This is a genomic window from Sphingomonas sp. P2_B6 (assembly GCF_056404755.1).
The window spans coordinates 1-41,111 of record NZ_JBFUDK010000026.1 but is presented as its reverse complement, the minus strand read 5'-3'; the positions used below and the strand labels follow the sequence as shown (position 1 = coordinate 41,111).

At 66.7% G+C, this 41,111-nt stretch carries 33 protein-coding genes; 18 read left to right on the top strand and 15 right to left on the bottom strand.

Annotated elements, in window-relative coordinates:
• Together dxs and AC1DX5_RS23410 are read right to left on the bottom strand one after the other, a co-directional pair.
• Window positions 1-1,331, bottom strand: a 1,331-nt coding sequence (gene dxs, locus AC1DX5_RS23415) for a 1-deoxy-D-xylulose-5-phosphate synthase (protein ID WP_478017675.1), incomplete at its 3' end; no start/stop codon positions are given.
• 162 nt (window positions 1,332-1,493) lie between these two features.
• Window positions 1,494-2,273 (bottom strand): citryl-CoA lyase, encoded by a 780-nt coding sequence (locus tag AC1DX5_RS23410; protein WP_478017673.1) that lies wholly within the window; start codon window positions 2,271-2,273, stop codon window positions 1,494-1,496.
• A gap of 110 nt (window positions 2,274-2,383) precedes the next feature.
• Here AC1DX5_RS23410 and AC1DX5_RS23405 point away from each other — a divergent pair, with 110 nt between their 5' ends.
• The 7 genes from AC1DX5_RS23405 to AC1DX5_RS23375 all read left to right on the top strand — a co-directional run bounded on the left by AC1DX5_RS23405 (window position 2,384) and on the right by AC1DX5_RS23375 (window position 10,037).
• Complete coding sequence (locus AC1DX5_RS23405; RefSeq protein WP_478017671.1) at window positions 2,384-3,532, top strand: CaiB/BaiF CoA transferase family protein; 1,149 nt, start codon at window positions 2,384-2,386, stop codon at window positions 3,530-3,532.
• A gap of 61 nt (window positions 3,533-3,593) precedes the next feature.
• Window positions 3,594-4,406: an IclR family transcriptional regulator domain-containing protein gene (locus tag AC1DX5_RS23400; protein WP_465170333.1), complete on the top strand. Its 813-nt coding sequence runs from the start codon at window positions 3,594-3,596 to the stop codon at window positions 4,404-4,406.
• Between the two features lie 197 nt (window positions 4,407-4,603).
• Window positions 4,604-6,811 (top strand): TonB-dependent receptor, encoded by a 2,208-nt coding sequence (locus tag AC1DX5_RS23395; protein WP_465170334.1) that lies wholly within the window; start codon window positions 4,604-4,606, stop codon window positions 6,809-6,811.
• 25 nt (window positions 6,812-6,836) lie between these two features.
• Window positions 6,837-7,454: an NAD(P)H:quinone oxidoreductase gene (gene wrbA, locus AC1DX5_RS23390; protein WP_478017670.1), complete on the top strand. Its 618-nt coding sequence runs from the start codon at window positions 6,837-6,839 to the stop codon at window positions 7,452-7,454.
• A 22-nt stretch (window positions 7,455-7,476) separates the two neighbouring features.
• Complete coding sequence (locus tag AC1DX5_RS23385; RefSeq protein ID WP_465170336.1) at window positions 7,477-8,028, top strand: VOC family protein; 552 nt, start codon at window positions 7,477-7,479, stop codon at window positions 8,026-8,028.
• Window positions 8,029-8,064: 36 nt separating this feature from the next.
• A complete protein-coding gene (locus tag AC1DX5_RS23380) occupies window positions 8,065-8,859 on the top strand; it encodes an alpha/beta fold hydrolase (protein ID WP_465170337.1) in 795 nt (264 codons plus the stop codon).
• 41 nt (window positions 8,860-8,900) lie between these two features.
• Window positions 8,901-10,037, top strand: a complete 1,137-nt coding sequence (locus AC1DX5_RS23375) for a cobalamin-independent methionine synthase II family protein (RefSeq protein ID WP_478017666.1) — start codon at window positions 8,901-8,903, stop codon at window positions 10,035-10,037.
• 90 nt (window positions 10,038-10,127) lie between these two features.
• Here the strand turns inward: AC1DX5_RS23375 and AC1DX5_RS23370 are convergent, their stop codons facing one another.
• Window positions 10,128-10,850: an NAD(P)H-dependent oxidoreductase gene (locus tag AC1DX5_RS23370; protein ID WP_478017663.1), complete on the bottom strand. Its 723-nt coding sequence runs from the start codon at window positions 10,848-10,850 to the stop codon at window positions 10,128-10,130.
• A gap of 135 nt (window positions 10,851-10,985) precedes the next feature.
• On the opposite strand from AC1DX5_RS23370, the gene AC1DX5_RS23365 reads away from it, so the two are divergent.
• Genes AC1DX5_RS23365 through AC1DX5_RS23355 form a run of 3 tightly spaced genes read left to right on the top strand, consistent with a single transcriptional unit; the run spans window position 10,986 to window position 13,778 of the window.
• The gene (locus AC1DX5_RS23365) at window positions 10,986-12,041 is read left to right on the top strand and encodes an alpha/beta hydrolase (protein ID WP_478017660.1); all 1,056 of its coding nucleotides are present in this window, start codon (window positions 10,986-10,988) and stop codon (window positions 12,039-12,041) included.
• Window positions 12,042-12,064: 23 nt separating this feature from the next.
• Window positions 12,065-12,994 carry a methylisocitrate lyase gene (gene prpB, locus AC1DX5_RS23360; protein ID WP_478017659.1) on the top strand — a complete coding sequence of 310 codons (930 nt, stop codon included), beginning with the start codon at window positions 12,065-12,067 and terminating at the stop codon, window positions 12,992-12,994.
• Between the two features lie 49 nt (window positions 12,995-13,043).
• Window positions 13,044-13,778, top strand: coding sequence for an SDR family oxidoreductase (locus AC1DX5_RS23355; protein ID WP_465170342.1), 735 nt, complete (start codon window positions 13,044-13,046; stop codon window positions 13,776-13,778).
• A 571-nt stretch (window positions 13,779-14,349) separates the two neighbouring features.
• Here the strand turns inward: AC1DX5_RS23355 and kce are convergent.
• Window positions 14,350-15,291 (bottom strand): 3,5-dioxohexanoate:acetyl-CoA acetone transferase, encoded by a 942-nt coding sequence (gene kce, locus AC1DX5_RS23350; RefSeq protein WP_465174582.1) that lies wholly within the window; start codon window positions 15,289-15,291, stop codon window positions 14,350-14,352.
• A gap of 334 nt (window positions 15,292-15,625) precedes the next feature.
• On the opposite strand from kce, the gene AC1DX5_RS23345 reads away from it, so the two are divergent.
• Window positions 15,626-16,522, top strand: coding sequence for a helix-turn-helix domain-containing protein (locus AC1DX5_RS23345; protein WP_478017657.1), 897 nt, complete (start codon window positions 15,626-15,628; stop codon window positions 16,520-16,522).
• Between the two features lie 20 nt (window positions 16,523-16,542).
• Here the strand turns inward: AC1DX5_RS23345 and AC1DX5_RS23340 are convergent, their stop codons facing one another.
• Window positions 16,543-17,823, bottom strand: coding sequence for an MFS transporter (locus AC1DX5_RS23340; RefSeq protein ID WP_465174584.1), 1,281 nt, complete (start codon window positions 17,821-17,823; stop codon window positions 16,543-16,545).
• Window positions 17,824-18,161: 338 nt separating this feature from the next.
• On the opposite strand from AC1DX5_RS23340, the gene AC1DX5_RS23335 reads away from it, so the two are divergent.
• Window positions 18,162-21,140, top strand: coding sequence for a TonB-dependent receptor domain-containing protein (locus AC1DX5_RS23335; protein ID WP_478017656.1), 2,979 nt, complete (start codon window positions 18,162-18,164; stop codon window positions 21,138-21,140).
• A 184-nt stretch (window positions 21,141-21,324) separates the two neighbouring features.
• On the opposite strand, the gene AC1DX5_RS23330 is transcribed toward AC1DX5_RS23335, so the two are convergent.
• The 4 genes from AC1DX5_RS23330 to AC1DX5_RS23315 form a co-directional block, all read right to left on the bottom strand.
• A complete protein-coding gene (locus AC1DX5_RS23330) occupies window positions 21,325-22,248 on the bottom strand; it encodes an amidohydrolase family protein (protein ID WP_478017654.1) in 924 nt (307 codons plus the stop codon).
• A gap of 68 nt (window positions 22,249-22,316) precedes the next feature.
• Window positions 22,317-23,696 carry an MFS transporter gene (locus AC1DX5_RS23325; RefSeq protein WP_478017652.1) on the bottom strand — a complete coding sequence of 460 codons (1,380 nt, stop codon included), beginning with the start codon at window positions 23,694-23,696 and terminating at the stop codon, window positions 22,317-22,319.
• Window positions 23,693-24,610 carry an amidohydrolase family protein gene (locus tag AC1DX5_RS23320; RefSeq protein WP_478017650.1) on the bottom strand — a complete coding sequence of 306 codons (918 nt, stop codon included), beginning with the start codon at window positions 24,608-24,610 and terminating at the stop codon, window positions 23,693-23,695. The genes AC1DX5_RS23325 and AC1DX5_RS23320 overlap by 4 nt, the downstream gene beginning before the upstream one ends.
• Window positions 24,607-25,056, bottom strand: coding sequence for a carboxymuconolactone decarboxylase family protein (locus tag AC1DX5_RS23315; protein WP_478017648.1), 450 nt, complete (start codon window positions 25,054-25,056; stop codon window positions 24,607-24,609). The genes AC1DX5_RS23320 and AC1DX5_RS23315 overlap by 4 nt, the downstream gene beginning before the upstream one ends.
• 340 nt (window positions 25,057-25,396) lie before the next feature.
• Between AC1DX5_RS23315 and AC1DX5_RS23310 the strand changes: the two genes are divergently transcribed.
• Window positions 25,397-26,170 (top strand): SDR family NAD(P)-dependent oxidoreductase, encoded by a 774-nt coding sequence (locus AC1DX5_RS23310; protein ID WP_478017646.1) that lies wholly within the window; start codon window positions 25,397-25,399, stop codon window positions 26,168-26,170.
• 5 nt (window positions 26,171-26,175) lie between these two features.
• Here the strand turns inward: AC1DX5_RS23310 and AC1DX5_RS23305 are convergent, their stop codons facing one another.
• From AC1DX5_RS23305 to tcuA, 4 genes are read right to left on the bottom strand one after another with little or no spacing between them, the layout of a single operon-like run.
• Window positions 26,176-27,654: an aldehyde dehydrogenase gene (locus tag AC1DX5_RS23305; protein ID WP_478017684.1), complete on the bottom strand. Its 1,479-nt coding sequence runs from the start codon at window positions 27,652-27,654 to the stop codon at window positions 26,176-26,178.
• A gap of 2 nt (window positions 27,655-27,656) precedes the next feature.
• Window positions 27,657-29,072, bottom strand: a complete 1,416-nt coding sequence (locus AC1DX5_RS23300) for an MmgE/PrpD family protein (RefSeq protein WP_465170352.1) — start codon at window positions 29,070-29,072, stop codon at window positions 27,657-27,659.
• Window positions 29,073-29,100: 28 nt separating this feature from the next.
• Entirely contained in the window at window positions 29,101-30,507 is a 1,407-nt protein-coding gene (locus AC1DX5_RS23295; protein WP_478017644.1) for an MmgE/PrpD family protein, read from the bottom strand.
• A gap of 32 nt (window positions 30,508-30,539) precedes the next feature.
• Window positions 30,540-32,078, bottom strand: a complete 1,539-nt coding sequence (gene tcuA / locus AC1DX5_RS23290) for an FAD-dependent tricarballylate dehydrogenase TcuA (protein ID WP_465170354.1) — start codon at window positions 32,076-32,078, stop codon at window positions 30,540-30,542.
• A gap of 186 nt (window positions 32,079-32,264) precedes the next feature.
• On the opposite strand from tcuA, the gene AC1DX5_RS23285 reads away from it, so the two are divergent.
• Window positions 32,265-33,209 carry a LysR substrate-binding domain-containing protein gene (locus tag AC1DX5_RS23285; RefSeq protein ID WP_465170355.1) on the top strand — a complete coding sequence of 315 codons (945 nt, stop codon included), beginning with the start codon at window positions 32,265-32,267 and terminating at the stop codon, window positions 33,207-33,209.
• 298 nt (window positions 33,210-33,507) lie between these two features.
• Here AC1DX5_RS23285 and AC1DX5_RS23280 read toward each other — a convergent pair whose 3' ends face one another.
• Window positions 33,508-34,683 (bottom strand): mandelate racemase/muconate lactonizing enzyme family protein, encoded by a 1,176-nt coding sequence (locus AC1DX5_RS23280; protein WP_478017681.1) that lies wholly within the window; start codon window positions 34,681-34,683, stop codon window positions 33,508-33,510.
• Window positions 34,683-36,338, bottom strand: coding sequence for a GMC family oxidoreductase (locus AC1DX5_RS23275; protein WP_478017642.1), 1,656 nt, complete (start codon window positions 36,336-36,338; stop codon window positions 34,683-34,685). Before AC1DX5_RS23275 ends, AC1DX5_RS23280 begins: the two co-directional genes overlap by 1 nt.
• A gap of 174 nt (window positions 36,339-36,512) precedes the next feature.
• Between AC1DX5_RS23275 and AC1DX5_RS23270 the strand changes: the two genes are divergently transcribed.
• The 4 genes from AC1DX5_RS23270 to AC1DX5_RS23255 all read left to right on the top strand — a co-directional run.
• Window positions 36,513-38,000, top strand: coding sequence for an aldehyde dehydrogenase (locus AC1DX5_RS23270; protein WP_478017640.1), 1,488 nt, complete (start codon window positions 36,513-36,515; stop codon window positions 37,998-38,000).
• Between the two features lie 112 nt (window positions 38,001-38,112).
• Window positions 38,113-38,850, top strand: a complete 738-nt coding sequence (locus tag AC1DX5_RS23265) for a cyclase family protein (protein ID WP_478017638.1) — start codon at window positions 38,113-38,115, stop codon at window positions 38,848-38,850.
• A 39-nt stretch (window positions 38,851-38,889) separates the two neighbouring features.
• On the top strand, window positions 38,890-40,575 hold the full coding sequence (locus tag AC1DX5_RS23260; RefSeq protein ID WP_478017678.1) for a thiamine pyrophosphate-binding protein: 1,686 nt from the start codon (window positions 38,890-38,892) through the stop codon (window positions 40,573-40,575).
• 4 nt (window positions 40,576-40,579) lie between these two features.
• The coding region (locus AC1DX5_RS23255; protein WP_478017635.1) for a carboxymuconolactone decarboxylase family protein at window positions 40,580-41,111 on the top strand (532 nt) is incomplete at its 3' end.

The following is a 41,111-nucleotide window of genomic DNA, read 5'->3' as shown; positions in this document are numbered from 1 at the left end:
AAGGTCGCGAGATAGGTCACATCGAAGCTGCCGGCATGCGTCGCGCCGTCGGCACCGACCAGGCCGGCCCGGTCGATCGCGAACCGGACCGGCAGATTCTGGATCGCCACGTCGTGCACGACCTGGTCGTAGGCGCGCTGCAGGAAGGTCGAGTAGATCGCACAGAATGGCCGCATGCCCTGCGCGGCGAGCCCGGCGGCAAAGGTCACCGCATGCTGCTCGGCAATGCCGACATCGAAGAAGCGCTCGGGATAGGCCTGGGCAAAGGCATCGAGCCCGGTGCCAGAGGGCATCGCCGCGGTGATCGCGCAGATGCGTGGATCGGTGGCGGCTTCCTGGACGAGCGCTGCGCCGAACACATTCTGGTAGGCCGGCGGTCCCGGCGGCGCCTTGGCCTGGGCACCGGTGATCACGTCGAACTTCTGCACGCCGTGATATTTGTCCGCCGCCGCCTCGGCCGGCGCATAGCCCTTGCCCTTCTTGGTCACGACATGGACCAGGATCGGGCCTTCCTCGGCATCGCGCACATTCTCCAGCACCGGGATCAGCTGGTCGAGATTATGCCCGTCGACCGGGCCGACATAATAAAAGCCCAGCTCCTCGAACAAGGTCCCGCCCATCGCCATGCCGCGCGCGAACGAATCGGTCTTCTTCGCCGCCGAATGCAGCGGCCGCGGCAGCTTGCGCGCCAGGCGCCGCGCCAGCTCGCGCAAGGACAGGAACTCCCGGCTCGACACGATGCGYGACAGATAGGCCGACAGGCCCCCCACCGGCGGCGCGATCGACATGTCATTGTCGTTGAGGATCACGATCAGCCGGTTGCCCGCGCTTTCCGCATTGTTCATCGCCTCATAGGCCATGCCCGCCGACATCGCCCCGTCGCCGATCACCGCGATCGCCTTGCCCGGCTGRTCCTTGATCTTGTTGGCGATCGCAAAACCCAAAGCCGACGAGATCGAGGTCGACGAATGCGCCGCACCGAACGGGTCATATTCGCTCTCGCTGCGCTTGGTGAAACCCGACAGCCCCCCGCCCATGCGCAGCGTRCGGATCCGGTCCCKGCGSCCGGTCAGGATCTTGTGCGGATAGCATTGGTGACCCACGTCCCAGATCAACCGGTCGCGCGGCGTGTCGAACACATAATGGATCGCCGTCGTCAGCTCGACCACGCCRAGCCCCGAGCCGAGATGACCCCCCGTCACCCCCACCGCCGCAATCGTCTCCGCCCGCAACTCGTCGGCCAGCTGCCGAAGCCKGGTCGGGGAAAGCGCCCTGAGATCCGCGGGCGTATGAACCGTGTCGAGCAACGGGGTCTTGAAATCGGGATTCATGTAAAACCGGATCTCCTCTTGCCCCCTTCCTAATCGAAGCGACCGCACACGCAACGTAAGACGTCACCGCACGGCAACAACCGGACGCTGGGCGGCCCCAGCATGCGTGAACGGCAAGGCGGTCCGTTCAGCCGCGGTGTCGCTCGTGCCCATCAGGCACGCTCACTCCCCGTCATAGCTGATCGCCGATGCGGCCGCGCCGGACAGGATGAAGCCGATCGGCCGATCGGCCTCCTCCTGGAGATGGCCGATCAGACTCGCCGTGCGGGCGAGCAGCGAGATGCCCTTGAGCGCGCCGACCGGGAAGCCGACGTCGAGCATCACCGCGGGAATCGCGCCGTTCACGTTGATCGGCAGCGCGCGGCCGAGCGTGCCGGGCAAGGCGTCGCGGATCGCGTAGAGCATGCGAAGATGATCGCCGACGATGCCGTGCTGCTCGGCCAGGTCGAGCAGCAGCAGCGCGCGCGGATCGCCCTCGCTATGCTGGGGATGGCCGAAGCCGGGAATGGCGCGCTTGGTCTCGCGCAGCCGGCGGATCCCTGCCTGAGCGACCGAAGCCACACTGGCGCCCGCCGCGGCTTCGGCGACCAGATCGGCGTAGAAGCGCCCCGCGACCTCCGCGCTGCCCAGCACCACCGAGCCGCAACCGAGCAGCCCGGCCGCGACCGCCCCGTGAAAGGCCTCGGGCGCGGCGGCATAGGTCATGCGCGCGGCGACCACGCTCGGCACCAGGCCATGCTCGGCGATCGCGGTCAGCACCGCATCGGCGAAGAAGCGCTGCACTTCGGTCGGCGCCTTGCCCGTCACCAGCAGCCAGAAATAGCTGGTAAAATCCATCCGGCCGATGATCTCCCCGCACAGATCGCGCCCGCGCACCGTGATGCTGGTCGCGTCCGACGTGCAGATCGCCGAATGGGGCGCATCCTGTTTGCCAATCCGCATCGTCTCTGCCCTTTTACAACACGCGCCCGCGTAGACGGGCGCCGAGTTCGATTTACGAAGTTGATTTCGTATATCGAAGTTTCTATGCCGTGCGGCAAGGAGTAGTCAACATGGCCAAGCCGCTCGCCGATGTCACCGTGCTTGAAATGGGGACGTTCATCACTGGCCCGGCGGCGGGCATGTTGCTGGCCGATATGGGCGCGGACGTCATCAAGATCGAACGCCCCGATGGCGGCGATCCGTTCCGCGCCTTCAACGGCGGTCTCTACAGCCCGCATTTCCAGACCTATAACCGCAACAAGCGCTCGATCACGCTCGACACGCGCGACGTGGACGATCTCGCCGCGTTCGACCGCATGGTGGCCGGGGCCGACATCTTCATCCAGAATTTCCGCCCGGGCGTTACCGCCAAACTTAATGTCGATGTCGCGCGGCTGCAGGCGATCAATCCCCGGCTGATCTACCTGTCGATTTCGGGCTTCGGACCGACCGGACCGGACAGCGACCGGCCCGCTTTCGACACGGTCGCTCAGGCGGCCAGCGGCTTCCTGCGCCTGCTGATCAATCCGGAGAATCCCCGCGTCGTAGGCCCGGCGCTGGCTGATGCGGTGACTGGATTCTACGGCGCCTATGGCGTGCTCGCCGCGCTTCATGAGCGCGAGACGACCGGCAGGGGGCGCCACGTCGAAGTGTCGATGTTCGAGGCGATGGCGCATTTCAACCTCGACGACTTCACGCATTATTTCTCCGAAGGCGAGGTGATGGGCCCCTATAGCCGGCCCAACGTCTCGCAATCCTATGTCTTCCAGTGCAGCGACGGCGGCTGGATCGCGCTGCACATGTCGTCGCCGCAGAAATTCTGGGACAATCTCGCCGAGGCGGTCGGCCAGCCCGACATGCTCGCGCGCCCGGAGTTCGGCAGCCGCGCCGCGCGGATCGAGAATTACGAGAAGGTCGCCGCCTTCCTCGCGCCGATCTTCGCCACCCGCACCCGCGCTGACTGGTGCGGGGTGCTGGAGCGGCTCGAAGTGYCGCATTCGCCAGTCTATTCCGCGCCGGAGGTCATCGCGACCGACCAGGCGAAGCATCTGCGTCTGTGCGTCGAGGACCCGGCCGGGCCGCACGGCGCCTTCCGCACGATCCGATCGCCGGTGCAGTTCGACGGCGAGGCAATGCTCGAGGTGAGCGCCCCGCCCGTACTGGGCCAGCACAACGCGGCCCTGCTGGGGGACCGCACCACGGCAGCCGTCACCGAATGAGCGGCGGCGGGCCGGGATGGCGCCCGCTTGCCCTGTGCCGTTCCGAACAGTAACGCAGGGCATGCCCGCGACCGAGAAGCCGCCCAAGGACAGCGAGTATCTCTCGACGCTCGAGCGCGGCCTGCGCGTGTTGCGCGCGTTCGACGCGGCCCATCCGGAAATGCAGCTGAGCGAGGTCGCGCAGCTGACCGGGCTTAGCCCGGCGGTCGCGCGCCGGTGCCTGAACACGCTGGTGCAGCTGGGTTATGTCGCTCAATATGGCCGCAAATTTCTGCTGCGCGCTGAAGTGCTGACCTTCGGCACCAGTTATCTGTCGTCGATGAACGTGGAACAGGTCGTGCTGCCGCCCCTGCAGCGGGTGCGCGACGATACCGGCGACAGCTCGTCCATGGCCGTGCTGTCGGGCGACGACATCCTCTATGTCGCGCATGTCTCCACCACGCGCCATCTGCGCCTGGGCGCGACGGTGGGCACCCGCTTCCCCCTTCATGCGACATCGCTGGGCAAGGTGCTGCTCGCCTTCCAGGACGAGGCGGTGATCGCGGCCTATCTCGACCGCGCGAGGATGACGCGGTTCACCGAACGGACCGTGACCACCACGGAGGGCCTGCAGGCGCGGCTCGCGGCCGCCCGCACCACGGGGTATGATTCGGCGCTGGACGAACTCGATTACGGGCTGGTCTCGGTCGCCGTACCGGTCTTCGACGCCCGGCGGCGCATCGTGGCGGCAATCAACTGCTCGACCTCGACCACGCGCATCTCGCAGGACGAACTGGTGCGCACCCGCCTGCCCTTGCTGCGCGACGCCGCGGCCGAAATCGGCAACGCGCTGCAGCGTTGGCCCGCGCTGATCCACTCGCTGCATTCCGGCTGAACCGAACCCTATCACGCCATCGTCATAGCTCTGCCCGCCCCGGCCACGATGTCGGCGCGCGGAGGACTTTTGTCATCCCAAACTTCGCATATCGAACTTGACTTCGAATGACGAAACAATCACTCTGCCTCCAGGAGACAGGCGCGGGGACTCTTGCAAAAAAAGGGCACGCGCCGGGATTGGGGAGGAATCGGGTGATGAAACCGGCGATCTGGACGGCGATCAGGATTAGGACCTTGCTGGCGGGATCGGTCTCCGCGCTCACATTGGCGGTCGCGGTGCCGGCCGCCGCGCAGGAAGCGCCGGCGCCGACCGAGGCTGCCGAACCCGGCAACGACATCGTCGTCACCGCGCTGCGCCGCGACACCAGGCTTCAGGACACGCCGGCCGCGATCACCGCGTTCGATTCGAAGACGATCGAAGCCGCCGGCATCGACAAGCCCGCCGACTTCATCGCGCTGACCTCCAACGTGCAGCTGATCGAGACGCAGAATGTCGGCAACGCCTTCGTCATCATCCGCGGCATCACCCAGAACCGCAATTCCGAGCCGTCGGTCGCGGTCGTCGTCGACGGCGTGCAGCAGGTCAACGCCGCCGAGTTCAACCAGGAACTGTTCGACATCGACCAGATCGAGATCCTGAAGGGCCCGCAGGGCGGTCTCTACGGACGCAACGCGATCGGCGGCGCGATCGTCATCACCACCAAGCAGCCGAGCGACACGCTCGAGGGCCGCATCATGGCCGGGATCGACAATGGGTTCGGCTATACGCTTCGCGCCGGTCTCAGCGGCCCGATCAGCGATACGCTCAAATTCCGCCTGTCGGGGTCATGGCGCGACACCGACGGCTATATTCCCAACACCTTCCTCGGCAAGGACGCCGATCCGGTGAAGGATTTCTCGGTCCGCGGCAAATTGCTGTGGGAGCCGACCGACAATTTCAGCGTCGACCTGCGCGGCTTCGTCTCGCTACTGAAGACCCAGGCCTTCTACTACAACATCGTCAACGACGTGAACGACGTGAGCCTGCCGGTGCGCGTCAACAATGCCGGCATCGACAATCGCGACATCTACAATGTCTCGGCCAAGCTCGACTACAAGGCCGACTGGGGCTCGATCCGGTCGATCACCTCCTACGACAAGGTCTCGGAGATCCTGACCGGCGACGCCTTCAATTTCCTGCCCATTCCGGAATCGCTGTTCTTCAGCCTGCTCGGCTTCGACCTCAACCAGAGCCAGTTCCTCGACGTCCGCGCGATCAGTGAGGATCTGCGGATCTCGTCGCCGGACAACCAGCCGCTCGAATGGTCGCTCGGCACCTATCTCATCCACACCGATCGCTACATCTCGACCGGCAACATGGTCGATACCGGCAAGGGCGTGTTCCCGGTCTATCGCACCCCGAGCACCAATCCGCTCAACCCGCAGGCGACTTTCCTCGCCGACAGCCAGGATAATTTCGCCTGGGCGGTCTATGCCGGGCTCGGCTATGAATTCTCCAAATCGCTCAGGATCGACGGGTCGCTCCGCTACGACCACGACAAGCGCAGCAACACCACGCTGACGCCGCCTGCCTTCATCCCGGTGGTAACCGGCTTCCCGGCCGGCACCAGCGGAGAAGTGCGCGACCGGTCGTTCTCGTCATGGCAGCCGAAGGTCACGGTGACGTGGAAGCCGGTGAAGAACCTCACGCTCTATGGCGGGTACAGCCGCGGCTTCCGGTCGGGTGGCTTCAACCAGACCGGCGTCGGCGCGGTGGCGGCGGGCACCGGCGTGGTCGGCGTCGGCGACATCTATGAGGCGGAAACCGCCGACACGTTCGAGCTCGGCTTCAAGAGCACGCTGTTCAACAACCTGATGACCTTCAACGGCAGCGCCTATACGACCAAGTCGAAGAACGGCTATTTCTTCGTCTTTCTCGCGGCCAACTCGACCCAGAATCTCGGCAACGTGCCCGAGACCCGGCTGCGCGGCTTCGAACTCGAAAGCGCGATCCACCCGGCGCGCGGCCTGGATTTCAATGTCGGGCTCGGCTTCACCTATTCGGAGATCAAAAAGTTTCCCGATCCGACGGTGATCGGCAACGAAGCGCCGTTCATCTCGCGCTATACCCTCAATGCCGGCGGGCAATATGAGACCCGGCTCGGCGCAAGCGATCTCAAGGCGCGGCTGCGGGTGGATTATCGCCGCACCGGCCGCACCTGGTTCGACGTGACCAACTCCACGTCGCGCGACCCGGTCGACGTGGTCGACACGCGGCTCGCGCTCGACGGCGGCGCATGGACGCTCACGGCCTTTGCCAGCAACCTGTTCGACAAGAAATACAATGCCGAATTCTCGCCCGGCGGCTTCGTGTTCAAGGCGCGGCCGCGCATCTACGGGCTTGAGGGGACGGTCAAATTCTGAAGCAGCCCCAATTGAAGGACCATAAGTGACTCGCATCCTGATCCTCTATTATTCCTCCTACGGCCATATCGAGACGATGGCGCGCGCGGTCGCCGAAGGCGCCGCGGGCGTCGAGGGCTGCGAGGCGGTGCTGAAGCGCGTTCCGGAGACGATGGGCGAGGAGCAGGCACGCGCCGCGGGCATGAAGCTCGACCAGGAAGCGCCGTTCGCGACGCCGGGCGAGCTGGCGGATTATGATGCGATCATCTTCGGCACGCCGACCCGCTTCGGCAACATGGCCGGGCAGATGCGCACGTTCCTCGACCAGACCGGTCCGCTCTGGGCCACCGGCGCGCTGATCGGCAAGGTCGGCAGCGTGTTCGCCAGCACCGCCAGCCAGCATGGCGGGCAGGAGACGACGATCACCTCGTTCCACACCACCCTGCTTCACCATGGCATGGTCGTGGTCGGCCTGCCCTACAGCTTCGCCGGCAACGCGATCATGACCGAGATCAGCGGCGGCACGCCCTATGGCGCGACGACGATCGCCGGCGGCGACGGCAGCCGGCCGCCCAGCGACAACGAACTTGCCGGTGCCCGATTCCAGGGCGATCATGTCGCCAGAATTGCCCGGAAGCTCGCCGCATCCTCGCCCGCCAACTGATCGAAACGACAGGAGCCGAAACATGACCGTTTCCCCATCCAGCCGCCTGCACCACACCGCCTATGTCGCCAAGGACCTCGAGGCGACGCGCCATTTCTACGAGGATATTCTCGGTTTTCCGCTGGTCGCCACCTGGTGCGAGCAGGAAGACCTGTTCGGCAAGGAACGGACCTATTGCCATTGCTTCTTCGGCCTTTCCGATGGCAGCGCGCTGGCCTTCTTCTCCTTCGCCGACGCTGACGACCAGGCCGAGTTCGGCCCCGAGCTTCCGTCGAGCCCGTTCCGCCACATCGCCCTGAACGTCGACGCCGCGGCCCAGGCCGATCTGGAGCGCCGGATCGTCGAGGCGGGCATCGAGCCGCCGGGGACCTATATCCTCGAACATGGCTATTGCCGATCGGTCTATGTGGTCGATCCCGACGGCATGATCGTCGAGTTCACCCGCGACGCGGACAAGGCCGACGAGATCAACGCGATGCGCCTGAAGGATGCGCATTCCGAGCTGAAGCGCTGGCTCGCGGGCGATCACCGGCCGAACAACGACGTGCGCCACATCCTCGAAGACGCGCAGTGAAGACGAGCGGCCGCATCGACCCGGGGTGCTGAACCCATGCTTCCTGGCGCGGCCGCGCGGACGATGATCGATGTCGATGTCGGGGACGGCGTGCTCCACACGCTCGTCGCCGGCACCGGACCCGACATGGTCCTGCTCCATGGCTGGACGCTCGATCATCGCAGCTGGCTGCCGCAGCATCCGCTCGCTGACCGGGCGCGGCTGGTCATGCCCGATCGGCGCGGCTTCGGCCGGTCGACCGCGCCGCCCGATCTCGCTCGCGAGTGGCGCGACGTGGATCGTCTCGCGCGCGCCGGTCGCTTCGTGCTGGTCGGCCTGTCGCAGGGCGCGAGCGTCGCGCTCGATTATGCCCGCCACCGGCCCGAACGGCTGAGCGCGCTGGTGCTGGTCGGCGCGCCGCTGCACGGCGTCGTGCCCCAGGGCGACGACGAACGGGACATCCCGCGCCCCCGCTATGCCGACATGATCCGGGCCGGGCGGCTCGCCGCGATGAAGGCCGATTGGGCGACGCATGAGCTGATCGAGGCCGCCGAGCCTGCCCGGCCGCTGCTCGATGCCATGCTGGAGGACTATGACGGGCGCGATCTGCTGGCGGCGCCCGCCCCAATCACGATCGGCCGCGACGACATCGCCGCCTTGCCGATGCCGGTGCTGGCCGTCGCCGGCGCGGGCGACACCGCGTGGCGGCGGCGGGTCGCCGCCTTTATCGGCGCAACCGCGCCCGCCGGCCGCGTTATCGGCGTGGATGACGCCGGGCATCTCTGCAATCTCGACAATCCCGTCCAGTTCAACGCGATCCTCGCGGATCTCCTCGTTTCGCTTCCCCACTGAAAGGCCGCCCCGATGTTCCTCCTCCCGCCGATCCCGCGCGCATGACCGCCGGCCGCTTCCTCACCACGCATGTCGGCAGCCTGCCGCGCCAGGACGATCTGATCGCGCTGATGTTCGCGCGGGAAGAGGGGCTGCCGCTCGATCCCGTGGCGGTCGATGCGCGGATCGAAGCCGCCGTCCGCCATGTCGTGACCAAACAGGCCGAAGCCGGCATCGACATCGTCAATGACGGCGAACAGTCCAAGCCGAGCTATGCGACCTATATCAAGGACCGGCTCAACGGCTTCGGCGGCGCGGGCAACAGCTACGTCTTTGCCGACGTCGAGGATTTTCCGGGCGTCAAGCAGCGCATCTTTGGCGATCCCGGCCGCAGGCACCGCAAGACCCCGGCCTGCAATGCCCCGATCTCGGTGAAGGACATGACCGCGGTCGAACAGGATACCCGCACGCTCAACGCCGCGCTCGCGCCGCATCCGGGGCGGCAGGCATTCATGAGCGCCGCCTCGCCGGGGGTCACCGCGCTGTTCTTCGCCAACGACTATTATGACAGCGACGAAGCCTATCTCTTCGCGCTCGCCGAGGGGCTGCGCCACGAATATGAGGCGATCGCCGCCGCCGGGATCATCCTGCAGGTCGACTGCCCGGATCTGGCGATGGGCCGCCATACCCAGTTCCGCGACCTGACCCTCTCGCAGTTCCGCGACCGGATCATGCTCAACATCGAGGCGCTCAACCACGCCACCGCCAACATCCCCGAACGCCAGCTGCGCATGCATATGTGCTGGGGCAATTATCCGGGGCCGCACCACTGCGACGTGCCGTTCAAGGACATCATCGACCTGGCCTGGCGCGCGCGGCCGCACGCCATCCAGTTCGAGGCGGCCAACCCCCGCCACGCCCATGAATATGAGATGTTCGAGGGAAGCGGCGTGCCGGAGGGCAAGATGCTGATCCCGGGCGTGATCGAATGCCAGTCCAGCTATATCGAGCATCCCGAGCTGATCGCGCAGCGGATCGGGCGCTATGCCGATCTGGTCGGGCGCGACAATGTGATGGCCGGGATCGATTGCGGCTTTTCGGTCCATGTCGGCTCGGGCGGGGTCGATCCCGACATCGTCTGGGCAAAGCTCGCGGTGCTGGCGGAGGGGGCGCGGCTGGCGAGCGCGCGATATTGGTAGAGGCAGCCGGCGATGCAACGATCCGGATCGCCATTGAATCGATCGACGACACATTCCCAGCGGGACGAAATATCGCGCCTGGCGCGCAGGTCAGACCGGGCTTTTCCAGTCGCGCGCGCCGACCGCGTCCAGCAATGTCGCGGAGGGCGGGATGGGCGTGGCATCGACCGGGTGCGCGAGCAGCGCCGCGACCCGGCCGCGCAGATCGGCGATCATCTGCCGGCGATCGGCATCGTCGCGGCGCGCGACGGCGTAGCTGACCTGCGGCGCGACGAGATCATAGCCGAGATAGCCGAGGAACAAATGCTGGGTCGGCCATAATATCTTGTCGATCGCGCCATAGTCGCCCTCGTCGGAAAATCGCTGGGGCGTACCGCCGGTGGTGACGCTGATCAGGCTGCGCCGACCGTGGAACAGCCCCGACTCGAAGCGCGTACCATCGGCATAGGCGACACCGTAAGCGCCGACCCGGTCGATCCATCCTTTCAGCATGGCGGGCGGGCCGCCCCACCAGAGCGGGAATTGCAGGATCAGCAGATCGGCCCGGCACAGCCGCTCCTGCTCGCGCCGTATCTCCGGGACGAAACCGCCCGACAGCGCCGCGGCGCGCTGCTCCGACTGGTAATGGAAGGCCGCCGGATTCTGCACCTCCACGAAGTCGAGCGGCCCGCCGACCGCACCGAAAGTGTCGCCATACAGGTCCGACACGACCACCTCGTGCCCAAGCGCGCGCGCCTCATCGGCGGCGGCGTCGCGCAGGGCGGCGTTGAACGATACCGGGGAAGGATGCGCGTAGACGATCAGGACATTCATGGCGTTCTCCCCGCTTCATGCCGTACCGGCAGCAACACTTGCTTCCGTCGCGTCCGGCGGACAATCGCCTTGCGTCCGACGCTGATACCGGTAACTGTGAGCGGGTGAAACCACAATGCAGCCAGGGGAAGCGCGATGATCGAGACGCCGGTCGGGAAGCATATGGGCCGGCGGAACTGGGCACGCCGCGCCAGACTGGTCGCCGCGCTGGCCGGCATCGTCGCCGGCTCGGCCCTGGCCGCGACGCCCGCCCCGATCACGATCGCCCGGCAGGGCTCGTTCGAGGCCGGCGGCCGCGTCATCGGCGGCGGCGACCAGACGCTGTCGTGCGACCATGGCCATGTCGAATATCAGATTCCGGTCAATCCGCGCGCCGTCCCGTTGTTCCTGTGGCACAGCTCCAGCGCGGCCGTCTGGCAGCGCCGCTGGGATGGCGGGGAARGATTCCAGAGCATTTTCCTGCGCCGGGGTTTCGCGACCTATGTCTGGGACGGACCGCGCGTCGGCCGGGCGAATTATGGTTGTGTCGACTATAGCTACAAGGCGCGGATCGGGCAGGACCAGGGCAATTGGACGGCCTGGCGGCTGGGGCCCCGCGCCGGCGAGTGGTTCCCTGGCGTGCAGTTCCCCAGGGGCGACCAGGCGGCATGGGAACAGGCGACGCGAGCGCGCTACGACGAGTTCGACACCATCGCCAATGCCCAGCTCGAATCCGACGCCGCCGCCAAGGCGCTAGACCGGATCGGGCGATCGGTACTGGTCACCAATTCGGCCGGCGGCATGCGCGCGCTGCTGACGGCGCTCAAGACCGACAAGGTCGCCGCGATCGTCTCCTATGAAAATCCCGGCTTCGTCTTTCCCGAGGGCGAGGGCCCGCAGGACCCGCCCGGCGCCTTCGGTCCGATCCATGTGCCCGCCGCCGAATTCGCCAGGCTGACGCGCATGCCGATCCAGCTCGTCTGGGGCGACAATATCGACAAGTCGGAATTCTGGGCCGCCACCTACAAACAGGCCGAGGCGTTCGTGCGCATCGTCAACGCGCATGGCGGCAAGGCGGAGATGCTGCGCCTGTCCGACCAGGGGCTGCACGGCAACACCCATATCCCGTTTGCCGATCTCAACAATGTCGCGGTCGCCGACCAGCTGTCCGCGTTCCTGCGCAAGCATCGCCTCGACGGCCGTGGCCGCTGATGCCGCCAGACAAGGAAACCACCTTGCCCTATCTCCTCGCCGAGCAGCTTCCCACCGCCAGTGCCGGCCGCCGATTCCGCGACGCACTGGCCCGGCCGGGCATCTATCGCCTGCCCGGCGCGCATAACGGCCAGGCGGCCATCCAGGCGCGCAATGCCGGCTTTGACGGGCTCTATCTGTCGGGCGCCGCGATGACCGCGTCGATGGGCCTGCCCGATCTCGGCATCATCACGGTGGACGAGGTCGCCTTCTTCATCCGGCAGATCGTCCGCTCCTCCGGCCTGCCGCTGCTGGTCGATGGCGACACCGGCTATGGCGAAGTGCTGAACGTCATGCACATGGTCCGCACCTTCGAGGATGCGGGGGCGGGTGCGGTGCACCTGGAGGATCAGATCCTGCCCAAGAAATGCGGGCATCTGAACGGCAAGAAACTGGCCGACGCGCACGACATGGCCGCCAAGGTCGCCGCGGCAAAAAAGGCGGCGCGCGACATGGTGATCGTCGCGCGCACCGACGCGGCCGGCGTCGAGGGCTTCGACGCGGCGGTGGAACGCGCGCGCCTCTACGTCTCCGCCGGCGCCGACGCGATCTTCCCCGAGGCGCTGAACACGCGCCAGATGTTCGAGCGGTTCGCGGCGAAGATGCCCGGCGTCCCGCTGCTCGCCAACATGACCGAGTTCGGCAAGACGCCCTTCTATACGGCGGACGAGTTCGAGAGCATGGGCTACAAGCTGGTGATCTGGCCGGTTTCCTCGCTGCGCGTCGCCAATCGCGCGCAGGCGGACCTCTACGCGGCGATCGCGCGCGATGGCGGCGCCCAGAACATGGTCGCCCGCATGCAGACGCGCGCCGAGCTCTACGACGTGATCGGGCTGCACGATTATGAGGCGCTCGACGCCTCGATCGTCAGGACGATCGTGCCCGAGGGCATGGCGCAGGAGCGCGCCGGATAGAGCGGCCACGTACGGCATCCCAAGCATCGCACCGATCGAGGAGGAACGAATGGACAAGGGCGTCTTCATCATCACCGGCGGCAGCCGGGGGATCGGCGCGCAGGTGGCGGCGGAAGCCGCGCAGGCGGGCTATCACGTACTGCTCACCTATGCAGGGCGGGTCGATGCCGCCGATGCAGTGGTCGCGGCGATCCGCGCCAAGGGAGGCGAGGCAACCGCCGTCCAGGCCGACACCGGCAAGGCCGCGGATATAGCGCGTCTCTTCGCCGCCGCCGACGAGATCGGGCAGGTCACCGCCTTCGTCTATAATGGCGGCGTGACGGGCGGCACCGGGCGGCTGGAGGACCAGAGCGACGAGACGCTGGCGGAGGTCGTCGCGATCAACCTCACGGGTGCGATGATCGCGAGCCGGGAAGCGGTCAAGCGCATGTCGACCAGACATGGCGGCAGGGGCGGCGCGATCGTGCTGCTGTCCTCGCTCGCGGCGCGGCTCGGTATGCCGGGGCAGCATGTCTGGTACGCGGCATCGAAGGGCGGCGTGGATAGCTTCGCGATCGGCCTGTCGAAGGAGGTCGCGCTCGAAGGCATAAGGGTCAATGTCGTGGCGCCCGGCCCGATCGACACCGAGATCCATGCGCCCGGCCATCTCGATCGCATCGCCGATCTGCTGCCGATGAAGCGCGCCGGCAAGCCCGAGGAAGTCTCCGCCGCGATCATGTTCCTCGTATCGGACCGTGCGTCTTATATCTCGGCGGCAACGATCGAGGTCGGAGGCGCGCGCTGAGCGAGCGCGCGCCCGCGCCAGGAGTCGACGGGCCGACATGGATGTTGTGGGTCCGATCGCATCGAGAACAGGGTTCGCGCGGAGGCGCGGAGGCGCGGAGATTCTGCCGGGCGAATCAGCGTGCGCCTATATCCCCCTTTGATCGAAAGGTTGGCCGTCCCAATCGGGCCGCGGCCCCGGCCGGACCATCTCCGCGCCTCAGCGCCCCTGCGCGACAATCATACCGTGCCGCCCACGGGCCGATCGTGAATAAAGCCAGGCCTGGCGGCCTGGAACTGAAGTTGTTTGATATATTTGAATTCCGTCATGCTGAAACGAGTTCAGCATGACGTCAGGTTTGTATTGGAACGAACTTCGGATTCAGGGCATTAGAGTAGCTTGCATTAAATCAGAGCCACCACCACCCGTTCGTCCTGAGTAGCCATCGAGGTGCCGCGCAGCGGCGTATCGAGAGGGCGTATCGAAGGACAGGTTCCGCGCGACAACCTGTCCTTCGATACGGGCTCTCGATACGCCTTCGGCACCTCGATCCCTACTCAGGACGAACGGATCAGATTTAACGCTCGCCGCTCTAGAAATTGACCTGATCGCCACCCTTGAGGCCGAGCAGCTGGCGCGCCTCGTCGGGTGTCGCCACCTCGAGGCCGAGTTCGGTGACGACACGCACCATCTTGGTGACCTGCTCGGCGTTCGAGGTCGCGAGCTGGCCGCGGCCGATCGACAGGCTGTCCTCCAGGCCGACGCGGCAATGCCCGCCGAGCAGCACGCTCTGCGTGCAGAAGCTCATCTGATGGCGGCCCGCGCCGAACGCCGAGAAATGATAGTCGTTGCCGAACAGGCTGTCCGCGACCGTCACCATATGCGCGACGTTGCGCACGTCCGGCCCGATGCCGCCAAGGATGCCGAACACGCCCTGGATCATGAAGGGCGGCTCGATCAGCTTCAGGTCGGCGAAATGCGCCAGCGTATAGACATGGCTGATGTCGTAGCATTCGAACTCGAACCGGGTGCCGCCCGCCATGCCGACCTCGCGCATGATGCGCTCGATATAGCCGATATCATTGTACATGATCCGGTTGGTCGACCCGCGGACATATTCCTCTTCCCAGGGATGCTCCCATTTCTCGACCCGGTTGGCGGCGGCGCTGAAGTCGAAGATCAGCGGCCCCATGTTGAGCGAGGCGACCTCGGGCTTGAGCGTCTTGGCGGCTTCGATGCGCTGGTCGAGCGTCATCGTCGTGCTGCCACCGGTCGAGATGTTGATCGCGGCGTTGGTCGCCTGCTTGATCCGCGGCAGGAACCGCAGGAATGCCTCGGGCGACGGCGTGGGGCTGCCATCCTCGTTGCGCGCATGGAGGTGGATGATCGAAGCCCCAGCCTCGGCCGCCGCGATCGCCTCGGCCGCGATCTGGTCGGCGGTGACGGGCAGGTGGGGCGACATGGACGGCGTATGGACTGATCCGGTCGGCGCGCAGGTGATGATGACCTTGCGGTTCTTGCCCTGATTGAACATCTGTCCCTCCTCAGTCTGTTTTGCCGAGGCTCTTATAGCCCTGCGCGGCAAAGGTCTTTGACGTTTAAATACTCGTCGATACCAAGGTGCGATCCTTCGATGTCCGGATGCCTGTCGCTGCAAGAGCGCGCGCGATATTCGAGGCGCGAACTTGTTACCGGGACCAAAAACACCCTATGACGTGTGTGGCCTGCCGCGCTGAATCGACCGCGCGAACCAACGGCATGATTGATCGCGGCGCCACAAAATCCCATATGATATCGGAAAATGGGTTTAGCCCTGGCCGAATCGGGCACATCATGGAGGGGTTATGGCCGAGTGCAGGCGGGATCGGTTGACCGTTGAAGGCGATTTAGCCGCGCCCTCCGGCGGCACGGCCGCGGCGAGCGGCGAGCCGGCCCTCGCACGGGTCGGGCCGCTCGAGATTACCCGGCTCGACAATGTTCGCGGGCACATTTCCCTCCCGGGACAGGAAGGTGGATCGCGCGACAGGACCAGCACGATCCTGTTCCTGCTGAATGGCCGCGCGAGCCTGGGCCAGCTCGGCAACCATGTCCTGCTGTCCCCCGGCGACGCCAGCCTGCTCGACCATGCCGTGCCGTACGACCTCGACGCCGCCGAGCCGAGCTGCCTGTTGTCGATACGCGTGCCCACCCGCATGCTGCGGGATCATCTGCCTTCGCCCGAATGGCTCTGCGCACGCCGGCTGCCCGGCGGGAACGGCATGACGGGCCCGATCGTCGCGATGATCGGCGCGCTGTTCGGCGGCGGCGATGCGCTCAGCGAGCCTTATCAGCTGCGCGTCGCCCGCCATGTGCTCGATCTGGTCGCGACCTCCTATGCGATCGCGTTCGAGGCGCAGGAGGCCAGTTCCTCGATCATCGTCGGACGGCAGGCAGCGGTGAAGCTCTACATCGAGCAGCATCTGCGCGATCCGGGCCTCACGCCCTGCTCGATCTCGACCAATCTGCGCCTGTCGTCGCGCTATCTGCGCCTGATCTTCGCCGCGAACAGCGAGACGGTATCGGCCTATATCCTGCGCCGCCGGCTCGAGGAATGCGCCAAACAGATCGCAGACCCGCGCTGGCGCGGCCATTCGATGACCGAGATCGCCTTTGCCTGGGGCTTCAACAGCGCGCCGCATTTCACGCGCAGCTTCCGCGACCGCTTCGCCACCGCGCCGCGCGACTATCGCCGCGCCCATCTCGACGGCGCGCGGATCGCGGCGTAGCGCGCCACGCCCGTAAGGGCTCAGTGAAGGGCGCCAATGTCGCGCAGGTCGCGCCCGCGGGTTTCGGGAAGCAGCAGCGTGGCGACCAGCGCGCACGCCATGCCGATGACGCCCATGATCGTCATGCCGATGCTCAGCGTCATACCGGCGCCGATCAGCACCGCGCCCTGGATGAAGATGAAGCTCGTCGCCCGCCCGAAATTATAGGCGAAAGCCTGGGAGGTGGCGCGCACCTCGGTCGGGAACAGCTCGCTGAAATACGGCCCGAATGCCGCGTAGATGCCGAACTGGAAAAAGCCGTAGACCATGCCCGCCGGCAGGAGCGTCCAGGCCGAATTGCCGAGCGGCAGATAGAGATAGGCGATCACCGCCAGCACGAAGCCCAGCGCGAAAATCCTGAAGGTCGCGCGCCGGCCGAAACGGTCGGCGATATGCGCGTTGACGAGGAAGCCGAAGAAGCCGCCGACACTGTTCAGCAGGACGAAGAGCCCGGCGACGCTGAGCGACAGGCCGCGTTCCGTCACCAGAAAGGTCGTCAGGAACGACGTGACCGCGAAGGCGGCGCCCTGCGCGCCGGTCGACAACAGGCAGGCGAGCGCCGTGGTCGGCAGCAGATCCCGTCGCAACATCGCGAACGGGTGGCGGCCCTTGGTCGCCTTGGTGAACAACGGCGATTCGTCGCCGTGGCGGCGGATGAAGAAGGTCAGCAGCGCCGGCGCCAGCCCGATCCAGAACACGACGCGCCAGCCGAGCCATAGCGGCATCAGCCCCGCGACCGGGCCGGCGAGGATCGCGGCCAGGCCGGAGCCGACGGCATTGGCGCTCTGCATCGTGCCCAGCGCGCGCCCGCGCCAGGCCGGCGCGATCATCTCACCGAGCAGCACCGCGCCGACCGCCCATTCCGCCCCGAAGCCGAGGCCCTGCAAGGTGCGCAGGATCAGCAACTGTTCGTAATCCTGCGCAAAGCCCGACAGAAACGAGAAGACCGAGAACCACAGGATGGTGAGCTTGAGGATCCGCGCGCGCCCGAAGCGATCGGACAGCCAGCCGCCCGCCCAGCCGCCGATCGCCGCCGCGAAGAAGTTCGCCGACACGATGCTGCCCGCCTGCCCGATCGTGAGGCCAAGCGCCGCGATCAGCAGCGGCACCATATATTGGTAGATGAGGCCATCCATCGCATCCAGGCCCCAGCCGAGGAAACAGGCCCAGAACACCCGCCGGGTCCTGCCGTCGGCAAGGGTGTACCAGCCGAAGAAGCTGCTCGTGTCGGGCTCGGCTGCTGGGGACTCGGTGGGCGCCATGCGGAACCTCGTTCAAGGGGGCAACGACGGGGCGTCGCGGTCAAATCTCCGGAAGGACCAGTGTATCCGTCCGTGATCCGCTCACTTTTCCGAGGCGGCAGGCATAGTTGCAGACCGACGCAGCGAACACGCGATCGATCAAGCGTCGAGGCCGGCGATGCCGGAACGCGATCAAGCCATGGTTTCACTATGCCCGGTTAAGCATTGTGGAGATCAAATAAAGATGCCTCTCGGAGCATTTCGACGCTAAGAAACATCTCTAGCATCAGATACCGGTAACAACTGGATCATGAGCGTCCTCCCACGGTCGGGGGACGCCGAACATAGGGAGGGGAGTGATGTCCAAGATCAGCTTTCTGCTTCGCACCTCGGGCGCGGCAATCGCGTTCGCCGCGATCGTCAACGGCCCGGCCGCGATGGCCCAGGCGCAGGCGGCCGACCCGCCCGCCACGGCGGCCCAGGCCCAGCCGGCCGATGTCGCGCAGGCTGACACCGCCGACGAGACCGCCAGCGAGATCATCGTCACCGGTTCGCGCCTCGGCCGCGCCGGCTACGACGCGCCGACACCCGTCAACGTGGTCGGCCAGGAGCGGCTGAAGCAGCTCAACATCCAGAACATCGCCGACGCGCTTAACCAGATCCCGTCGTTCCGGCCGATCAACGGACCCTCGACCAATTCCTTCCGCGTTTCGGGCGCGATCGGTGCGCGCACGCTCGATCTGCGTGGCCTGGGCGCCACGCGCACCCTGACGCTGATCGACGGACGGCGCTTCGTGTCGAGCAACGACAACAGTACCGTCGACCTCAACAGCATCCCCAACATCGTCGTGCAGCGCGCCGAGGTCGTCACCGGCGGCGCGTCCGCCGCCTATGGCGCGAACGCGGTCGCGGGCGTGGTCAACCTGATCCTCGACACCAAGCTCAACGGGCTCAAGGGCGACGTGAATGTCGGCGTCACCGAGCGTGGCGACGGCCAGACCTATTATGCCGCGCTCGCCGGCGGCACCGATTTCTCGGGCGGCCGCGGCCATGTGATCGCGGCGGTCGAATATGCCGAGGAAAAGGGCCTCGGGCCGTGCGAGGTCCGCTCCTGGTGCCGGAAATACACCAACTATGTGTCCAATCCGGGCTACAACACGACGACCCGGACCAGCACCAACGGCCTGCCCGCGACGCTCGTGCTCGACGGCGTCAACTTCGTCTATAACGACAACGGCATCCTGGTCGGCGCGACCAAACCCAACGGCTCGGGCGGCACGATCACGCTCGGCCAGCAGGTGCTGAACGTCGGGGCGACCTCGCTGCCGAACGCCCTGCGCGGCAAGCAGTTCGACGCGAACGGCAATCTCGTCCCCTACACGTTCGGCAATTATCTGAGCGGGTCATTCCAGCAATTCCCGAGCGGCAGCGACCCGACCCAACCCTATCTGCTGGGCCTCACGCCCTCGCCGCTGGTGGTGCCGACCAAGCACGTCTCCGCGATGGCGCATGCCGATTACGACCTGACCGATTCGATCACGGCGTCAGTCGAATTCATGTATTCGCGCGTCGTCGGCGGCCCGGCCCGCTCGACCCCGCCACTCGACGACCGCACCGCGATCGACATCAACAATCCCTATATCTCCGCCCAGACGCGAGCCGCGATCCTCGCGGCCGATCCGGCGATCACCAACATCCTCGTCAGCCACGCGGCGTTCGGCCTGTCGCCCGACGGCCTGGCGATCGGCACGAGCACGAACACGACCTATCGCGGCGCCTTCAGCCTCAAGGGCGATCTGGGCAGCGGCTGGGCATGGGATGCCTATTACACCTATGGCCAGGTCGACGGCAGCGTCGTCAGCTACAAGACGCGCACCAAGGAATGGAACAACGCGGTCGACGCGGTGCGGGTGACGGCGGCGAATGTCGGCACCTCCGGGCTCGCGATCGGCAGCATCGTCTGCCGCACGACGCTGACGGTGCCGACCAATGGCTGTATCCCCATCAACCTGTTCGGCACGATCAGCCCGGAGGCCGGCGCGCGCTATCTCCGCACCGCGACGCAAAGCCGCAAGTTCGAACAGCATGTCGTCGCGGCCAATCTGCGCGGATCGCCGTTCAGCACCTGGGCCGGCGAGGTCAAGGTGGCGGCGGGCGGCGAATATCGCAGTGACACGGCGGAGGGCAACGCCGACCCGCTGACCCTGTCGGGCGCGTTCATCCAGGCGGCAACCACCGTGCTGCCCTTCACCAAGACGACGGTGACCGAAGGCTATTTCGAAGCCGGCGTCCCGCTGCTCAAGGATTCGGCGCTGGGCAAGGCGCTCGATGTCGACGGCGCCGTGCGCTACACCAAATATAATAATTTCGGCAATGCGACGACCTGGAAGCTGGGCGCGGTCTATACGCCGATCTCCGACATCACCTTCCGCGTCACGCGCTCGCGTGACATCCGCGCGCCCACCGCACTCGAATCGAGCCCGAACGCGACCACCACCCAGCTTCCGCTCGCCGATCCGTTCGTCGGCGGCACGACGCTGCAGCTGGTCGTCGCCGGCGGCAACCCGAACCTGAAGCTGGAGCGCGGCAACACCTTCACCGCGGGCGTGGTGCTGAAGCCGAGCTTCGTCCCGCGGTTCAACATGTCGATCGACTATTACGACATCAAGGTGGACGGCGCGATCGACTCGCTGACGCCGGCGGTGATCGCGACGGCCTGCCGCAACCAGAACCTGCTGTGCAACCTGATCCAGTTCAATCCGAACGGATCGATCAACACGATCTTCACTACCTCGCAGAACCTCAGCCAGCTGCACGCCGAGGGTTTCGAACTGGTGGCGGATTATCGCATCCCGGCGCTCGGCGGGAATATCGACCTCCAGGTCAACGGCAATTATGTGCTCGATCTGTCGACGACCGGCGCGACCGGCGTGGTGACCCAGCTCGACGACGTCACCGGCAATGCCGGCTCGGTCACCAACATCCAGGGCGTGCCGCGCTGGAAGCTGGACGGCGTGATCAGCTATTCGCGGCCGAGCTGGGGGATCAGCGCGCATGGCCGCTATATCCCCGAGGGTATCCTCGATTCGACCAAGATCGGCCCGGAGCAGGAGGGCTATGACATCAACAACCCGAACAGCATCACGACCAACAAGGTCGACTCGCGCTTCTACATGGACCTGTCGGCGCACATCAACGTCGCCAATGTCGAGTTCTTCGCGAGCGTGAACAATGTGTTCGACAAGGGCGAGCCGAAGCAGCTGCGCTTCTTCGGCAATGGCCTGCACTTCGACCCGTTCGGCCGGGCCTTCAAGTTCGGCGTACGCGCGAAATACTGATCCTCACCGACAAGGGGAGGAGGCCCGGGCGAGCAGCGCAGCTCACCCGGGCCTTTTCTTTTTTGCAGGGGTGCGGGGAACAGGCACGAAAGGAAACGGCGGCCTCGCGAGGATCGCGAAGCCGCCGTCAGGTCGGTCAGGCCTTGAACGAACAAGGGCCGGGCGTCGCCGCCCGGCACTCCCCTCAGCCCTTCCAGCCGAGGAACACCCGGCGCCCATTGTCGTGCAGCACCCTGCGGCGCTCCTCCTCGGTCAGCAGCCTGGTCGACTCCTTCGCGCGCGCGACCATTTCCTTGTAGCTGCCCGAGGACGTGCCGATGTCGGACCCCCACATCAGCTTGTCCGGGCCGTAATAGTCGACGGCGCGGCGCAGCACCGCCTCGGGCGCGATGCCCTTCTCGCGGATGAAATCCATGTTCAGCGAGGTGAATTTATAGGTGATGTTGTCGCGCGCCCTGAAACCGTCGAACCGTGCATCGATGCCGAAATCCGGCTGGGTGACGTCGGGCAGGAAGACGTGATCGAGCACGATGCGCAGCTTCGGAAAACGGTCCGCCATCGCCTCGATCACCGGGATCAGCACATCGGCGCCGCGCGCCGGCGCCTCGATATCCACCAGCAGCCCGAGATCATTGGCGAGCGTCCACGCCTCCAGCGCCGAGGGCGAGCTCAGCCACTTGCTCTTGTCCGTCACGCCCACCCCGAAGAAGCGGATGCCGATGATGCCGCGCGCCGCATCGTCGCGGATCATCTGCGGCGTCTCCGGTGCCTGCGGATCGACGATGATGATCGCGCGCATCTCGTCGGGGAAGATGTCCGCGGCATCGACGATATAGCTGTTGTCGGTGCCGTAGATCATGCCCTTCTGCACGGCGGCGATGCCGACGACATTCTCTTCCGCCATCCATTTGTGCATCTTCTCGGCGCTGGGCTTTTCGTTGATCGGATTGGGCCCGTGCATCCCGCCCGGCTTGCCGATCGTGCCGGGGCCGAACACCGATCCTTCGACCGCGCCCTCGCGAAACGGGTGGGTGCGCGGGTATTTCTCGAGATCGTCGGACACCAGATGGGCATGGGCATCGTAGATCGGGCCAGCATAGTCAGACATGACAATTCCTTTCATTCAATGTTTCACTCGAGGCGGCCGGGCCGCGCTGGTCCCCGCGGCGGCACGGCTCATTTGAGGTCGTCCAGGCTCATCCGTGCCGTCTCGCGCGTCGCGGTCAGCCACAGCAGGAAGGCGATCAGCGCGCAGGTCCCGACCACGCCGAACACGACGCGAACCGACCCGCTCTCCGCCAGGATGCCCCCGACGATCAGCGGGGTGAGCATCGACGCGCCGCGCGCGGTCGCGCTGGCCATGCCGAGCCCGACCGCCCGCAGCCGCGTCGGATAGCTTTCCGCCGTATAGGGCCAGACGATCAGCGATCCGATCGAGATCGACAGCGCGCCGAGCACGACCAGCGCGATCAGCACCGTGCGCGAATCCGGGATATGGACGGCGAGCGACAGCAATGCGACGGCGGCGATCAGCGTCCCGCCCAGCGCGAGCGGCCGCCGCCCGGTATGATCCATGACCGCCGCGACGATCGGCGAGGCGAACAGGTACAACGTGCTCGAAATCGCCGCATAGGCGAGCGCGTCGGCAACCGGGATCTTGAACTCGCGCACATAGATTGACGGGACCCAGGTCGTCAGGCCGAAGGTGGCGAAGGAGGTGAAGAACCACAGGCTGATGATGATGATCGAACGCTTGCGATAATCGCTGGCGAACAGCGCCTTCACCCTGGTCGGCGCCGCCGCCGGGGCCTTCCGGCCCCCCGTCGCCAGTTCGGCGTCCACCGCGATCGGCGGGCCGCCGAGCTTGGCGAGCGCGCGGTTCACGTCGTCGATCCTCCCGAGACGCGCCAGCCAGCGCGGCGATTCCGGCAGCAGGAGCACGACCAGCGGCAGCAGGGCCAGCGGGATGACGCCCAGCCCGAACAGCCAGCGCCAGCCGAGATGCGGAATGACGATCGCGCTCGACTGCGCCGCCGCCGCGTAGCCCGCCATGCAGATGAACTGGAAGGTGCCGAAATATCGGCCGCGGATGCTCGTCGGGGCAAGCTCGTTGATATAGGTGATCGCCACCGGCAGCGCCCCGCCGATCATGACCCCCTGGACGAAACGCAGCACGATCAGCGTCCAGTAATCCGGGCTGATGGCGCAGCCGATCGCCAGCAGGCTCATCAGCGTCATCGCGACCAGGAACACCGGCATCCGGCCGAAACGCTCCGCCAGCATGCCGAGCAGCATGGCGCCGACGAACTGCCCGGCATAGCCGGACGAGATCAGCGCCCCCATCGACACCGGCTTGAGCTGCCATTCGGCGGTCAGCGACGGCATGACATAGGAAATCGCCACGCTGTCCCATGAATCGAACAGCATGATGAAACCGAGCAGGATCGGCGGAACAAAGCGCAGGCGAACGGAGCGCAGGTCGTCGAGCACATGGCCGACCGCGACCTCTGCCGTGTTCGCGCCCCCGACCGGGCCCGTTGCACCACCGCCGCTCATCGGGCGTACACCGCTGCGGCGGTGCCGTTCAGGAAGCGACGGCGTTCGCCGTCGTCCAGCGCGTCGGCGGCCGAACGTGCCATCGCCGCCTTCACCTCGTAGCTCTTCTCGCTCTGGCCGAGATCGGATCCCCACATCAGGCGATCGGCTCCGAAGCGATCGGCCAGTAGCCGGACGAAGCTGGCCGGCACCATTTTCTGATCGGCGAGTCGATCGAACACGATCTCGGTCACCTTGAAATACATGTTGGGCATCCTCTCGAACATCGCGATGGTGGTCCCGATTCCGTAATCGGGTGGGCCGGGCAGCGTCGCGTCGAAGCCATGCTCGCGATATTTGCCCATTTCGGGATTCGACGCCGTGTGCGCGGTACCCACATGATCCAGGATGATGCGCAGGCCCGGAAACCGCTCGGCGACGAATTTCAGTGCGGGCAGCACCCAGGGCAGGTGCAGCCGGAAGACGATGATCGCGACCGGAATGTCGAGATCGGCGGCCGCGCGCCAGCACTCCAGCGCCGCCGGCGAGTTCATCCAGCCGGTACCATAGTCCTCGAACCGGGTCTGGGCGAAGCGTACGCCGCGCACCCCGTCCTCGCGCACCATCCGCCGCAGCACCGCCGGCGTCGCCGGGTCCTGCGCATCGAGGATGACGACCGGCACGAAGCGGTCCGGGAAACGCCGGCCGGAATCGATGATGTAGCGATTGTCATAGCCATAGACATGGCCGCGCTGGACGATGCACGCCTGCGCCACGCCGTGGGCATCCATCTGCCCGATCAGCCAGTCGGCCGTGACGCTATAGGTCATGGGCGTGACGCTGGTGGTGCCGCGCATCGGCGACGGCGGATAGGCCACCGGATCGTCCGCGATGAGATGCGCGTGCGTGTCGAATAGGGGGAGGGGCACACTCACCAGCCGCTCACCGGCTGATCCTCGGTCTGGACCCCGCCGACCGCGGCCACCCGCGCGGTCATCATGTAGCTGCCGATCAGAATGACCAGGTCGAACACGAACCGGTCGCTATGCAGCGCGCGCAGGGAAGCCAGCACGACATCATCGGGCGAGACGTCGCGCACGACGGCGTCGACAAAGGCGATCAGGGCCAGATCCGGCGCGGCGAGCAGCGAGGGATCGCCGCCCAGGACCGCTGCCTCTTCAGCGGCGCTCAGGCCGGCGGCGCGGGCCAGGCCGCGATGATGGAACAGCTCATAGTCGGAACCCTGCAGGTGCGCGACCCGCAGGATCGCCAGCTCGCGCAGCCTGGGATCGAGGTCGCACTCGATCGTGGCCCGGCCGAGAGCCGCCTGGGCGGACCAGAGCTGATCGCTGGCGTGCATCGCCATGTGCGAAACGTTCAACAGGCGCCGTTGATTGGCGCCAAAGACCCGTTCATGCTTTTCCGGTGAAAGAGTATCGAAGGACGGATAGGGAATCCGGCTATACTTCACCGCACCGGATGCAGACGACTGTTCATCGATCATCGCGGACTCGACTATATCGCCCCTTATCCGCAACTCGACCCCTCCCCTCTATATTACTATCGCGCGCCGATATACTCGATCAGCGAATTTGGAGTTGATACCGCACCCCTTCTGCGCGAAGCCGATGGGACCGGGAACAAGTCTCCGCGAGATCGTAGGTGGAGCGCCCCTTTCGACACAAGACCGGAAATCGGACCCATCATAAGGAGAGCGTATAGTGACTGAGACAAGCTTCTCGCTGGCCGGGCGCAAGGCGCTGGTGATCGGCGCCGACTCCGGCATCGGCCTAGCCTGTGCGCGCGCGATCGCGATGGCCGGCGCCGACCTGGTGATCGGGGGCCTCGATGCGGCGAAGGGCGACGGGTTGGCGCGCGAGATCGGCGCGGCGAGCGGAACCTCGGTCAGCTATGTCGCGGTCGACGTTACCGAAGAGGATCAGGTCGCGGCGGCGGTCGCGACCGCGGTCGAGCGACTGGGCGGGCTCGATATCGCAATGAACAATGCCGGCATTCCGGGGCCGACCGGGGCGCTCGACACAATAGACGCGGCCGATTTCGACCGGTTGTTCGCGATCAACGTGCGCGGCACCTGGCTGGGCATGAAATATCAGGTGCCGGCGATGCTGGCGCATGGTGGCGGATCGATCATCAACCTGGCGTCGACGGCGGCGCTCACCGGGCTGCCGTTCGTCGTCCCCTATGCCGCGACCAAGCATGCGGTGGCCGGGCTGACGAAATCGGCCGCGCTGGAGCTTGCCCCGCGCGGCATCCGCGTCAACGCGATCGCGCCGGGCCCGGTCGATACCGGGCTGCTTCACACCATGCGCGCGGGCCGGCTGAGCGCCGGCGGCGCGCAGCCGCTGAAGGTACCGATGGATCGGGTCGCGCAACCGGAGGAGATGGCCGGCGCGGTGGTCTGGCTCGCGTCGAGCGCATCCTCCTATGTCACCGGCGCGATCATCTCGATCGATGGCGGCGTCGTCGCGCAATAAAGCAATCAGTCAGCGAACGGGTCGGGCGGGATCTCGGTCGAAAGATCGATGACGACCGTCTTGACCTCGCTGAACTCGCGCAGGGCGTCGATCCCGTTTTCGCGGCCTATGCCGCTCAGCTTGAACCCGCCATAGGGCAGCATGAAATGAACCGGGCGGAAGGTATTGACCGAGACGAGCCCACTCTCGATCCGGTTCGCGACGCGGTGCGCGCGTGCGACATCATTGGTCCATAACCCCCCGACCAGGCCGTACTCGCTGTCATTGGCGAGCGCGATCGCTTCTTCCTCGCCCTCGAACGGCATCAGCGCGACGACTGGGCCGAACACCTCTTCCCGGGCGAGCCGGGACTGATTGTCGACCTCGGCGAATATCGTCGGCTCGACGAAATAGCCGCGATCGAGGCCGGGCGGGCGCCCGCCGCCGACCAGCAGCCTGGCGCCGCTCTCGCGGCCGATCGCGATATAGCTCTCGGTCTTGTCGCGCTGCTCGGCCGAGGTGTGCGGCCCGATATGAGTCTTTGGATCGAGCGCGCCGCCGACCCGGATGCGCCCGGCGCGCAAGGCCAGCTCGCGCGCGAACCGGTCGTAAACCGGCCGCTCGACGAACATCCGCGACGCCGCCGAGCAGGACTGGCCGGTCGAGCGGAAGGCGCTGTGCACGGCCACCGAGATCGCCTTTTCCAGATCGGCGTCGGCGAACACGATGAAGGGCGACTTGCCCCCGCATTCGAACGAACAGCGCTTCAGGTTGACGCTCGCCGCCGCCATGATCCGCCGCGCGGTGGCGTGCGACCCCGTGAACGACACCTTGTCCACGCCGATATGCCCGGACAGCGCGGCGCCGACCGAGCCGTCGCCCGGCAGGACGTTGACCACGCCCGGCGGAAACCCGGCCTCCCCCGCCAGCCGGCCCAGCGCGAGCAGGCTCGCGGGCGTTTGTTCGGCGGGCTTGAGGATCACGGCATTGCCGGTCGCCAGCGCCGGGCCGAGCTTCCAGCAGGCGAGGAGGATCGGCGAATTCCACGGCAAGATCGCCGCGACCACGCCGACGGGTTCGTGTCGCGTATAGGCGATCGCATCGGCACGGAACGGGATCTGCGCGCCGTTGAACTTGTCGGCCGCGCCCGCGAAGAAGGTTAGCCAGTCGGCCGCGCGCTGCATCTCCCCCACCGTGTCGCGGAGCGGCTTGCCATTGTCGCGGCTTTCGATTTCGGCCAGCACGGCCGCGTCGCGCCGAACCAGATCGGCAAGCCGGGCGATCATCGCACCGCGCGCCGTCGGCGCCATGTCGCGCCACGCGCCGCGCAGCGCGGTTCTGGCGGCGGCGACCGCAAGGTCCACATCGACCGCGTCGGCGACCGCCACTTCGGCCCATATCTCCTCGGTGGAGGGATCGATGCTGCGGATCGTATCGCCCGAATGCGGCGCGACCCATTCGCCGCCGATCAGCAGGCGATCGAACGTCCCCGCGCCGCGCAGCATGCTCACGAGGCCTTCAGCATCCCGGGCACGCCGGCGGCGACGGTCTGCACCAGGCTGGCGACCGTCGCGCTGCCCGGCATCGCCCCCATCGCGACGCCGGTGTCGCGCGCGCTATCGCCGAAATACCAGCGCGTGTTGCGGGCGAACTTGTCGAGCACGTCGTCACGCGACAGCGCAGCCTCGGGCGAACCGGGGTGGAACGGCACATGCTTGAAATAGCTACGCCCCGCCGCCTCGACGGTCAGCCGCGCCGGGCAATGTTGCGGATAATCGGAAAGCGGGTCGACCGATGCCTCGACCAGCTGCGCGAGCCGCAGGATGCGCGGGTCGGACAGGCGCTCGGGCATGAAGGTCTCCAGCGCCACGTCGCCATCGACCAATGCCGCCGCCACGCCGAAATAGAGGCTGAAGCGTGCCTCGTGCGGCGTGCTCGGCGCTTTCTTCCGGTCGCGCGGTTCGGTGACGAGCGTCAGACCGGGCTCGGCCAGCTGGCACGCGATGCCGGTGATCTCATCGACCGTCACGCCGTCCCGCGCGAAATCCGCGAGGATCTGCTTGGCGGCTTCGATGAACGCGTGAAGCAGCTGGCAACAGGGATAGGGCTTGTACGCCGTCTCGGGCAGATACCAGCGCGTGCCCAGCCCCTCGCCCGCCTTGGCGAAATCCAGGTCGCCGGTGACCGGCGTCAGATGAGTCTGGAAAAAGCCGAACTTGCCCTCGAAGACGCTGTCCGGACCGGAAATGCCTGCCATCGCCAGATCGATCGCAAGCATGCCGGCATGGGCGCCCCACCCGCCATGCAGGATCTTGGCGGTCGAGCCGGTGCGGGTCGATTCCTGAATGCCGGAGGCGAAGGTGCCGCAGATGCCGAGCGCGTCGCCGATCTGCGCCGGGGTGGCGCCAGCCAGGCGGCCGATCGCCGCCGCGACACCAAAGGATCCGATCAGCGAGGAGGTATGGTAGCCCCGCTCGAGGAAACGATCGCCGCCGACGAAACCGAGCCGGATCATCACTTCATAACCGACCACCGTCGCGTCGATCGCCTCGGCCAGTGTCGCGCCCCGCGCCTCGGCGGCGGCGAGCACCGCGGGCACCACGGTCGATCCCGGCCGGGCGAGCGACGAGCCGTGCTTGTCGTCCATCTCCAGCGCCTGGGCGAGCGAGCCGTTGACCAGGGCGGCCAGTTCCGGCCGCGACCTGGCATCCAGCCCGAACAGCGACGCGCCCGTCCCCGCGCCCCAGGCGCCCGCGAGCTTCGCCGCTGCGGCACCGCTCTGTTCCCGGGGATTGGCGCCCGCGATGCATACGCCGATCGAATCGACGATGTGCCACAGCGCCGCGTCGCGCACGGCGGGAGGAATCGCATCGCGCGTGAGCCCGACCGCGTAGTTGGAAAAGGCTTCGGCCAGCATCGTCATCGTCGGTTTTCCCTATGGTGGAGGATGGTCAGCGGACCTGCTGCAACACCTGGCCCAGCCGCTGCGACGGAGCCGCTTCATTCTCCAGATTGTCGATGATCTGCTCGACCTCCGTCACGGCGGCGGGGAGCAGCACGCGGCCGGCGAGATCGCGGAACTTGTCCCGGAGCGCGTCTTCCGACATCGGGTTGCGCCAATGGCCGGAACGATAGGTCTGGTCGGCCCTGTGCTCGGTGCCGTCCTTCATCGTGACCGCCACGCGCACCGCGCGCATCTCATGCTTGCCGCCAGCGTCGAGCTCGGGATCGACATAGACCTCGATGCGATTGGCCAGATCGATGATCGTCGGATCGCGCAGCTTGTCGTCGCTATATTGGTCGATAAAGGCATTGCCTTCGAGCAAGGTAACCGCCGCCGTGTAGGGCAGGTTCATCTGCGCGGCGATCGTCTCGCCATTGGGCACATAGGGCCAGCCGCAATGGACATGGACCATGTCGGTGGTGCCGATGCGCACCTTGGCGACATCGCTGCCATGAATGCCGGTGCGCGCGATGATCGCGCGCAGCGCATCGACCGAGGTCTGGCTGGAGGCGAGCGACGAATAGCGCTTGAAGCCGTTCTTGCGCATCTCCCAGTCGCTGCCCAGGCCGTTGATCGCCCAGCTCAGGTTGTATTCCGACGAATAGGTCGAACAGAAACCCCCATAGGGCGCCTCGAGCACGTCGCGCACGCCGGTCAGCCCTTCGCGCGCACACAGGGCGGCGATGATGCCGTTCTGCGATGCCTTGCCCGAGTGGAAACGCTTGGCCATCGCGCCGAACTGCGCGGCCATCAGCCCCGCCGCCTGGGACCCGGCCAGTCCTAGCGCACTGACATATTTATCGGTGTCGAGATCGAGCAGCTTGGCGATCGCCGCCGCCGATCCGAAGGTGCTGGTGAGGCCGCACGGGTGGAAGCCGCGATGGAAGGCCGAGGGGCTGACCGTATTGCCGATCCGCGTGCCGAGTTCGTAACCGGCGACGACGGCGCGGATCACGTCCTTGCCGTCGAACGCGCCGAACGCGCCCTCGGTGCAGGCGAGCACGGCCGGGATCACGCCCGCGCCGTAATGCGACATCGACTGGTCGTGGCAATCGTCGAGTTCATAGCCTTGCGCGGCCGTGCCGTTGATGAAGGCGACGCCCAACGGATCGGCCTTGACCTTCATCCCCCAGGCACTCGCCGTCTGCGCCTGGCCCAGCAGACCGACGGTGCGCACCACCGCCTGAGTCCATTCCGTGTCCGCGCCGAACAGGCCGCAACCCAGGCTGTCGCGAATGCACTGCTTGGCATTGACGATCAGATCGTCGGGCAGATCCTCATAGCGCAGCCCGGCGGCGAATTCGGCGATTTCGCGGGTGACGCCCGGCACGGCGATCTGGGTTTCGGCGTTCATGCGGACTCTCTTCTGGCAGGGGATGGAAGCGTTCAGGCAGCGGATGCGGCTGGGGCCGGGGCCGGCGATGCCGACCTCGCGGTCGCGTAGGCGGCGGCGCTCGTCCCGGCGAGGCGGCCGAACACCGCCCCGCTAGTGAGCCCGCTGGCACCCGGATAGTTGAAGTAGAATATGCCGCCGACCATCTCGCCGGCGGCGAACAGGCCCGGGATCGACTGGCCGTTGGTGTTCATCACTTCGCCCTCGGTCGAGATCTTGACCCCGCCAAAGGTGAAGGTGACGCCGCAGGTGACGGCATAGGCCTCGAACGGCGCGGTATCGATCGCGCACGCCCAGTTGCTGCGCACCACGCCGTTGCTGGTCGCGCTGCGGCCGTCCTTGATATTGGGATCGAACGCCGCGTCGGTGTCGATCGACGCGTTGAATTCGGCGACCGTCGCCAGGAACTGCGCCTTGTCGATCTCCTCGATCTTGTCGGCCAGCTCCTCCAGCGTGTCGGCGCGGACCTTGGAGACGTTGCGCGTGCGATATTCGTCGCGCAGCAGATGCGAGACCTTCGAATCGAACACCTGCCAGGCCAGCTGGCCCGGCTGGGCGAGCACTGCCTGGCCATATTTGGCGTAAGTATAGTTGCGGAAATCGGCGCCCTCGTCGACGAAGCGCTTGCCTTCGCGATTGACCATCACGCACAGCGGATAGCTGTGCCGCTGATATTGCGGGGTCAGCGCCAGATCGCCGAAATCATTCGCGTTGCGCTCCCACGACACGGCGTGGCAGCCCGACCAATGACCATAAGGCTGGGCGCCGGCGTCAAGCGCCATGCGCAGCCCATCTCCGGTATTATAGCGAGAGCCGCGCACCTTCGCGAGATCCCAGCCCGGCCCGAGATAGCGCGTGCGCCATTCCGCATTGGCCTCGAACCCGCCGCAGGCCAGCACGACGGCGCTCGCGAGGATCTCGCGCTCCTGCCGGTCGACCGCGACCCGCACCCCGGTCACCTCGAGGTCGCTGCGCACGAGATCGCGCACCCAGGCATCATAGACGATCTCGATGCCGCGCTTTTCCGCCGCGCGGTACAGCGAGTCGACCAGGCCCGGCCCGCCCGCCTGCACCGCGATCGTCGCGCCGCCCCAGAATTTGAAGCGCCCGTCGACCCGATAGGCCTGGCGCCCGAAATTGGGGAAGAAGCGCACGCCCTGGTCGCGCATCCACAGGATCGTCGCGCGGCTGCGCGTCACCAGCAGGTCGCACAATTCGGGATCGGTGCGATATTGGGTGATTTCACCCATATCCTCGAAAAACTTGCCTTCGGTATAGGTGCCGAAATCACTGACCGCGCATTCGGCGTCGGTCAGGTCGGGGCAGAAAGCGCGGATGTCGTCCGCGCCTTCATAGACGGTGCGCATCAGCCCGTCGGTATAGGATGTGTTGCCGCCCCGCTCACTCTCCGGGGAGCGTTCGAGCACGAGGACCGATGCGCCCGCATCCGCCGCGCTCAGCGCCGCGCACAGGGCGGCGTTGCCGCCGCCGACGACGATCACGTCATATCTGCGATCGAGACTGTTCCGCATCCCCGCCCTTTTCCGCAGGCAGCAGCCGACCGGCGCCGACGCACCCGACTTTCTGCAACAATTTCAGCGATGCAGCGCGCTATTCGCGCTGCCGACGGGGATCGTTCTAGCGAGCGGGGCTATGCTTGCACGAAATATTATGGCATCCTAGCATGCGATGAAAACATTGTCGGGGATGCGTGAGCCTTGAAGCTTCAGCAACTGAGATACGTCGTCGAGATCGTACGGCACGGCAATCATCTCTCCGCCGCAGCAGAGTCCCTGAACACGTCCCAGCCGGGGGTCAGCCGGCAGATTCAGCTGCTCGAGCTGGAGCTCGGCTTCGAGATTTTCATCCGTACCCGCAACCGCATCATCGGCCTGACCGAGCCTGGTGAAGTGGTGTTTTCGATCGCGCAGCGCATCGCGACGGACGTTGCCGCCCTGAAGCGGCTCAAGAGCGACATGAATTCGGGCAATGGCGGCGTCTTCACCATCGGCACGACGCATTTCCAGGCGCGCTACACGTTGCCGCGTGTCGTCGAGCGGTTCGTGAAGCAATATCCCGACGTGAAGCTGGTCATGCGGCAGGGCGATCCCGAGGAAATCTGCCAGATGGTCGATGGCGGCGACGTCGACCTGGCGGTGGGGACCGAGACGATCCGCGAGTTCCCCAATCTGGTGAAACTGGACGGCTTCCAGATCAAGCGCATGATCGTCGCGCCGATCGGCCATCCCCTGCTCAGCGTTTCCGAGCTGACGCTCGCCGAAGTCGCGAAATATCCGATCATCACCTATGACACGCGCTACAGCGGCCGCTGGAAGGTAATGAAGGCCTTTACTGACGCGGGGCTGGAGCCGCGCGTCATCATGAGCGGCATCGATGCCGATGTGTGCAAGACCTATGTCGCGCTCGGGCTCGGCATCGGCATCCTGTCCGACCTGGCGTTCGATCCGGAACGCGACACCGGCATCGCGACGCGCGCCCTGGGGGATCTGGTGCCGTCCAGCACGGTGCATGTCGTGCTGCGCTCGAACACCTATCTGCGTCCCTATCTGCTCGAATTCATCCGCTCGGTCGCGCCGCACCTGACGCCCGGCGTCGTGCGTCAGGCCGTGCAGAATGTTCACAACGCGCGTAGCGCCGCCTGACGGCGGCGGGTCGGGGATGGAGAAGGGTTCGCGCTGAGGCGCGGAGATGATCCGTCTCCGGCACATCCCTGCGCCCTTGATTCCGCGCGAACCCTTCTCCGCCGATCCGTCCTGGAGCAACCTGTGCTAAATCCGGTTCACCTCTTCGGTTCCCCGGCGAAGGCCGGGGCCCAGTTGGGGGACGATCCTGAGCGGAGTTGCGCGTCGTTACTTCAGCTTTCCCAACTGGGCCCCGGCCTTCGCCGGGGAAGCCAGGAAGAAGGAGGTACCTCGCAGCGCATATTCAACGCGTTTCGCTTCAGCGCCTCACCTCTTCGTGCAGCAGCGTCATGCGGCGAAGCGCCTCCTCGTCGAGCGTCAGCCCCAGGCCAGGACCCGTCGGTACCGCCACCGCGCCGTCGACGATCGTGAAACCGCCGTCCGCCACCAGCGGATCCGGCCCCAGCACGCCGGCGCCGAACACGAATTCCGCCGCGCCGAAGGTCCGCCGCGCCGGCACCGCCGCGCAATAATGCGCCGCGGCCGCCGCCTCGAACTGCGAAGCGACCGCGAGGCCACCGCAATTGATACCGATATCGAAGGCGTCGGCGATCGCCAGCATGCGCCTGGCCGGCGTCAGCCCGCCGACCTTGTACAGCTTGATGCAGAATATATCGACCGCGCCGCTGCGCGCGAGCTCCGCGGCATCCTGGACGGTGAACAGGCTTTCGTCAGCCATGATCGGCACGCCCCGCGCCTGTGCGCGGATCGCCGCCAGCCCGGCGAGGTTGCGGCGCTCGACCGGCTGCTCGCAATAGCCGACGTCCATGTCGTGCATCGCATCGAGCGCGGCGACGGTTTCAGCGACGGTCCAGCCGGTGTTCGGATCCACGCCGATCAGCACGTCCGGCCCGACCGCCTCGCGCACGGCCGCGAAGTTGCGCACATCGGTGCGCCATCCACCTTTGCCCGCGGCCTTCAGGCAGAGCACGCGCATGCCGAATTCGTCGGTCGCGCGGCGCGCATCGTCAATCATGCGCGCGACGTCGTCGTACAGGCTGACCGACCATTCGAGCGGGATGCTGTCGTGCGATCGCCCCCCGAGCAGAACATGGACGGGCACACCCAGCACCTTGCCCAGCGCATCGTGGAGCGCGATGTCGAGCACCGCCCGGGCAGCGGGGTTGCCCGCGAGCCGCGAGGTCATCAGCGCGTCGTTCGCCTCGAAATCCGCCAGCCGCCGCCCGATCAACAGCGGGCCGTAGATGTCGCGGATCGCCGCGACCACGCTGTGCACGGTATCGGCGACGAAATGGCCCGGGCTGATCGGCCGAATCTGGGCCACGCCGACCACGTCGTCCGCATGGATCTTGACCAGCACGGGCTTGCCGAGCAGCTGCTCCGGCGGGCCGGTATCGTAGCTGCCGCTGGAGAAGGTCCGCTTCAGCCGAACCGGGAGTTCGGTGACATGGATCTCGATCCGATCGATCGCCATCACGCCACCGCCCTGTGATCGTTGCGCCAGCTGTTCAGCACCATTTCCGCCCCGCGCTCGCCGAGCGCGATCGTCGGGGCGTTCGTGTTGGAGGAAGGGATCGTCGGGAAGATCGAGGAATCGATCACGCGCAGCCGGCCGACGCCGCGCACCCGAAGCGCCGGATCGACGACCGCGGCATCGTCGGTCCCGGCCTTGCAGCTGCCGACGATATGCCAGGTCGTCTGGGTCGTCTCACGAATATAGTCGCGAATCTGCTCGTCGGTGACGGTGTCGCTGCCGGGGCGCGTCTCGCGCACGATCATCCGCTGCATCGCCGGCGCGGCGGCGATCCGGCGTACTGCCTTGATCCCGGCGAGCAGCACCTCCGCATCATGCGGATCGTCCAGATATTTCGGGTCGATCCTGGGATGCTCCGCCGGATCGGCCGAGCGGATATGAGTCCAGCCGCGCGACCGCGGCCGCAGGCCCATGACGCCGATGGTGAAGCCGGAATGCGCATCCAGCCCATCCTGCGGGCGCCGCGCGTAGCGATCCTTTCCCGAGAAAGGCTGGAGCTGGAGCTTCAGGTCCGGGCGCGGTTCTTCAGGCGAGGATCGCATCACGGTATGCGCCACGGCGGAGCAGATCGACAGGAGGCCCTTGCCGAGAAGCGCGAACTTCAGCCCTTCCCTGATCTTCACGGTCGGGCGCTGGAGCGCATCGTTGATGGTGATCGGCCGGGTGCACTCGAAGGTCAGGCGGGTGTTCGGATGGTCGAGCAGGTTTTCGCCGACCCCCGCCAGATCGCTGACGACCGGAATGCCGTGCTCGCGCAGCAAAGCTGCCCGACCGATCCCGGAATGCTCGAGCAGCGCCGGCGAATGGACCGGACCGGCCGACAGGATCACTTCCTTGCGCGCCGCGATCCGCCTGAGCTCCCCTCCGCGGCGAAGTTCCACGCCGGTGGCGACGCCATCCTCGATCACCACGCGGGTCACGAGCGCATCGGTCATCACCGCGAGGTTTTCGCGGTTGCGCGCGGGCTTCAGATATCCCACCGCCGTCGACGAACGGAAGCCGCGCCGGGTCGAATATTGCAGATAGGACGCGCCTTCATAATGGCCGTCATTATAATCCTCGACGATATCGAAGCCTGCCTCCCCGCTCGCCTGCACATAGGCATCGGCCAGCGCGCCGAAATGCTTGAGGCTGGTGACACCGATCGGCCCGTCATGCCCGCGGGTCGCGGGGTCGCCGGGGGCATAGCTTTCCATGCGCTTGAAATAGGGAAGCATGTCGGACCAGCCCCAGCCCGGCAGGCCCATCGCCTCCCACGAATCGAACTCGCCCGGATCGCCGCGCACATAGACGCAGCCATTGATCGAGCTCGACCCGCCGAGCATGCGCCCGCGCGTCCACAATTGGGTGCGGTCGTTGAGCGCCGCCTGCGGCTCGGTCACCAGCGGCCAGGTATGGGCGGGGTCCTTGAGCAGGTTCACCACCATCAGCGGGATATGGATGTTGATGCTGGTGTCGCGCGGGCCTGCCTCGATCAGCAGCACCCGCTCGCGCCCGTCCTCGGACAGCCGGGCCGCGACCGCGCATCCCGCCGATCCGGCGCCGACCACGATGAAATCGAAGTCGCCCGCAAAATTGTCCCGCGAGCTTGTCATTGCATATCCCCAGACCGATCCATCGCCCGAGCGGGATAGGCGTCGACAGCCCCGCCGCACCAATATGATTTTCCGGTTCACGATGCCCTGGCGGCATGCCGGAGAGGGAAACGGTATTGGAAAGCATATCGTTCGATCCGCTTAACCCGGCCCAACGACCCGCAGGAGAGACGCGTGCCGAACCCTTTGCCCGCTTATGGGCTTTATATCGGCGGTGCGTGGGTCCCGGCGAGCTCGGGCGAGGAATTCCCGACACTCAACCCGTTCCGTCAACAGCCCTGGGCCATGATCCAGCAGGCGAACGAGGCCGATGTGGCACGCGCGGTCGCGGCGGCGCGCGAGGCGTTCGAGACGCATTGGTCGCGCACCCCGGGGGTGGAGCGGGCGCGGCTGATGAACCGTCTGGCGGACCTGCTCGAGCGCGACGCGGACCGGATGGGCACGCTCGAAAGCACCGATAATGGCAAGATCGTGCGCGAGACGCGCAGCCAGATGCGCTTCGTGGCGCGCACCCTGCGCTTCTTTGCCGGCTATGCGGACAAGCTGTGGGGCAAGGTAATCCCGCTCGATCGCCGCGACCTGTTCGATTATGCCACGCTCGAGCCGCTCGGGGTGGTCGGGCTGATCACCGCGTGGAACTCGCCGATCGCGCTGCTCGGCAACAAGCTGCCGGCGGCGCTGGCCGCGGGCAATTGCGTGGTGGTCAAGCCATCCGAGCACGCCTCGGTCACCACGCTCGAATTCGCCAGGCTGGTCGAGGAAGCGGGCTTTCCGCCGGGCGTGTTCAATGTCGTCACGGGCGACGTCCGCACCGGGCAGGCGCTGGTCGCCGGCGGCGGGCTCGACAAGATCAGCTTCACGGGCAGCGGGCGCGCCGGGCGCGAGATCGCCGCCGCGGCCGGGCGCAACCTGACGCCGGTGGTGCTGGAGCTGGGCGGCAAATCCCCCAACATCATCTTCGAGGACGCCGATATCGGGAAAGCGACGGTCGGCGCGCTGGCCGGGATCTTCGCCGCGACCGGCCAGACCTGCATCGCCGGATCCCGGCTGCTGGTGCAGCGCTCGGTCTATCCCGGCATCGTCGACGCGCTCGCGAAACGCGCGGCGCGGATCCGGCTCGGCGATCCGCTCGATCTTGCGACCGAGATGGGAACGGCGGCGAACGAGCCGCAGTTCCAGCGCATCCTGTCCTTCATCGAGGGCGCGAAAGTCGAGGGTGCGCGGCTCGTCGCGGGCGGTGGGGCAGCGACCGGCGACGGCCTCGGCGACGGGCTGTTCGTGCAACCCACTATCTTCGCCGATGTCGACAATGGCATGGCGCTGGCGCGCGAGGAGATTTTCGGGCCAGTCCTTTCGATCATCCCGTTCGCTGACGAGGAAGAGGCGATCCGCATCGCCAATGACACGCCGTTCGGGCTCGCCTCCGGCATCTGGACGCAGAGCCTGAACCGCATGCACCGCGTGTCGGCCGCGCTGAGGACCGGCATGGTCTGGGTCAACACCTATCGCGCCGTCGCCGCGCAGACCCCGTTCGGCGGCGTCAAGGAAAGCGGGGTCGGGCGCGAACGCGGCCAGGAGGGGCTGATGGAGTTCCTCACCACCAAGAATGTGATGATCAACCTGTCGGAAGACGATCGCGATCCGTTCGCGGTGCAGACCTGACCTTGGCCGGAATCGAGATGGAATGACGATCGGAGAGATCATGAGCACAAGCATCGTCGGTCGAGCGCGCGGGTCTGTGGCCCGAAACACCGCGGGACGGTGAGCGGCCGATATGTGCGATCGTTGCGACCAGACCGCCAGCGGATGGCTTGGATGGAGAGCACTGCCGGCGCCGGCCGGTTCCAGGCCGGACGGCGACTGGATCGACCTGAGCCACGCCGTGTCCCCGGCGATGCCCTGCGCGTCGATCTTCCCCGCGCCCAGCTTCGAGCGGCTGCGCTCCCTCCCGGTCGACCCCTTCAACGTCACCGAGATCCGCATGGTCGCCCATGCCGGCACGCATGTGGATGCGCCGATCCATTATTTCGCTGATGCGCCCGACGCCGCCTCGATTCCGTTCGACCGGCTGCACGGCCCCGGCGTGGTGTGGCACATCGAGGCCGAACGCGACGAAGTGATCGGCGTCGCGACGCTCGAGCGATGCCGGCCGATGCTGCGCGAAGGCGATATCCTCGCGCTCGACACCGGATGGGCACGCCGGTTCGGCACGCCCGATTATGATCGCCATCCGAGCCTGGACGCCGAGGCAGCGGCATGGCTGGTCGCGCGCGGCATCAAGATGCTCGCCTGCGACTTCGCGACGCCCGACCTGGTCTATCACCTGCGCGCGCCCGGCTTCGACTGGCCGGTGCATCGCACCTTGCTGGCGCGCGGCATCCTGATCTGCGAGCATCTGACCGGCCATGCCGCGCTCGCCGGCGCGCGGGCGGAGTTCCGCTTCGGCGTCTTGCCCATCGTCGGAGGGGATGGTGCGCCCGCCCGCGTCTACGCCCGGCGGATCGCGTCATGAGGGCCCGGAGACTGCCGCGCCGCGCCGGGGGGACTTACCATCTATAGCGCGACCGATCCCGCCGCATCATCGACGACCGGCCACCATTATCTGGCGGACTGGATGGATCAGTGCGGGGTCAGCCACTTCTTTCACATGCCCCTGCTCGCTCCCCGGGCGATCAAGGCGATGAGCGCGAAGGGCGTGCAGCCGATCGCGGCGCATTCCGAAGCCGCGGCGGCCTATATGGCGGACGGCTATGCGCGGGCATCGGGTCGGGTCGGCGTGTGCGGCGCGCAGGCGATCGGCGCCGCAAATCTCGCCGCAGGGCTTCTCGACGCGCTGATGGCCCATGCGCCGGTACTGGCGATCACCGGCGGCGGGCTTCCGCATACGCGGGAGCGCAATTTCTACCAGGAAGTCGACCAGAGACCGGTATTCGCCGGGCTGACACGGTTCGCCGCGCGGGTCGAGTCCGTCTCGCGCCTGCCCGATCTGCTCAACCAGGCGGCGCGCGCGGCCACCAGCGGCGCTCCCGGGCCGGTCCATCTCGAACTGGGCGGCTTCATGGGCGGCATGCTCGACGATGACGTCTCATCGCCGCACCGCCCCGAGCCGCACAGCGCCGCCGCGCCCTGGCTGCGCGCGCCGGCCGATCCGGCCGCGGTGTCACGCGCCGCGGCCCGGCTGAAAGCCGCCGCACGGCCGATCGTCATCGCGGGCTCCGGAATCCGGTCAAGCGGTGCGGGCGGCCGGCTGCGCAATTTCGTCGAGCAATGGCAGATGCCGCTGGCGACCTCGCTCGATGCGAAAGCGGCGCTGCCCGACGGGCACCCGTTGAATGCCGGGGTAACGGGCAATTATGCGCGCGACACCGCCAACCGCGCGGTCGCGGAGGCCGACCTGATCCTGTTCGTCGGCTCCACCACCGGCAGCATGGTGACCAGCGACTGGCAGGTCGCGCGTCCCGGCATCCCGGCGATCCAGATCGATGTCGATCCGCGCGAACTGGGTCGAAATTTCCCGCTCGAGGTGGCGCTGGCGGGCGATCCGGCGACGGTTCTGGACCAGCTGGCGCTGCATGCCGAAGGCGGGGCGCCGGAGCCCTGGCGTGCGCGGATCGCCGCCCTCCAGCGCGAATGGGCCGAGGCCGCCGCACCCGGCGAACGATCCGACGCCGTGCCGATCGTGCCGCAACGCCTGTGCCGCGATCTTTCGGAGGCGCTGCCCGACGGTGCGCTGGTGGTGGTCGATACCGGCCATTCGGGCGTGTGGGCAGCGCGCAACCTGTATCTCGACCGGCCCGGCCAGGGCTTGTTGCGCGCGTGCGGGTCGCTGGGCTGGTCCTATCCCGCGTCGCTCGGCGCGAAATGCGCCGCGCCGGAACGACCGGTGATCTGCTTCAACGGCGACGGCGCGTTCCTCTATCATCTTGCCGAGATGGAGACGGCGATGCGATACGGCATCGCCACGGTGACCATCGTCAACAACAACAATGCCTATAGCCAGGAGAAGCCGGTGTGGCACGAGAGCGCCGCGCTGGACGAGAACTGGCGCTTCACCCCGGTCAGCTATGCGCGCGCGGCAGAGGCATTCGGATGCAAGGCCTATCAGGTCGAAAAACCGGGCGACCTCGCCACCGCGCTCCGCTCCGCGCTGGCCGAGCACGGGCCGACCATCGTCGAGGTGATGACCGACGACCAGATCACCGCGCCGCCGCCATGGCGGCCCGCAACGCGAGGCTGAAGCCATGAGCCGATTCCCCTATCCCGACCCCGAGACGCTGTCGGAACAAAAGCGCCACGTCTTGACGGGCGTGGAAGGGAGGGTGCTCAACGTCTCGCGCATGGCGATGCACGCGCCCGACGCGCTGTGGCTGGCGCAGCGCCGCCTGGGCCGGGCGGTGGTGTTCGATTCGACACTCGACGAGCGCCTGCGCGAGATGCTGATCCTGCGCGTCGCCTATCTGTCGAACTCGGATTATGAACTGTTCCATCATCTGAGCATCGCGGAGAATCTCGGTGTCACCGCCGCCCAGCGCGACGCGATGCGCAGTGGCGATTTCTCCGGCCTGACCGACCGGGAGGCCGCGCTCGCGACGTTCGTCACCGAGGTGGTGCGCGACGTGTCGCCGTCCGACGCGAGCCTGGCCCGCGCGCGCGACTTCTTTCCGACCGAACAGCTGTTCGAAATGGTCGTGCTGTGCGGGGGCTATATGCTGACCGCGCGCATGGCCGCGCTCGGCGGCGTCGAACCCGACGAGACCGCCGTCGCGAGGCGAG

Coding starts and splice junctions, on each gene's coding strand:
- AC1DX5_RS23410 (WP_478017673.1), bottom strand. CDS start 2,273: ATGCGGATTGGCAAACAGGATGCGCCCCATTCGGCGATCTGCACGTCG.
- AC1DX5_RS23400 (WP_465170333.1), top strand. CDS start 3,594: ATGCCCGCGACCGAGAAGCCGCCCAAGGACAGCGAGTATCTCTCGACG.
- AC1DX5_RS23395 (WP_465170334.1), top strand. CDS start 4,604: ATGAAACCGGCGATCTGGACGGCGATCAGGATTAGGACCTTGCTGGCG.
- AC1DX5_RS23385 (WP_465170336.1), top strand. CDS start 7,477: ATGACCGTTTCCCCATCCAGCCGCCTGCACCACACCGCCTATGTCGCC.
- AC1DX5_RS23380 (WP_465170337.1), top strand. CDS start 8,065: ATGCTTCCTGGCGCGGCCGCGCGGACGATGATCGATGTCGATGTCGGG.
- AC1DX5_RS23375 (WP_478017666.1), top strand. CDS start 8,901: ATGACCGCCGGCCGCTTCCTCACCACGCATGTCGGCAGCCTGCCGCGC.
- AC1DX5_RS23370 (WP_478017663.1), bottom strand. CDS start 10,850: ATGAATGTCCTGATCGTCTACGCGCATCCTTCCCCGGTATCGTTCAAC.
- AC1DX5_RS23355 (WP_465170342.1), top strand. CDS start 13,044: ATGGACAAGGGCGTCTTCATCATCACCGGCGGCAGCCGGGGGATCGGC.
- kce (WP_465174582.1), bottom strand. CDS start 15,291: ATGTTCAATCAGGGCAAGAACCGCAAGGTCATCATCACCTGCGCGCCG.
- AC1DX5_RS23340 (WP_465174584.1), bottom strand. CDS start 17,823: ATGGCGCCCACCGAGTCCCCAGCAGCCGAGCCCGACACGAGCAGCTTC.
- AC1DX5_RS23335 (WP_478017656.1), top strand. CDS start 18,162: ATGTCCAAGATCAGCTTTCTGCTTCGCACCTCGGGCGCGGCAATCGCG.
- AC1DX5_RS23330 (WP_478017654.1), bottom strand. CDS start 22,248: ATGTCTGACTATGCTGGCCCGATCTACGATGCCCATGCCCATCTGGTG.
- AC1DX5_RS23325 (WP_478017652.1), bottom strand. CDS start 23,696: ATGAGCGGCGGTGGTGCAACGGGCCCGGTCGGGGGCGCGAACACGGCA.
- AC1DX5_RS23305 (WP_478017684.1), bottom strand. CDS start 27,654: ATGCTGCGCGGCGCGGGGACGTTCGATCGCCTGCTGATCGGCGGCGAA.
- AC1DX5_RS23300 (WP_465170352.1), bottom strand. CDS start 29,072: ATGACGATGCTGGCCGAAGCCTTTTCCAACTACGCGGTCGGGCTCACG.
- AC1DX5_RS23295 (WP_478017644.1), bottom strand. CDS start 30,507: ATGAACGCCGAAACCCAGATCGCCGTGCCGGGCGTCACCCGCGAAATC.
- tcuA (WP_465170354.1), bottom strand. CDS start 32,078: ATGCGGAACAGTCTCGATCGCAGATATGACGTGATCGTCGTCGGCGGC.
- AC1DX5_RS23280 (WP_478017681.1), bottom strand. CDS start 34,683: ATGGCGATCGATCGGATCGAGATCCATGTCACCGAACTCCCGGTTCGG.
- AC1DX5_RS23275 (WP_478017642.1), bottom strand. CDS start 36,338: ATGACAAGCTCGCGGGACAATTTTGCGGGCGACTTCGATTTCATCGTG.
- AC1DX5_RS23265 (WP_478017638.1), top strand. CDS start 38,113: ATGTGCGATCGTTGCGACCAGACCGCCAGCGGATGGCTTGGATGGAGA.